The sequence below is a fragment of the Trujillonella humicola genome (assembly GCF_046233715.1).
Classification (GTDB): Bacteria; Actinomycetota; Actinomycetes; order Mycobacteriales; family Geodermatophilaceae; genus Trujillonella; species Trujillonella humicola.
Genome location: NZ_JBJNRJ010000042.1, coordinates 1 through 43,545 on the forward strand (window position 1 = coordinate 1; position 43,545 = coordinate 43,545).

Here is a 43,545-nt window from a genome sequence, read left to right on the forward strand (position 1 = left end):
GGCGCGCGGCCGCCGGGCCCCCCCCCGCGGCCCCCCCCCCCCCCCCGCCCCCCCCCCCCCCCCCCCCCCCCCCCCCCCCCCCCCCCCCCCCCCCTGGCCGCGCTGCGCCCGCTGGACCCGGCGCCGCTGCGCTCCCGCGGCGGGGTCCTGCGCCTGGTCGCGGGCCTGCTGCTGACCGTGCCCGGTGCCGCCCTGATGGGCGCCGGCGTCCTCGTCGGCGACGTGCTGCTGTCGGTGGCCGGTGGCGCGCTGAGCTTCCTCGGCGTGGTGCTGCTCGCCCAGCGCGCGGTGCCGCCGGTGGTGGCCGCCGCGGGCCGGCTGGTGCGCCGCGGCGGGGTCACCGCCCGGCTGGCCGGCGGCAACGCCACCCGCAACCCGCGCCGGACGGCGGCGACGGCGACGGCGCTGCTCATCGGCGTCACGCTCACCACGGCCATGGTGGTGGGTGCCGCCTCCACGCGGTCGACCGCGCAGGCCGGCCTCGAGGCGCAGTACCCGACCGACGTGGTGGTCACCGGGAACACCGAGGGCGGGGTCCCCGCGTCGCTGACCGGCCGCCTCGAGGCGCTCGACGGGGTGCGCGCCGCGGCCGGGCTGAGCGCCGGCGAGGTCACCGGGCCCGACGGCTACGACACCTGGACCCTCGGCGTCGACCCGGCCGAGGCCGCGCCGGTGCTGCGGTCCACCGAGGACCTGCCGCTGCCCGCCGAGGGCACCGCCGTCCTCCCCTGGTGGACCGTGGAGAACTGGGGCGTGCAGGCCGGTGACCGGGTCACCTTCACCGGTGACGGCGGCGCCCGGGACCTCACCGTCGCCCTGGGCGACACCGACCACCCGCTGCTCACCGCCGCCGACCTCAGGGCCCTCGACCCGGATGCGGTGGCCGACACGGTGTGGCTGCGCCTGGACGACGGCGCGGACACCGCCGCCGTGGTCGACGAGATCACCGACGTGGCCGGGTCGCTCGTGCCGACGGCCGCGGTCACCGGGCTGGCCAGCGAGCGGGCCGCGCTGGACCAGGTGCTCGACGTGCTGCTGCTCGTGGTGACCGGGCTGCTCGGCGTGGCGGTGCTCATCGCGCTGATCGGCGTCGGCAACACCCTGGCGCTGTCGGTGGTGGAGCGCCGGCAGGAGAACGGCCTGCTGCGCGCGCTCGGGCTGACCCGCGGGCAGGTGCGCGGCCTGCTGGCGTGGGAGGCGGCGCTGGTGGCCGGCGTCGCGGCGGTGCTCGGCGTGGCCCTGGGCACCGCCTACGGGCTGACCGGCGTCGCGTCGGTGCTCGGCGAGTACGGCGAGGTGGTGATCAGCATGCCGTGGCTCCAGGTGACCGCCATCGTCGTCGTCGCCACCGTGGCGGGGCTGCTCGCCTCGGTGCTGCCGGCCCGCCGCGCCGCCCGCACGCCCCCGGTGGCCGCCCTGGCGAGCTGAGTGGAGTGCCACGGGCGAGGTTTCCTCGCCCGTGGCACTCCACTCAGCCCAGCCAGGCCTCGCGGACCTGCTCGGCCACCGCGGCGGCCTGGGCCCGGCCGGCCTCGGCGGAGGGACGGCGGGCGGCCGGGTCGAGCACGTTCCTCCCGATCGCCCGCCGGCCGGCCGCGTCGGGGCTGACGACGGCGACCCGGGCGACCATCCCGGTCACCTGCGCGTCCACGCTGGCCAGCGGGCCGACCCCGCGGGCGATCGGCGCCAGCACGACCACCCGCTCGTGGCCCTCGGCCAGGTCGGCGTTGGCCGCCGAGCGCATGCCGCCGTCCACGTAGCGCCGGCCGTCGACCGTCACCGGCGGGTAGACCCCCGGCACCGCGCAGCTCGCCGCCACGGCCTGCAGCAGCGGCACCCCGGAGTCGCGGTCGAGCGCGCGGAACTCGCCGCTCTCCGCGTCGACCGCGGTGACGACCAGCCGGCGGTCCGGCCACTCCGTGCCGACCAGCCGCGAGCCGATGACGGCGAGCCGCTCCTCCTCGGTCGGGGTCAGCCCGGCGTCGGCGGCCGCCCGCGCCAGCGCGCCGACCCGGCGGCGGAACTCCTCGTCGCGGCCGCGGCTGCGCAGCATCGCCCACGCGTACCGGGCCAGGGCCGCGCGGGTCATCCGCGCCGCCCGCTCCGCCGACGGCGGCTCCAGCTGCCGCGCGTACAGCTCCTCGATCCCCGCCCCGCCGGTCACCTGCGCGCCGACCACCGAGCCGGCCGAGGTGCCGACGACGAGGTCGGCCCCGGTCAGGTCGACGCCGGCCTCGGCCAGCCCGGCCAGCACCCCGGTCTCCCAGGCGATCCCCGTGATGCCCCCGCCGCCCAGCACGAGGGCGCGCCCCGATCCGCTCATCGGCCCATCCTGACCGCCGGGACCCACCTCGACACGTGCTGTGACGTGCGCCACGCTGAGCCTCCCCGAGGAGAGGACCCGCATGAGCACCACGACCGCCCCCGGTGCCGTCACGCCCGCCGTGTCGTGGCCGCCCGGCCTGCCCCGGTCGCTGGACTACCCGCTGGTGCCCGTCGGGTCCGTGCTGCGCGCCGCCGTGCGCCGCTGGGGAGAGCGCCCGGCGTTCGTCGAGGACGGCGTGCCGCTGACCTTCACCGAGCTCGGACGGCGGGCGCACGCGGTGGCGAACTGGCTGGCCGACCACGGCATCGGCCGCGGCGACGTCGTGGCCGTGCACGCCCCCAACTGCCGCCAGTACCCGGCGGTCTACTACGGGATCCTGCTGGCCGGCGCGACCTTCTCCCCCACCAACCCGCTGCTGCCCGCTCCGGACCTCGCCGCCCAGCTCACCGACGCCGGTGCCCGCGTGCTGGTCACCTGGGACCAGGTGCTGCCGTTCGTGCGCGGCGCCCTGGCGGGGACCCCGGTGGAGACCGTGATCGTGACCGGTCCGGCGCACACGGCCGACCTCGCCGCCCGCGCCACCACCGAACCCGGCGACGTCGACCTCGCCGACCTGCTCGCCGCCGACCCCACCGACCGGCACCTCGACGCCGCGGTCGACCCGGCCGCCGACCTGGCCCACCTGGCCTACACCGGCGGCACGACCGGGGTGAGCAAGGGCGTCGAGCTCACCCACCGCAACGTGGTGACCAACGTGCTGCAGTCCGCCTGCTGGGTGAGCGGCTCGGTGCCCGAACTCGACGGGGACGGCGACGTCACGCTGCGCCAGGTGCTCGGCCCCGAGGAGCACCCCACGCGGCTCGGCGAGGCGCGGATGATCAACCTGACGCCGTGGTTCCACGCCATGGGTGTGATCGGCTACCTCAACGGCCTGGTCATGGCCGGCACGACGGCGGTGGTGCACATGCGCTTCGACCCCGTGCGCTACCTCGATGACGCCGTCCGCCACCGGGTGACCGCCATCGGCGGCGCGCCGCCGGTGTTCGTCGCGCTGCTGCAGGTGCCCGGCATCGAGGAGGCCGACCTGTCGCAGGTGCGCGGCGTCTCCAGCGGCGCCGCGCCGCTGCCGGTGCCGCTGATCGAGCGGCTGCAGGGGCTGCTGCCCGGCGCGGTGATCGGCGAGGGCTACGGGCTGACCGAGGTGACGATGCAGGCCACCGGCAACCCGGCGTTCCGCTCGGGCACCCGCCGGGCCGGCACGGTCGGCGTCCCGGTGTTCGACACGGAGGTGTCGATCCGGCCGCTCGGCGGCGGCGACGCCCTGCCGGCCGGCGAGCGCGGCGAGGTGTGCATCCGCGGGCCGCAGGTCATGCGCGGCTACTGGCGGCGCCCGCAGGCCACGGCCGAGTCCATCGACGCGGAGGGCTGGTTCCACACCGGTGACGTCGGGGTGCTCGACGAGGACGGCTACCTGGCGATCGTCGACCGCACCAAGGACATGCTGCTCTACAAGGGCTACAACGTGTTCCCGCGCGAGCTCGAGGAGCACCTGTTCGCGGTGCCCGGGGTCGCCGGCGCCGCGGTGGTCGGCCGCCCCGACGAGGAGGCCGGGGAGCTGCCGGTCGCCTACGTCGTCCGCCGGGACGACGACGCGGGCGCCGCGCTCACCGCCGGGTCGGTGATGGCCGCGGTGAACGAGCGGGTGACGCCGTACAAGCGCCTCCGCGACGTCGTGTTCGTCGACGCCATCCCCGTGTCGGCGGCCGGCAAGGTGCTCAAGCGCGAGCTCGCCGCGCGGGAGCGGGCGGCCGCCGACGGCTGACCGGCGCACCCCGTCCGGAGGACCGCGGCCCGTTCCGTCCTCCCCCGGACGGGTGCGGCGGCACCACCTGGACGCCGGACCTCACTATCGTCGCTCGGCGTGATGATCCACCGCGGCGACGCCGACGACCCGCACACCGGCGTCGTCCTGGCGCACGTCGAGGCGTCCCCGGTCCGCCAGGTCTGGCGGCGGGTCGTCATCGCGGCGCTCGTGCTGGTCGCCGTCGTGCTCGTGGTGTACCTGGACCGGGACGGGTACGTCGACAGCCGGGGCGACGAGATCTCGCTCCTCGACGCGGCGTACTACGCGACGGTCAGCCTCTCGACCACCGGCTACGGGGACATCACCCCCATCACGCCGACCGCGCGGCTGATCAACGTCCTGGTCATCACGCCGCTGCGCATCATGTTCCTGATCGTCCTCATCGGGACCACCCTCGAGGCGCTGACCGCGCGCTCGCGGGAGGAGTTCCGCATCCGTCGGTGGAGGTCCCGCGTGCGCCAGCACGTCATCGTCTGCGGTTACGGCACCAAGGGCCGCAGCGCCATCCGCGCGCTGCGGGCCGACGGCATGTCGGCCGAGCAGATCGTCGTCGTCGACACCGACGAGCGCCTGGTCGAGGAGGCGACGACGACCGGGCTGACCGGCATCGTCGGCGACGCCGGACGGCGCGAGGTGCTCAGGCGGGCCGCCGTCGAGCGGGCGCGTGCGGTCATCGTGGCCGCCAACCGGGACGACGCCGCCGTCCTCATCACGCTCACCGTGCGCCAGCTCAACCCGAGCGTGCCGATCACCACGAGCGTCCGCGAGGAGGAGAACGCCGCGCTGCTGCGCCAGTCCGGGGCGACGACGGTCATCACCACGTCGGCGACCTCCGGCCGCCTGCTGGGCCTGTCGACCGACCACCCCCGCGTGGTCAACGTGGTCGAGGACCTGGTCACCGGCGGGCAGGGCCTGGACCTGCACCAGCGCACGGTGAAGGCCGGCGAGGTGGGGCTCTCCCCGCGGCAGCTGACCGACATCGTGCTGTCGGTGACCCGCGGCGGCCGGACGCTGCGCTTCGACGACCCGCTCATCGGCACGCTGGAGCCCGAGGACGAGCTGGTCGTCGTCCGCGCCCACGTCTGAGCCCCCGGCTCAGCCGGCGCGCACCCACGTCCGGGTCGGCTCGCCCCGCCCGCGCAGCTCGACCACGCGGTCGGGCCGCCAGTGCGCCCGCTCCCCGCCGCCGGCGGCGTGCACCGCCGCCTCGCTGGCCACGGCGCGCCCCCCGTGGTCCTTGGCCAGCTCGGTGAGCCGGGCCGCCTCGTTCACCGGGTCGCCGATCACCGTGTACTCCAGCCGGCTGGCCGCCCCGACCTGACCGGCCCACACCGGCCCGCAGGCCACGCCGACGCCGACGTCGACCTCGCCGGCGGCGCGGACGGCGTCGCAGATCCGGCGGGCCGCGCGCAGCGCCGCCGCCGCGGGGTCGGCGTGCTCGGTGGGCGCGCCGAACACGCACAGCGCCGCGTCGCCCTCGAACTTGTTCACCAGCCCGCCCTCGTCCTCGATCGTCTCGACGACGACGGCGAAGAAGCGGTTGAGCAGGCCGACCATCTCCTCGGGACCGGTGCGCCGCACCAGCGAGGTGGAGCCGGCGATGTCGACGAACAGTGCGGCGACCGTGCGCGCCTCCCCGCCGAGGGAGACGCCGTCGCTCAGGGCGCGCTGGGCGACCGTCGTCCCCACGTGCCGGCCGAACAGGTCGCGCAGCCGCTCCCGCTCGGCCAGGCCGGCGGCCATCGAGTTGACGCCCTCCTGCAGCAGGCCGATCTCTCCGGCGTCGTCGACGACGACGCGCACGGAGTGGTCGCCGCTGCCCACCTGCTGCACCGCCCGGCGCAGGTCGCGCAGCGGGGCGCCGACCGCGCGGGCGGTGAGCAGGGTGGCCAGCAGGCCGACGAGCAGGGCCACGACGACGAGGAAGACCACCGCGGTGGCACCCGGTCCGCCGGGGTTGGTCGGGTCCAGGAACAGCAGCACGACGCCGACCAGGGGCACGCCGCTGGTGATGCCCCAGCTGAGCAGCAGCCGCGGGCGGACACCGAGGGCCAGCCGTCCGGTCGGCGGGTGGGCTGCCAGCGCACGGGCGGAGACGGCGCGGGCGGCGCGGGCGACCAGCAGGTAGGTGACGCCGGCGGTCACCACCCCGCCGAGCAGCACCGCGACGCCGATGCGGATCCCCACCCGGGGGTCGGGATAGGCCGCCGCGGCGACCGTGCCGAGCAGGACGGCGCCGACCAGCCAGACGGTGGCCGCGACGAGTGCGGCGTCGACCGGCAGCCGCAGCGCGCGCGCCGCCTCCGCCCGCGAGGGCTCGCGGCCGGCGAGCAGCCAGGAGGTGGTGACCCGCTGGTGGCGCAGGCCGGCCCAGGTGCCGGCCGGGAAGGCGACGACGAGGTAGGCCAGCGCGGCCGCCAGCACGGCCGCCCGCCCGTCGGCGTCGTCCTGGCCCACGCCCAGGAGCAGCAGGGCGACGGTGCCGACGCCGACCAGGTTGGCCAGGTTGACCAGGACGACGATCACCGGGACGGCGGTGCGGCCGCTGGGCGCCCACGACAGGACGGCGTCGGCGCGCTGGACGGCATCGGCCGCCCACGTCGTCCCCGGTCGCCCGGCCGGCTCGACGGCGCGCGGGCTCGGCGTCGGGGTCACCCGGTCATGATCGCGCCGGGGGGTGCCGCGGCGCCCCCCGGGTGCCCCGTCCGGGTCAGACGGCGAGCTCGGCCTCGAGGTCGGCGAGGTGGCCGGCGGCCAGCGCGCAGTCGGCCGCGGTGGTCAGCCAGCCGGCGACCAGCAGCAGCGGCCACGGCTGCTCCCCGTCGAGCGACGCCGTCGCCGCCACCGTGCCCGCCTGCGCCACTGCCCTGCATGCCGTGTCCACGACCGGCTCCTCTCGTCGGATACGGGAGGGATCGGCAGCGGACCCTGCTCCCTCCACCCGCGAAACACGATCTGCCCCCTCCGGGTGACGCGTGGGGCGCGATGACCTCCGCCGTTCACACCGGTCGTAGCTGCATGAGCGACGAGGTGAGGCGGGCACTCGAGGACTGGGCGGCGGCGGTCCGCGCGGCCGACGCCGACCGGGCGGTGGCTGCGCACAGCGGGGACGTCGTCCTCTACGACGTCGTCCCCCCGGCCGAGGTCCGGGGGCCCGAGGCCTACCGCCGCAGCTGGGAGCTGTTCTGGGCGGCGCAGGGCCGGGGGCAGTTCGACGTCTCCCGGCTCACCGTCGTCGCCGGGGACGGCGTGGCGTTCGCCTACGGGACGATCACCGTCGGCGCCGCCGGGACGGAGGGCTTCCCGATCCGGCTGACCGTGGGGCTGCGGCGGGACGGCGACCGGTGGCTGGTCGTGCACGAGCACCACTCGCCCCCGCCGGATGCCACCGGGTAGCGGTGCAGTCCGTGCACTCCTCAGGCCGGCGCGGCGACGGCCTGCCGGACGAGGTGCGCGACCGGGCTGAGCCGCAGCGACCGGGGCAGGGCGCGGACCAGCGCCGTCTCCCCGGTCACGACGACCCGGCGGTCGCGCACCGCGGCGCCGTACTCCATGCGGCCGTCCCACACCTCGTAGAGCGCGTCGAGGTCGGCCTCGAGCGTCAGGTCGACGTCGAAGCCGGGGTCGGTGAAGCACAGCGAGACGTCGGCCGGCTGCACGACCAGCCAGAACCGGCGCCGGGTCCCGGTGCGGAAGCGCACGTGCACCACGGTGCGTTCCCGGCTGCCGAAGGCGGACGGGTCGATGCCGCCCCGCATCCACCACAGCAGCACGGTCGGGTCGAGCTCGTCGGGGCGCGGCTCGCCGAACGCCCAGCGGGCACCCCACTCCGCCAGGCCGAACACCACCGGGCGCAGGTCCTGGCAGGCCCGGGTCGGCAGGTAGCGCTCGCCGACGTGCTCGACCAGCCCGGCGCGTTCCAGGTGGTCCAGCCGCTTGGACAGCAGCCCGCGGGACAGCCGCGGCAGGCCGCGGGCGAGCTCGTTGAACCGCTCGGCGCCGACCAGCAGGTCGCGGACGATGAGCAGGGTCCAGCGGTCGCCCAGCAGCTCCAGCGAGCGGGTGATCGGGCAGTACTGGCCGTAGTGCGCCATCCCGGGATGGTGGCAGCGGTTCAGAACCAGCACTAGTGGCGCAGGTCCGCCCTCGCGACCGTCGTCCCCATGACCACGACCCTCTCCCCCACCCCCACCGACAGCTCCGTCCTGACCCTCGCCGCCGAGATCGGCCGGCAGGCAGCCGCGGCCGACGCGGCGCACGACCGGGACGCCACCTTCGTCACCGAGGCCTACCGCGCCATGGCCGACAGCGGCTACCTGGCGATGGCGGTGCCGGCCGTCCTCGGCGGCGGCGGCGCCTCCCTGCGGCAGGTCGTGCTCGCCCAGCACGAGCTGGCCCGCTGGTCGGGCGCGGCCGCCCTCTCCTCGGCCATGCACCTGTACCTGACGCTGCTGCAGCGCTGGCGGTACGGCCGCGGGCTGCCCGGCGCCGAGGCGGTGCTCACCCGGGTCGCCGGCGAGGGCATCGTCCTGGCCACCAGCGGCGGCTCGGACTGGGTGAGCCCGACCACGACGGCCGTCCCCACCGACGGCGGGTTCCTGTTCACCGGGCGCAAGACATTCGTCTCCCAGGCCCCGGCGGCCACGGTGCTGCTGACCTCGGCCACGCTGGGCGCTCCCGGGCCGGACGCCGAGGTGCTGCACGCCGGGGTGCCGATGTCGGCGCGCGGCGTCCGCATCGAGGAGACCTGGGACACCCTGGGCATGCGCGGCACGGCCAGCCACGACGTCGTCTTCGAGGACGTCTTCGTGCCCGAGGAGAAGGTGGTGGGCCGCCGTCCGTACGGCGTCCTGGCCGGTCCGCTCCTGCTGGCCGCCGAGTACTTCGCACCGATCGTGTCCGCCGTCTACCTGGGCATCGCGCAGGGGGCGGCCGACGAGGCCGCGCGGCTGCTCGCGGGCCGGCCCCAGCCGGCGCCCTCGGCGGTCCGCCAGCTCGGGGAGATGACGGCGCGGCTGCGGGTGGCGCGCTGGGCGGTGCTCGCCGCGATCGAGGAGACCGGGGAGGACCTCGGGCCCGATCCCGTGGCGCTGGAGACGCTGATGACGGCCAAGCGGCACGCGGTGCTGGAGGCGGTGGCGGTCACGGACCTGGCGCTGCAGGTCGCCGGCGGGGCGGCGTTCTCCCGCCGGTCACCGCTGGAGCGGGCCTACCGGGACGTGCGGGGCGGCCCCTTCCACCCGCTCACCCCCGAGGCCACCCTGGAGGTCGTGGGCACCGCCGCCCTCGCCGCCGCCCGCGGCTGAGCCGGGCCGCCGCCGGGCGGGTGCTCGCCGCCGCCGCGATCCGGACCGGGTCCTGCGGCGCCGGCGCACCCGCTCAGCGCAGGTGCTCGCCGAAGAAGGCGAGGATCCGCCGCCACGCGTCCTCCGCCTCGGGCTCGGAGTAGGCCAGCCCGGCGGTCCGCTCGACGAAGCGCAGCGGGCCCGGCGTCCTCCAGTCGTTCATGAACGAGTGCCCGACGCCCGGGTACTCCTCCACGTCGTGCGGCACGCCGCCCTCGGTCAGCCGCCGCTCCAGCTCGGCCGCGGCCCCTCTGAGCATCGGGTCGCGGGCGCCGTAGCTGGCCACCGTGGGGCAGGCGCGGGCGAGCTGCTCGCGGTCGGCGGGCCAGATGCCGTAGTTCGGGGCCGCGGCGTCGAAGGCGCCGCTGGGCGCGGTGAGCAGCGCGAACCCACCGCCCATGCAGAACCCGACCGAGCCGACCTTCCCCGTGCAGCGGTCGTCGGCGCGCAGGCGGGCGGCGGCGGCGACCACGTCGTCGACCGCCGGCCCCCGCCCCCGGTGCAGCGACCGCAGGGTGCTGACGACGCAGCCGAGCCGGTTGCCCCGCCGGAACAGGCCCGGGGCGAGCGCCAGGTACCCGTTCGCGGCGAACCGGTCGGTGATCCGCCGGACGTCGGCGCTGAGCCCGAAGGCGTCGTGCACGACGACGACCCCCGGCCAGGGCCCGGATCCCTCCGGCACGGCGAGGTACCCCGGCAGCGGGCCGGCGGGGGCGTCGAAGCTCGTCATCGGCACACCGGGATGCCTACCGGGCGCCGGCGGCCGCCGCGACCGGGGGTGCCGCGGCGCGCCGCACCGGTCGGGCCGGTCCCCGGGACCTCTGGTAGTCAGGACGGGCGCCGGTGACGACCGGCGGCCGTGCCGCGGAGACCTCGAAGGCTGGAGACGGACTCATGGGCCGACGCCCCGCAGGACTGCTGCTCGCCCCGCTGCTGCTCGCCGCCGCCTGCACCGGCTCGGACTCCGACGCGGACTCCGGCTCGGACGCCCCGGGCGGGAAGACCGCCCCGGAGTCCTCGGCGGAGCTCCAGTGGGGCGAGTGCGGCCTCGAGGTCCCCGACGACGTGGACCTCGAGTGCGGCACGCTCACGGTCCCCGCCGACCGGGCCGACCCCGGCTCGGGCACGGTGCAGCTGGCGTTCGGCGTCGTCCGCACCGACGCGGAGGACCCGGCCGACGACCCCCTCGTGTACCTCTCCGGCGGCCCCGGCCAGGGCGCGCTGGAGGCCGTCGCGCAGGCGTTCGAGCAGCTCTACGCGCCGCTGGCCGGCGACCGGGAGCTGATCCTGCTCGACCAGCGCGGCACCGGGCTGTCCGAGCCGTCGCTGGCCTGCGACGAGTACACCTCCTGGGCCCGCTCGACCCTGGGCGCCGGGCTGGCCGACGAGGAGCTGGCCACCCAGGCCGTCGAGGCGCTGGAGGAGTGCCGGCAGCGGCTGGTCGACGACGGCGTGGACCTCACCCACTACGACAGCGCCGCCTCCGCCGCCGACCTCGAGGACCTGCGGCTGGCCCTCGGTCACGAGCAGTGGAACCTGTACGGGGTCTCCTACGGCACGCGGCTGGCCCAGACCGCGGTGCGCGACTTCCCGGACGGGATCCGGTCGGTGGTCCTGGACGCCGCCTACCCCGTGGACGCCGACCTGTACGCGGAGACGCCGGGGAACGCCGTCCGCGCCATGGACGCCCTCTTCGCGGCGTGCGCGGCCGACCCGGGCTGCGCCGAGCAGCACCCCGACCTCGGGCAGCGGTTCCGGGACCTGGTCGCCCGGCTCGACGCCGCCCCCGCGCCGATCAGCGTGCCCGACCTGACCACCGGCGAGCGGATCGACGAGGAGCTCGACGGCGCCGCCCTCGCCGGGTTCCTCTTCCAGAGCCTCTACTCGACCGAGCTGCTGGCCTTCCTCCCCGAGACGATCGCGGCGGCCGAGGCCGGCGAGTACGGCACGGTCGCCCTGCTGCTCGGCGCGCAGGTCCAGCAGCTGGACCTGATCAGCATCGGCCAGCAGCTGGCCGTGCAGTGCCAGGAGGAGGTCCCGTTCGGCACGCCGGAGGAGGTGGCTCGGGCCGCCGCGGAGGACCCCCTCGTCCGTGGCTTCTTCGAGGTCTCGCCCCTGACCGGGCCGGGCATCTTCGACCTCTGCGCGTCCTGGGGCGGCCAGGCACCCGACCCGGTGGAGAACGAGCCGGTGGTCAGCGACGTCCCGGCGCTCGTCCTCGCCGGTGAGCTGGACCCCATCACGCCGCCGCGCTGGGGGGAGGACGTCGTCGCCGGCCTCGCCGCCGGCACCCTGGTCCGGTTCCCCTCCACCGGCCACGGGTCGCTGCCCAGCCACGACTGCGCCGCGGAGATCACCGCCGCATTCCTGGCCGCGCCCGAGGAGGCGCCGGACACCGGCTGCGTCGAGGACGTCCCGCCGCCGGCGTTCACCACCGAGGCCGTGGACGCGGAGATGACCGCGTTCGAGGACGAGGGGCTCGGGCTGGCCGGGCGCGCCCCGCAGGGCTGGCTCGAGGTCTTCCCCGGGCTGTGGCAGGAGTCCCCGCTCGTCGTCCTGACCCAGCAGGTCGTGCCGGGCGCCACCGCCGAGCAGGTGCTCGGGCGGCTGGCCACCCTGCGGGGCACCGCAGCGCCGGAACCCGTCGACCGGGTGTCCACCGACGCCCTGGACCTGGATCTGTACCGCTTCGAGGACCTCGGCCAGTGGGTGGAGCTCGCCCTGGCCGACACCGACGACGGACTGGTGCTCGTCCAGCTCACCACGACCCCGGCGCGCGCGGACGTCTACCGCGAGGCCGTCTTCCTCCCGGCGGTCGAGGCCCTCACCCCGGCCTGAGCCGGCGGCCGGTCAGCGGTCCGGACGCCGGTTCTCCGCGCGGTCCTCGACGGCGCCGTGGCGCACCAGGTTGATGACGGCCAGGGCCAGGCCGCCCCAGATCACGGCCATCGCCACCAGCATCATCACGACCGCGCTCGCGCTCATCGCCGGCCTCCCTCGTCGCCCTCGGCCGCCGCCGGGGAGCCCGCGGCCGCCTCCTCCAGCGGTGCCGCCGGGTCCGATCCCGGCGGTGGCCCGGCCAGGTGGGTGCCGGGCCGCCACGGCAGCCGGGCGAGCAGGAAGCCGGCCACGGGCAGCACCGCGACCAGCAGCCAGCCGAAGACCAGCAGCAGCCAGGCCGGGTAGCCCTCGTAGGCCGACTCCACGTCGGCCTGCAGCTCGAGCACCAGCACGACCGCCAGCCCCGCCGGCGCCACGAGGCTGGTGAGCACCCGCCAGCCGGTGCCGATCCGGGGCCGGCCGTGCACGTTGAGGTGCTCGCCCAGCGGGAGCAGCGCCCGCAGCACCCAGGACACCACCAGCATGCTGACCAGCGCCACGACGAGGATGCCGTACCGGTTGACGAAGTGGTCGACGACGTCGAGCACGTAGATGCCGCTCGTGGTGCTGAACAGCACCAGGCTCAGCACCGCGGCGGGGATCCCGACGGCGAGGGTCGCGGTCAGCCGCCCGGTGTCGAGCTTGTCGCGGACCGCGGAGATCACGACCTCGATCACGCTGACCAGCGAGGTGATGCCGGCGATGACCAGCGAGCCGAAGAACAGGACGCCGAGCAGCCCGCCGCCCGGAGCCTCGCTGATGATGGTGGGGAACGCGACGAAGGCCAGCCCGATGCCCTCGCCGGCGACCTCGTCGACGCCGACCCCGCCGGCCTGGGCCATGAAGCCCAGCGCGGCGAACACGCCGATGCCGGCGAGCAGCTCGAAGCCGGAGTTGGAGAACCCGACGACGAGGCCGGAGCCGATCATGTCCTCGCGCCGGCTGACGTACGACGAGTACGTGATCATGATGCCGAAGCCGATCGACAGCGAGAAGAAGATCTGGCCGAACGCGGCGGCCCACACCGAGGCCGAGCCGAGCGCCGACCAGTCGGGGGTGAACAGCGCGTCGAGCCCGCTCCCCGCGCCGTCCAGCAGCAGCGCCTGCACGACGAGGGCGAGGAAGGCGAGCACCAGCACGGGGATGAACACCAGCGAGGTCACGCCGATCCCGCGCTGGACGCCCAGGGCCATGATCAGCAGGACCGCCAGCCAGACCAGCGCCAGCGGCCAGAGCACCCCGGGCACCACGTCGGCGGTGACCTCGACGTCCCCGGCCTGCAGGAAGTCCCCGAAGAAGAAGGCCTCGGGATCGGCGCCCCAGGCCTCGTCGAGGGAGAAGAAGGTGTAGCGCAGGGCCCACGCGATGACCGCGGCGTAGTAGACGGCGATGACGAAGCAGATGCCGACCTGCCACCAGCCGAGCCCCTCGGCGCCGCGGCGCAGCCGGGCGAACGACAGCGGCGCGGAGCCGCGGTGCCGGTGACCGATCGCGTAGTCGAGCAGCAGGAACGGCAGGCCGGCGGTCAGCAGCGCCACGAGGTAGGGCAGCAGGAAGGCGCCGCCCCCGTTCTCGTAGGCGACGTAGGGGAACCGCCAGATGTTGCCGAGCCCGACCGCCGACCCGATCGCGGCGAGGATGAACACGCGCCGTGAGCTGAACGCGCCGCGGCGGCGCTGCTCCGCCGGTCCCTCCGTCGTGGCCATGCGACCTCCCGCGTCGTGGTCCGCCGGCCCCCGCACGTGCCTCGCGCCCGGCCGGCTGCGGCCGATGCAGAGAGGATGGCAGGCCCCGGCCCGCTCCGCCGCCGGGAGCGACCGGCCCCGGACGCACGAGAGCCCCGCGAGGACGTCGTCCTCGCGGGGCTCTCGCTCAGGGCGTCGGGCCACAGCGGGAGGGCTCGCGTTCAGGCGTGCGCTCGGACGCGCCCGTCGTCCACGGTTGCGCGAGCGGCCCGGGGCCACGTCCACGCGGCGCGCAGGACGAAGGCCAGGAGGAGCACCTCGAGTCCGATGGAGAAGCCGTAGAAGTAGGAGTAGCTCCAGGACTCCTCGCCGGCCACGTTGTACACCGAGACCGGGATGTAGAGCGCCGCCACGACGAGGTTGGTGGCGCGGTTGACCCGGGCGGGCAGTGTCGTGGAGAGCACGACCATGAGGATCGGGACGGCCACGAGCGTCAGCGCGAGGCCGACGAAGGTCGGGCCGGTGTCGAACTCGTGGACGACGCCGACCAGGATCTCGTCGATGCTCCCGGGCTTGTACAGGTGCAGGTAGTCGACGTAGATGTAGAGGAACATGAAGCTGGTCCAGGCCGCTGCGAGCTTCACGCGGACCGGGAGCGGCGCTTCCTGGAACGCGCCGGCGGTCGTGCTGCTTCTGGTCATCACTTCTCCTGCGTGCTGGCGGGCCGGCCGGGTCGGCTCGGTCGATGACGTCACCATGACGAGCGCCGACGGCCACCACATCCGCCTGCGGGCTCCAGCCGCCCTGGCCGCAGGGAGGGCGCACAGGCCGTACTTTCGGCCGATCCGCCCGGGCGGCCGCCCCTCTACGGTGGCCGGGAGGGGGTCGACGTGCTTGCCGGTATCTGGGCCGAGCCGCGCCCGCCGCGCCCGCCGGTGCGGGTCTGGCGGGACTGGGCGCTCGTCGCCGGTCTCGTCGCGATCTCGCTCGTCGAGCTGCTGCTGCGCGACGACAGGACCTGGGCGCCCGTGGAGGTCGGTGTCAGCGTCGTCGTCGCGGCATGCCTGCTGTGGCGGCGCACGCGGCCGCTGACCGCGGTCGCCGTGGCCTTCGGAGCCGTCCTCGCCTTCGACGTCGCGAGGATCGTGGCCATCGACGCCACCGGCCTGCAGAGCATCGCAGGGCTGCTGGTGCTGCCCTACGCCCTGCTGCGCTGGGGGTCGGGTCGCGAGGCCGTCCTCGGGCTCGCCGTCATCCTCGTCTGGCTCCCCGTCACCCTCGTCGCGAACCCGGCCTCACCCGCGGAGATGGTCGCCGGCTACGCCTTCTTCCTGTTCTCGGCCGCGCTCGGCGCGGCAGTGCGCTACCGCACGAGGAGCCACGACCGCGAGATCGAGCAGGTGCGGCTGCGCCAGCGCAACGAGCTCGCCCGCGAGCTGCACGACACGGTCGGCCACCGTGTCTCGGCCATCGCCGTCCAGGCGCAGGCCGGGCGCGCGCTGTCGGTCGCGGATCCGGAGCGCGCGCTGGCCACCCTGGTCACCATCGAGGAGGAGGCGACCCGGACGCTCACGGAGATGCGCGCCCTCGTGGGCGTGCTGCGGGACGGGACGGACGCCGATCTCGCCCCGCGGCGAGGGGTCGCAGACGTCGAACGACTCGCTCGCCCGGGCGGCGAGGTGCTCGGCGTCCGCGTGCGGGTCGCCGGCGACCTCGAGGCCATCGACCCGGCGGTCGGCACCGCCCTCTACCTGATCGCCACCGAGGCGGTCACCAACGCGACCCGGCACGCCTCCTGCGCCACCCACGTCAGCGTGGACGTCACCGGCGACCGCCGCCGGGTGCACCTGCGGGTGCACGACGACGGCGAGGCGGGTGCGACCGGCCCCTCGCAGGAGGGATACGGGCTGCGCGGCATGGCCGAGCGGGCGAGCCTGCTCGGCGGCAGCCTGCGGGCCGGACCCGATCCGGGCGGCGGCTGGAGCGTCGACGCGTCGCTCCCGCGGACGGTGCGCGCGTCATGACGATCCGCGTGCTCGTCGCCGACGACCAGGACATCGTCAGGGCAGGGCTCTGCATGATCCTCGACGCCCAACCCGGCATCACCGTGGTCGGTGAGGCTGCCGACGGCCGACAGGCGATCGCTCTGGCCCGGTCGCTCCGCCCCGACGTGTGCCTGCTGGACATCCGCATGCCGGAGGTCGACGGGATCGAGGCCACGCGGCAGCTCGCCGGAGCCGATGTCGCCGATCCTCTCGCCGTCGTCGTCATCACCACCTTCGACCTCGACGACCACGTCTACGGTGCGCTGCAGGCCGGCGCCCGCGGCTTCCTGCTCAAGGACGCCGGTGCGGAGATGCTCACCCAGGCCGTCCATGCCGCCGCCCGTGGCGACGCCCTGATCGCACCGAGCATCACGGCTCGGCTCCTGTCCTCCTTCGCCGACAGGCGCTCGCGGTCGAGGCCACCCGAGCCCGTCGAGGCGCTCACCGCTCGGGAGGAACAGGTCCTGCTGGCGGCCGCTCGCGGGCGGACCAACGGCGAGATCGGCGACGAGCTGTCCATCAGCCTCAGCACCGTCAAGACCCACATCGCCGCCCTCATGCGCAAGCTGGGTGCCCGCAACCGCGTGGAGATCGTCATGTGGGCTTACGAGACGGGCCGCGTCACCACCTGAGCCGCGCTGGCTCAGGGGGAGCGTGGGTCGAATCGGCCGCCCAGGACCGCGGACGACGAAGCCGGGACCACCGCTGTCCGCGGTGGCCCCGGCTTTCTCGCCAACTAGGGGGCTGGCATTTCGCCAGCACCCAGGGGTGGAGGTGGCGGGAATCGAACCCGCGTCCTACGACGCATCACCAGGGCTTCTCCGAGCGCAGTCCGCTGCGTCTCTGCTCGACCCTCCCGATCTCGCGGACGAGACGGGATGACGGGCCCAGTCGCTGTTTGATGTCCCCACCGCTCCCGCGACCGGAGCGGAGGGTCAGTCACCTAGCTGATGCCAGGATCCGGGCCGGTGACGAACCCGGGCTGACAGAGTCGACCTAGCTGATCAGGCAGCGAGGGCGAACTCGCGCTGACTGGAGTCGGCGCTTGTGTTGTGTGCAACGCATGGTTAACGAGCTCATCGTTGCCTTCCTCGGCTCGCTTCCCCTGGTCATCCGACCGCAGTCGAGACCAATCACCCCCTGTGTAGTTGTGCAGTGATCGTAACGGCAGGTGCCCGGCGGATGTTCCCCAGGCACGCTCAGCGGATCCCGCGCACCGGCTGCCGCGGCACCGTCGCCGGTGCCGCGGTGCGGCGCGGCACCCGCGACCGGAGCGCGGCACTGCCGCGGTACGGCACGGCGGCGCCCGGCGGCGGTCAGATCCAGTCGCGGCGCTTGAAGACGGCGAACAGCGTGAGGCTGACCCCCAGCATCGACACCAGCGCGAACGGGTAGCCCAGGTTCCAGTGCAGCTCGGGCATGTCGTCGAAGTTCATCCCGTAGACGGTGCCCACCAGGGTGGGGGCGAACAGGATGGCCGCCCACGCGGAGATCTTCTTCACCTCCTCGCCCTGCGCGATCGAGGCCTCGGTCAGCTCGCGGATCTCCTCGTTCTGCCGCTGCGCGACCAGGGTCGCGTTGACCGTGAGGATGTCGCGCAGCTGCAGCCGGAAGCCCTCGACCCGCTCGATCACCGACGTGACGTGGTCGGCGACGTCGCGCAGGTAGCTGCGCAGCTCCTCGTCGACGCCGTACTTGTCGAAGCCGGCGGTGATGGCCGCGAGGATGCCGGTGAGCGGTGCCGCCGCGCGCTGGAAGTCCAGCACCTCCTGCGACAGCTCGTAGATGCGCCGGGAGACGCCGGGGTCGCCGCGGAAGACCTCCGTCTCGATCTCGTCGATGTCGTTGGACAGGCCGGCGACGACCGGCGCGTACCCGTCGACGACGGCGTCGAGGATCGCGTACAGCACCGCCTCGGAGCCCTTGGCCAGCAGCGCCGGCTCGCTCTCCAGCCGCCGGCGTACCCGCGCGAGGTCCGGCGACTCGCTGTGCCGGACGGTGATGGCGAAGTCCCGGCCCAGGAACAGGTGCAGCTCACCGAACTCCACCTCCTCGGTGGCGTCGAGGTAGCGGGCGGCCTTGAGGACGACGAACAGGGTGTCGCCGTAGCGCTCGAACTTCGGCCGCTGGTGGGCCTGGATGGCGTCCTCGACGGCGAGCTCGGGCAGGTCGTACTGCTCGGCCAGCTCCCCCAGCTCGTTCGGCTCGGGCCGGTACAGGCCGAGCCAGACCATGCGGTCGTCGAAGCCCTCGGTGAGCCACTCGTGGCTGGCGGCGGCGGTGTCGGGGGTGGCCACCCGCCGCCCACCGGCGTACACGGCGTTGTCGACGATCCGCGACGGCCGGTCGGGCGCCGGTTGCGGCTCGGCGGGGACGACGACGGGACGGCGGACCACCTCGGCGCGCGGGCGGCGCAGCGTGGTGAGTGCGGTGAGGGGCGCGAGGCGACGATCGACCATGACGGGCTCCCGGGTCGCTGGGCGGAGGACGCAGCGGAGTCGACGGACCTCCCCGCCTCCTGCCCGCGGGCTCGCGGCGGCCCCTCGGGGAGGCCGTCCAGCGGCGGGAGGTCAGGCGGGGAGGTCCCCGGTACTGGGACTGGGAGGCTCGCTGCGCATGCGGCCTCCTCCCCGGTCGGTCTGCGGCCGCCGTCGAGCGGGCCGTCGACCATCGTGACACGCCCGGGCCGGCCAGGAGCCGGAGCGGGACGGAGATCACCCGCCCGACACCCGCCGGTCACCCGGCGGTAGCCGGCGCCGTCAGCGCAGGATCAGCGAGACCAGCGGCGGGAGCAGCACCACGATCAGCAGGGCACCGAGCACGTCGAAGCTGATCCCCGAGCGGATCATCTTGGTGATCGGCACGACGCCGGAGCCGTAGACGATGGCGTTCTGCGGCGTCGACACCGGGAGCATGAAGCCGAACGACGCCGCGAACGTCGCGGCGAGCGCGGGCACGAACGGGTCGATGCCCGCCGCGGCGGCCACCGGGATGATGATCGGCACCACGACCGCGGCGGAGGCGGTGTTGCTCGTGGTCTCGGAGATGATGATCGCGAGGATCACCGCGAAGATCGTGATGGCGAACGTGCTGGTCAGGCCCAGCCAGTCCGACGAGCTGTTGCCGATGGTCTCGGCCAGGCCGGTGTCGGCCAGCAGCGAGCCGAAGATGATCCCGGTGCCGAACAGCAGGATGGTGCCCCAGTCGATCTTCGCCGCGTCGGACCAGTTGAGCGTGAACTCGCGTGCCTTCCACCCCGTGGGGAGCAGGAACAGCAGCGAGGCACCGAGGACGGCGACCACGCCCTCGTCGAGCCGGTCGCTGATCGTCGTGTAGGAGTCCGACTCCGTGCCCGCCACCAGCGCGACGACGCCGGGGAAGATCCACAGCGCAACGGTGATGCCGAAGGCGATCAGGGTGTTGCGCTCCGCCCGGGAGAACGGGCCGATCTGGGCCCGCTCCTCGGCGATGTACTCGGCGACGCCCTCGATGCGGCGGATCTCGGGGCGGTTGAGCAGCAGCAGCACGATGGTCAGCGCGACGAACATCAGCGCGCAGATGGGCAGCGCCATGAGCATCCACTGCAGGAAGCCGATCCGCTCCCCGGTGGCCTCCTCGATCAGCCCCCGGCCGATCAGGTTGGGCGGCGTGCCGACGGGGGTGAGCAGGCCGCCGACGCTCGCGCCGTAGGCCAGCATCAGCATCAGCGCCACGCCGACGCGCAGCCGCAACGGGTCGAAGTCCGGCTTCACCAGCTCCTTGTCCTGCAGGAGCTTGGCGATGACGGTGAGGATCCCGAGCGCCGTCGGCAGCAGCATCGCCACCGTCGCGGTGTTCGACACGAACGCCGACAGCACCGCGGTGATGAGGCCGAAGGCGATCACCACGCGCGCGGTCGAGGTGCCCACCCACTTCAGCGAGAGGATGAACATCGCGAACCGGCGGGCGACGCCGTGCTTGAGCATCGCCGCGGCCAGGATGAACGCGCCGATGAAGGTGAAGACCGTCGTCGACCCGAAGGGCGCCAGCGCGTCGTCGGCCGGCACGACGCCGGTGACCACGATGGCGGCGACGCCGATGAGGCCGCCGATCGGGATGGGCACCGGCTCGGTGACCCACAGGACGATGACGCCGAGCAGGATCGCCGCCAGCATCTGCTGGTCGTTCGGCAGGTCCAGCGGGAGCAGGGCGAACAGCACGCTGACGACCGGGGCGAGGAACAGGCCGACGGTGCGCCGGCCCTTCTCGAAGCGCTCCTCGGCCGGACTCAGCTGCTGCTCACCCAGGCTGCGGTAGGTGGCGCTGCCCCGGAAGGCCGCGTCCACATCGGTGCGGGCCGGACGGTTCGCGTCCGACCGCGCAGGGTTCCCCGTCTCGCGCTCGGTCATCGACACTGGCGCCACCTCCGCGGGAGAGTGTGGCCCAGATCGCTCCGGTCTTCAGCCCGAGACCTCTCCCTCCGGCGGAGGCACCTGCAGCGCCACCAGGAACCGCGACACCATCGCGTAGCCGGCGACGAGCGCGGCCAGCTCGACGACCTGCCGGTCGCTCAGCTCCGCGCGCGCGGCGGCGAAGACCCGGTCGGGCACCGCGACGTCCCGGGTGGAGGCGTCGGTGAACGCGAGGACGGCGGCCTGCGCCGGCGACCACACCGCCTGCTCCCCGGCGTCGGGACGCCGCAGCACGCGCAGGTGCAGCTCGGTGAGGCCCGCCCGCCGGGCGATCGGCTCGTGCGCGGCCCACTCGAACGCCGCGTCGTTGAGGACGGCGACCCGCAGGACCACCAGCTCGCGCAGGTCGGCGGGGAGCGTGGTGCCCGAGCGCAGCGCCCCCAGCAGCGCGTTCCAGCCCTCGGCCACCGGCGGGCTGTGCAGCAGCAGCCGGTCGAGGTCGCTGAGCTCGCCGCCGCGGCGGGCCCGGATCAGCTCCGCCGTCGGCCCCTCCTCCGGGGCGCCCGGGAGGCGTCCGCTCACCTGCCGAAGACGCCGGCCGGGTAGGCGCCGGCGGCCAGCAGCCGGGCCGACAGCGGCTTGCCGAGCTCGACGACCCGCGCCGTCCGCTCCGCGCCCAGGTGGGTCCAGGGATCCAGGGCGAGCGCGTCGGTCCCGGCCTCGATCTCCGCCCGGAGCCGCTCGCCGGCCTCGGTGAGCTCGCCGTCGACCAGGAGCCCGCGGTCGGCCAGCCGGGCGGCGGCGGCCGCCCACTCCTCGTCGGTGTACCCCCGCAGCGCCTGGGCCGCGGCCGGCGTGAAGTCGCGACCGGTCGCGGAGTGGGTCTGCAGCGCCTCGATGCCCGACAACCCGTGCCGCAGCAGGACGGCGACGTGCCCGTCGCCGCGGTGCTCCCGCAGGAGCGTCGCGCCGTGCCACACCTGCAGCAGCGGCTCGTCGGGCCAGGGCAGGTCGGCGTGGCCGGCGTAGAGGGGGCGGCCGTCGGGGGTCAGTGCGGTGCAGGCCTCGCTCAGCAGCCCGGCCAGCTCCTCGATCTCGGGGCCCCGGGCGGCGTCGCCGAGCAGGCGGGTGAGCGAGGCGCGCGCGGCGTCGAACCGGGCGGCGACCACCCGCTCGGGCGCCGCCAGCATCCAGGCGCGCGGGACGTGCCGCGCCACCAGCGCCGGCGAGAAGTTGTGGAAGGTCGCCGTCACCACGCCCGGGCCGACGGCGCCCAGCGGCGCGGCCCGGCCGGCGAAGTAGCACATCCGCCCCGGCCGGAGCCCGATCGCGGTGAGGTGCTCGTCCTGCTCGGGGGCGAAGTAGAGGTGGTTGTGCAGCGGCTCGACGGCCCGGTGCGCCCGGTTGGCCAGGGCCGGCCCGACGGCGCCGGGAGCGGGGGCGGGGTGATCGACGCTGACCATGCGCGGCACCCTACTGATCGCCGCCGCCCCCGCCGAAGTGGCCACTTCGGCGGAAGGCGCGCCCCGCCGGAGTGGCCACTTCGGTGGTCCACGGGAGGGGCGGGAGCTCCCGCGCCCACGCCGTCCACGTCCGGTCGGTGCGGAAGCCGACCCGCTCGTAGAGCGCGAAGGCCCCGGTCACGTTCGCGGTGTCGACGTCGAGCGCGGCCCGGGTGCAGCCCGCGTCGGCCGCCGCGCGCAGGGCCGCGGCGATCGCCGCGGTGGCCACCCCGCGGCCGCGGGCGGCGGGCAGCACGCCGATCTGGCCGAGCCGGGTCTCGGACACCCCGGTGGCCCGCGTGTCCGACTCGTACACGTACGCCAGCACGTACCCCACGACCGCGTCGTCGGCGAGTGCGAGCACCGACAGGTCCGGGCGGAACGCCCGCTGACCGGTGAACCACGTGCGCCAGACGAGGGGGTCGCGCTCCACCGAGCCGTGGTGCCGGGTGAAGGCGGCGTTGTGCGCCCGCCGCACCTCGTCGTCGCGGTCGTCGGTGAACGGCACCAGCCGCAGGTCCGGGCGGGCAGGGACGTCGGGGAGGCCGGTCAGCGGGCGGCGCATCACCGCGTAGTACCGCTCGGCGGCGAACCCGCGGGCGCGGACGAGGCGCTCCAGCGGTGCCATGGCCGGGTGTACGTGCGCCACGAGGCGGGCCGGCGCGGCCGGCGCGCGGCGGGCGTGGTGCTCGGCGCCGCGGCGCACCTGCCAGTCGAGCAGCCGGCTCCCCACGCCCCTGCCCCGCCACCCCGGGTGCACCCGGCCCTCCAGGGACACCCGGAACGCGTCCCGGACGCCGGGTGCGGCGATGGCCGTGGCCCAGCCGGCGAGCCGCCCGTCGGCGGTCACGACCGCGAGCCCGTCGGCGGCGAGGTCGACCAGCTCCCCGCCCCACCACTCGGCGAGATCGGCGGCGTCCTCGTGCTCACCGGTGAGGTCCAGCGGCTCCGCGGCGGCGAGCAGCTCGGCGGCGGCGGGGGCGTCGTCCGGGCTGAGCGGCCGGACGTCGAGCGCGGTCATCCCTGCAGGGGGACGAACAGGCAGAACGGGTGGCCGGCGGGATCGGCGTAGACCCGCACGACCTCCTCCGGGTCGTCGTGGCCGCCCAGGGGCCGGGCGCCGATCTCCTCCGCGTGCGCGCACGCCGCCGCCAGGTCCTCGACCTCGAGGTCGAGGTGCTGCTGCATCTGCTGCGTGCCCGGCCGCGGTGGCCAGACCGGGGGCACGTGGTCGCGCTCGAGCTGGAACGACAGCCCGGTGCCGCCGCCCTCCGGGCGCAGGGTGGCCCAGTCCTCGTCGTCGGAGCCCAGCGGCCAGCCGAGCAGCCGATGGTAGAAGCGCGCCAGCCCCCGCGGGTCCGGGGTGCCGAGGACGACGGCGGTGAAGCGGAAGGCGGAGGTCACGCCGCGATCCTGAACAGCCGCGCGCCGTTGTGCCACAGCACCGCCCGCAGCCACTCCTCGCCCAGCCCCAGCCGGTCCAGGGCCGCGAGCTGGTGGGCGTAGGGATACGGGATGGCCGGGAAGTCGCTGCCCAGCAGCACCTTGTCGCGCAGGGCGGCCAGCCGCGGGAGGTCCGCCGGGTCGAAGGGCATCAGCCGCTCGGTGAAGTCGGTGGCGAACATCGTGGTGTCCAGGTGCACCCGCTCGAAGCGCTCGGCCAGGTCGAGGAACGCGCGGTACTCCGGCATCCCGAGGTGGGCGATGACCAGCTGCAGCCGGGGATGGCGGTCCAGCAGGCCGCCCGTCGGCCCGGGGCCGGTGTGCTCGCCGGCCAGCGGGCCCGACCCGCAGTGGACGACCACCGGCGTCCCGGTCTCGGCCAGCCGCCCCCACACCGGGTCGAGCAGCGGGTCCCGCGGGTCGAAGGCCCCGACCTGCACGTGCACCTTGAACACCCGCACCCCGCGGTCCAGCGCCTCGGCCACGTAGGCCGGCGCCTCGGGCTCGGGGTAGAAGGTCGCCGACCGGAGCACCTGCGGGTGCACGTCGGCGAAGGCGGAGGACCAGTCGTTGAGCCAGGCGGCCATGCCGGGCCGGTGCGGGTAGGGCAGCGTGGAGAACGCGCGCACCCCGAGCCGGTCGAGCGTGGCCAGCCGGTCGGCCACCGGACCGGCGTAGGTGACCGGCCAGGCGGTGCCGTAGTGCTCCTCGGCCCGGGCGAAGTACGCCCAGACCTTCTCCTGCACCCGCTCGGGCAGGAAGTGCACGTGCACGTCGACCAGGCCGGGCAGCCCGAGCTCCCGCCAGTACCGCGGGACGTCGGCGTCGTCGGCCGGAGGCCGGACACGGGGCGTCATGGCTGCGGCTCCTGCTCCTCCACCGACGACATGCGATCGCCATGAACCGGTGGCTCGCACCGGGTAGCCCCCACAGGGTGACCGCACCCTCCTCGACCCGACCGTACCGGGGGCACGATGGTCGTCCTCCGGGCCGGCCCCGCGGCCTGCGGGGCCGCTGGCGGCGCCTGTCCGACCGGGCGCGGCGGCGCTACCGGCGGCTGCCCCGCCCGGTGCGCACGTTCACCGCGTGGCTGCGCAGCTCCGAGTTCCTGGTCACCAGCTCCAGCCTGGCGTTCTACGCGATGGTGGCGCTGCCCCCGATGGTGCTGATCACCTTCTGGGTGGCCGGCGTCTTCGTCGACGAGGAGGCACTCGGCGACCTCGGCCGGGAGGTGGACGACCAGTCCCCCGACCGGCTCCCGGTCGCCGACGTCCTCCAGGGACTCATCGAGGTGGCCGGGCGGATCGGGTTCACCGCGGTGCTCGCGGCCGTGTGGCCGGCCACCACCTACGGGGCGGCTCTGGCCCGCGCCTTCGGCGAGATCGCCCCGGCGACGGAGCGGCAGATCCGGGGCTGGCGGGGCCGGCTGCTCGCGCTGGTGGTCATCGCCGTGCTGCCCGCGACCGTCTTCCTCGGCCTGGCCAGCATCTACCTGCTCCCGCGGCTCCTGGACCCGGGCTGGCCGCTGCGCCTGTCGCTCGGGGCCGGGACGCTCGTGGTCTGCATGGCGTTCGTCGCGCTCGTGTACTGGCTGTTCGAGCTGCACGACACGCGCTGGACCGACGTGGTGCTCGGTGCGGCCACGGCCACCGCCCTGATCGCCACGAGCACCGCGGGGTACGTGGTCTACCTCGAGTTCTCCGACTTCACCGAGCGCTACGGATCGGCGGCCCTGGCCACGGCGGTGCTGCTGGGCCTGTGGCTGCTGCTGGGCAACGCCGCACTGCTGGTGGGCTACCGGGTGGCGATGCGGCGCGCCCACCGGCGGACCCGCGGGAACGCCCCGGCCGGCGACGAGGTCCCCCACGAGGACACCGAGGAGGACTCCGCGGTCACCGGACGGTGACGACGACCTTGCCGCGCACGTGCCCCTCGGCGACCAGCCGCTGGGCGTCGGCCACCTGCTCGAGCGGGAACGCCTTCGCGATCGGCACCCGCAGCTGGCCGGCGTCGGCCATCCGGCCGAGCTCCTCCAGGTCGTGCCGCTCGGGCCGGACGAAGACGTACCGCCCACCCTGTTCCTTCACCGCCGGGTCGACGACGGAGGCCAGCCGGCCGCCCGGGCGCAGCTGCCGCGGGGCGTCGGCCAGCGCGTCGCCGCCGACGAGGTCGAGGACGGCGTCGACCGGCTCGGACAGCTGCTCGCTCACCGGCCCGGCGGTGTAGTCGATGCACCCGGCGACGCCGGCCTCGCGGAGGAAGCCGTGGTTGCGCGGGCTCGCGGTGCCGATCACCTGCGCCCCCAGGGCGACGGCGATCTGGACGGCGTTGAAGCCCACTCCTCCCGCTGCACGGTGGACCAGCACGCGGTCGCCCTCGCCGACCTCGAGCGCCTCGGTCAGCGCCTGGTAGGCGGTGAGCCCGGCCAGCGGCAGCGCGCCGGCCTCGGCGAACGACAGCGACGCCGGCTTGTGCGCCAGGCAGCGCTGGGGCGCCGGCACGAGCTCCGCCTGCGTCCCCCACTGGACGTCGTCCCGGCGGACGTAGCCGAACACCTCGTCGCCGGGGGCGAAGTCGACCACCGCGGGGCCGGCGGCCTCGACGACGCCCGCGACGTCCCAGCCGGGGACGATCGGGAACCGGTGCGGGAAGAACGACCGCAGGTTGCCAGCGCGGATGCCCATGTCGACCGGGTTGACCCCCGCGGCGTGCACCCGCACCAGCACGGTGTCGGGGCCGACCGGCGGGTCGGCCAGGTCGTCGCGCAGCTGCAGGACGTCGAGGTCCCCGAACCGGTCGTAGGCCACTCCACGCATGCCGGTCACCGTAGGGCGACCGGCAGTCGCCGGCTCGGGCGCCCCCGCCCACCGCCGGGTGCCGCGGTGTGGTCGGCACCGCCGCGCTGCGACGCGGCACCCGACGCCCTACCGCGGCACCGCCGCCGTCCGCCGGCCCTCGCCGCACCGCCCGCCGGCTCGGGCGCCCCCGCCCACCGCCGGGTGCCGCGGTGTGGTCGGCACCGCCGCGCTGCGGCGCGGCACCCGACGCCCTACCGCGGCACCGCCGCCGTCCGCCGGCCCTCGCCGCACCGCCCGCCGCTGGGTGTCAGCGGCCGGAGGGTCAGCGGCGGCCCTTCACGTACCGGCCGAACGCCTTCTGGATCTCCCGGCGGGAGTCGCGCTCGGCGAGGTCGTGCCGCTTGTCGTAGCTCTTCTTGCCCCGCGCCAGGGCGAGGGTGGCCTTGACCTTGCCGTCCTTGAAGTACATGTCGAGCGGGACGAGCGTCAGCCCGCCCTCCTTGGTCTTGCCGATCAGCTTGTCGATCTCGGCACGGTGCATGAGCACCTTGCGCTTGCGGCGCGGGGCGTGGTTGGTCCACGTGCCCTGCGTGTACTCCGGGATGTGCACGTGCTGCAGCCAGACCTCGCCGCCGTCGATGCTGGCGAAGCCGTCGACCAGCGAGGCACGACCGGCGCGGAGGCTCTTCACCTCGGTGCCGGTGAGCACCAGGCCCACCTCGAAGGTGTCGAGGATCGAGTAGTCGTGCCGCGCCTTCTTGTTCTGGGCGATGAACTTGCGCCCCTGTTCCCGCGGCATGCCTCCACCCTACGTCCGCGCATGATCATTCTCAGGGGAGCGTCCCGGCCCCTCGGCGCCGGCCGCGTGACGCGGTGGTCGCCTGCGCGTGAGGACGTGCCAGAGGACCGCGTAGACCAGCAGGCCGGGCACGGTCGCCGCCCCCGCCCCCTTGATCCCGGCCGAGACCACGCCCTCGGGCGTCGCCCCGCCGGACCTGCTGGAGACGGCGGCGATCGTGCCGGCGACCAGCGCGACCAGCACGAGGGCAGCGACGACGGCGCCGGCCCAGCGGCGGACCTCCAGCCGCTCTCCGCCCGCGCGCCGGCGCCAGTGACGGCGCAGACCCCACACGAGGACGGCCGCTCCGCCCAGCACGGTGCTGAGGTGCTGGAGCAACCGGCCCAGCTCCACGGAGCCGAGGACGGGCTCTCGGAGCAACGCCACGCGTTGGACGACCCACCCGTCGCCGTGGGTGAAGGAGTCCCACAGCACGTGGCTGAGCACGCCGATCAGCAGTGAGAGGACGACCCAGGCCACCCCCGCGGCGGCGAGGGCCCCGGAGCCCGGCGCCGGGAGACCGGCACGGGCCGGCCGGTATCCGACCAGGTCTCGCAGCGGTGAGCGCACCAGCCACCACGACAGGAGCAGCACCGCCGCCGTCGGGACCGCGACGGTGATCATCCCCGGCCACCGGTGCGTGGTCGTGGCGTTGACGAACGGCTCGTACCACGCGTCGGCGGACCGGCGCAGCGGCGAGAAGTAGGGCACGTCCGGGGCCATCGAGCCGGCGACCAGGGCCGCAGGGACGAGAGGACCGCGCAGCAGCGGAAGCACCGCGGCCGGGTGGGCGAGCGTGAACGGCACGTCGCATCCTGTCCCGGACCGGACCTCGACCCGCGGGCGACCCGCGGAGAGGGCCGGCGCTACAGCCGCACGTAGAGGCGCAGCGTGACGTAAGCGGCGACCGCGGCCAGGCCGACGCCGGCCGCGGCGATGATCGGGCTGATGAGCGCGATCTGCCCCCAGTCGACCGGAGGGATGATGCCGGCCTTGATGGGCCCGGCGAGGGTGCGGTCGACGAACAGCAGCTTGGTGAGCACCAGCCCGCCGATCGCCAGCAGCGCACCGATCAGCCCGGCCAGCGCGGCCTCGAGGATGAACGGCAGCTGGGTGTACCAGCGGGAGGCGCCGACCAACCGCATGATGTTGGTCTCGTTGCGCCGGTTGAACGCCGCCAGCTGGATCGTGTTGGAGATCAGCAGCAGCGCCGCGAGTGCCTGGACCACCGCCACGGCGATGGTGGCGTTGCGCGCGCCGTTGAGGAGGCTGAACAGCCGGTCGAGGAAGTCGCCCTCGTCGCGGACCTGGTCGACCCCGTCGGTGCCGTCGGGGAAGGCCGCGGCGATGACCTCGTAGCGCTCGGGGTTGACCAGCTCGACGCGGAAGCTCTCGGGCAGCGCGTCGGGCGGGGTGTTGCGCACGAGCTCGGGCTGCTGGCTGAACTGCTGCTGGAAGCGCTCGTACGCGTCCTCCTTGGACTCGTACAGGTAGCTGCGCACCTCGCCGTCGGCCTGCAGCGCCTGCAGCTCCGTCTCGACGGCGGTGCGCTGCTCGGGGGTGACGTCGTCGGCCAGGAAGACGGAGACCTGCACCTTGTCGTAGTAGATCTCCTTCATGTCGGAGATCATCCCGGCGATGAGCAGGCCGGTACCCATGAGGCCGAGCGAGATGGCCGTGGTCAGGATCATCGCGACCGTCATGGTCAGGTTGCGACGCAGCCCGGTGGCCACCTCGGAGAGGACGAAGTTGACGCGCATGGATTCCCTGTCGTGAGGTGCAGGTCGTAGGGGGAGGGACCCGTCAGCGGCCGACGCCGTAGACGCCGCGCGACTGGTCGCGGGTGATCTGGCCGCCGTTGAGCTCGATCACGCGCCGGCGCATCGAGTCGACGATGTGGTAGTCGTGCGTCGCCATGATCACCGTGGTGCCGGTGCGGTTGATCCGCTCCAGCAGCAGCATGATCCCCTCGCTGGTCTCCGGGTCCAGGTTGCCGGTGGGCTCGTCGGCGAGCAGCACCAGCGGCCGGTTGACGAAGGCGCGGGCGATGGCGACACGCTGCTGCTCGCCACCGGAGAGCTCGCCGGGCAGCCGGTTGGCCTTGCCGTCCAGGCCGACCATCTCCAGCACCTCGGGGACCACGCGCTTGATCGTGCGCTGCGGCTTGTTGATCACCTCGAGGGCGAAGGCGACGTTCTGCTCGACCGTGCGGTTGCGCAGCAGCCGGAAGTCCTGGAAGACGCAGCCCATCGTGCGGCGCAGCTTCGGGACGTTCCACTTGCTCATCGTGTTGAGCGTCTTGCCGTTCACGACGACGGTGCCCGTGGTGGGGTCGTCCTCCTTCAGCAGCAGCCGCAGGAAGGTCGACTTGCCCGAGCCGGACGACCCGATGAGGAAGACGAACTCTCCCTTGTCGATCTCCGTGGACACGTCATCGAGGGCCGGCCGCGAGCTGGCCGGGTACAGCTTGGTGACGTGTTGCAATTCGATCACGAGGGGCCACGGTACCTGTCCCGAGCCCCGTTCCCGGCTGTTGACGCGGCAACGCTCCGGCCGGATCCGAGCAGACCGTGACCGGCGGGCGCGGAGTGCCTGGACGGTGCTCACGCACCGTCGTCACCGGCGGTGCCGGCGTGTGAGCAAGGCCCCCTTCCGGCGTCCCCGCTCCCCCGTCAGGCGGCGGGCTCGGACTCCTGCTGCTTGCGCCAGCGGATGCCGGCCTCGATGAAGGAGTCGAGGTCGCCGTCGAGGACGTTGGACGGGTTGCCGCTCTCCACCTCGGTGCGCAGGTCCTTGACCATCTGGTACGGGTGCAGCACGTAGGACCGCATCTGGTTGCCCCAGCTGGAGCCCTCCCCCTTGAGCGCGTCCATCTCGGCCCGCTGCTCGGCCTGGCGGACGACGAGCAGCCGGGCCTGGAGCACCCGCAGGGCCGCGGCGCGGTTCTGGATCTGGCTCTTCTCGTTCTGGCAGGAGACGACGATGCCGGTGGGGATGTGCGTCATCCGGACGGCGGAGTCGGTGGTGTTGACGCTCTGCCCGCCCGGACCCGAGGACCGGAAGACGTCGACCCGGATCTCGTTCTCCGGGATGTCGACGTGGTCGGTCTGCTCGACGACCGGGAGCACCTCGACCCCGGCGAACGAGGTCTGCCGGCGGCCCTGGTTGTCGAAGGGCGAGATCCGCACCAGCCGGTGGGTGCCCTGCTCGACCGACAGCGTGCCGTAGGCGTAGGGCGCCTTGACCGCGAAGGTGGCCGACTTGATGCCCGCCTCCTCGGCATAGCTCACGTCGTAGACCTCGGTCGGGTACTTGCGTCGCTCGGCCCAGCGCAGGTACATCCGCATGAGCATCTCGGCGAAGTCCGCGGCGTCGACACCACCGGCCTCCGAGCGGATGGTCACCAGCGCCTCGCGGGCGTCGTACTCCCCCGACAGCAGGGTGCGGACCTCGAGCTCGTCGATGGCCGCCCGGATACTGTCCAGCTCCCGCTCGGTCTCCGCCGTCGTCGCCTCGTCACCCTCCTCGGCGGCCATCTCGTGCAGGAGGCCGACGTCGTCGAGCCGGCTGCGCAGCTCCTCGACCCGGCGCAGGTCCCCCTGCAGGTAGGACAGCCGCGAGGTGAGCGCCTGGGCGGCCTCGACGTCGTTCCACAGGTCCGGCGCCGCCGCCTGCTGCTCCAGTTCGGCCACCTCGCGGCGCAGCTTGTCGACGTCGAGCACGGCCTCGATCGACTTCAGGGTCGTGTCGAGCTCGTCCAGGACGACGGAGAAGTCAGCAGCCACGTCTGTCGAGGGTAGTGCGCCCCGGCGGAGGGGTACCGGACCCGGCATGAGCGGATCCCGTCGCGGTCGCTCGCGCGAGGACTACGCGCGCGGGCTCCCCGACCACAACGACCCCACCGCCGGCATCGGCGGCGCGGCACCCGCGCAGTCGGCGCTCACCCTCCGCCTGGTGCTCGCCGCCTTCGGGCTGGTCTTCTGCCTCGTCGCCGGCGTGCTCTGGCTGGCGGTCGACATCCCGGCGTGGCCGGGGATCGTCCTCCTGGTCCTCGCCGCCGTCGCCGCGGTCGACCTCGTCGTCATCATCCGGCGGAAGGCGCGCGGCGAGCCCGGCTGACCCTCAGCGCGACGCCTTCCCCCCGGCGGCCTGGAGCGGCCACCGGCGAGGCCGCCGCCCGCTGCCCCGGGCGGCCATCCAGCCCGGGACCTCGGCCGCCGGCATGGGCCGGGCGAGGTGGAAGCCCTGGGCGTACGCGCAGCCGAGCTCGGTGACCAGCGCCAGCTGCTCGGCGGTCTCCACTCCCTCGGCCAGGCTCTGGATGCCGCAGGCCCGCCCGAGGGCCACGACCGCCGCGATGGCCGCGGCCGCGTGCCGGTGCCGGTCCCCGTCGAACGCGACGAGGCTGCGGTCGATCTTGAGGACTCCGGTCGGCAGGTTGACCAGCTGCCCGAGCGAGGAGTAGCCGCTGCCGAAGTCGTCGATGGAGACCTCGACGCCGCGCCGGCGCAGCTCGGCGAGCTGGACGGCGGCGCTGTCGGGGTCCTCGGCCACCGACGTCTCGGTCAGCTCGCAGACCAGGTTGACCGGCGGCATCCCGGCCTCCTCCAGCGCGGCGAGGACGTCGTCGACGAGGGTCCCCGTGGAGAGGTGCCGGGCGTGCAGGTTCACGCCGGTGACCAGGTCCAGCCCCTGCCGGCGCCAGGCGACGTTGTGCCGGGCCGCCTCGCGCAGCACCCACCGGGTGAGGGGCACCAGCAGGTCGTACTGCTCGGCGACGGGCAGGAACTCGCCGGGCGGCAGCAGCCCGCGCTCGGGGTGCTGCCACCGGACCAGCGCCTCGGCACCGGTGTACCGGCCGGTGGGCAGGTGCAGGATCGGCTGGTGGTGCAGGACCAGGCCGCCGGACTCGATCGCCTGCTCGAGCTCGGTCCGCAGGGCCACCTTGCGCCGGGCGGCCAGCTGCAGCGCCGGGGCGAAGACGCGGACGCCGCCCGGGCCCCCGGCCTTGGCCGCGGCGAGGGCCAGGTCGGCGTCGCGGACCAGGCAGGCCGCGTGCGCCGGCGACGCGCCGGCCGCGGTGGTGGCGATGCCGGTGCTGGCACCCAGCCGGACCGTGTGGCCGGCGACCGCGAACGGCTCGGCCAGCGCCGCGCGGCAGCGCTCGGCCAGGAGGGTCGCCCCCTCCGGCGGGCAGTCCGGGGACACCAGCAGGAACTCGTCGCCGCCGAGCCGGCCGACGTGGTCGGAGGCACGAGCGCAGCGGCCGATGCGGGTGGCCACCTGGCGCAGCAGCTCGTCGCCGACGCCGTGTCCCAGGGAGTCGTTGACGTCGGTGAACCCGTCGACGTCCAGCAGCAGCACCGAGACCGGCCCGCGTCCGGGGCGCTGCAGCTCGGCGTCGACCAGGCGGTGCAGGTGGCTGCGGTTGGGCAGGGCGGTCAGCGGGTCGTGCCGGGCCAGCCAGGTGCTCGCCCGGTCGGCCCGCACCCGGGCGGTCACGTCGGTGTGGGTCACGATCACCGACCCGGTGCCGCCGACCGGCGTGGCCACCAGCTGGTACCAGCGGGTGCCGCCCGGGCAGTCGAGTGCGCAGTCGTGCCGCACCTCGTCGAGCTCACCGCGCAGCAGGTCGCGCATGCGGCCGAGGAACGCGCGGGTCGCGGCGTCGTCCCCCAGACCGGAGACGAGGTCGACGTAGCGGGTCCGTCCGGGCAGGCAGACCAGCCGCGGGTCGTCGAGCGCGGCCACCTCGGTGCGCCAGGCGGTGTTCGCGTGGCGGACGACGCCCGCCGCATCGAGCAGCAGGGCGGGCAGCGGCAGCGCGTCGAGGACGGCGAGGGCCGCGTCGTCGGCCGGGACCGGGCAGGCCGGGACGGGGGCGGTCGGGGAGGACACGTCGGACGACGGCACGCACACCTCCCGGTCGGGCGGGGCCCTGGTGTGGACCCCGGTCCCTCCGTCTTTCGGCACGGATCCGTCTGATGTTCAGCCGGTCTCCCCCTCAGGGGTGGCCTGCCGGGTCTCGGCCCGCACCCAGGCCAGGTACCCCGGGGCACCGTCGACCAGCGGCAGCGCGATCACGCACGGGACGTCGTAGGGGTGGACGGCGGTGACGTGCTCGACGATCGCCGGTACCAGCGCCCGCCGGGTGTGCAGCGCCACCCGCGCCTCCGGCTCGTCGTGCACCTGCCCCTCCCACCGGTACACCGACCGGATGGCGGCGACCTGGTGCCCGCAGGCGGCCAGCCGCCGCTCGACCAGGTCGCGGGTGAGTCCGGCCAGCCAGCCGGCGTCCGCGGCGGTGACCACGACCTCGCAGCACTCGTCGTCCACGGGTCCATCGTGACCGGTGGCGGCGGGCGCGACAGGGCGGGCGTGATCGGTGGCATGGCGCCGGGCCGGTCCGGGGTAGGGGGCTGCCATGAGCGACGACATGACGATCCAGCTGGACGGCGAGGAGTACGTGCTGCGCCGGGGGGACGCCGCGCTGCAGGTGGGCAGGCGCACCGGCGGCGACGTGACCTGGCTCGACGACGTCGACCCCGGTCTGCTGCCGGAGCCCGCCCGCCGAGCGCTGGAGTCCGGGGACACCGGCGACGCGGCGCTGAGCACCGCGCTGCGCGGGATCGTCGAGGCCGAGGTCCGCCGCGGCGGCTGACGCGCCGGGCGCGGCGCTCAGCGCGGCGCCAGGTCGGTGACGGCCCGCACGATGTCCGGCCCGTCGAGGAAGACGACGTCGTTGTGCCCGGCACCGGGCACCTCCACGAGGGCGTGCAGCTGCTGCGCCGCCTCGGCGACCCGGCGGCTCTGCGCCGGCGGCACGATGGTGTCGGCCGTGCCGAGCACCACGGTCGTCGGCACCTCGAGCCGGGCCACCCGCTCGGCCACCGGGTGCCGGTCGCGCAGCAGCAGCCGCACCGGCAGGAACGGGTAGTGCTCGCCGGCCACCGCCGCGAGGTCGACGAACGGCGAGCGGAGCACCAGCCCGGCCGGCGGGTGCTCCAGCGCCAGCTCGGTCACGACCGAGCAGCCCAGGCTCTCGCCCAGGTAGACCAGCCGCTCCTGCGCGACGCCACCCTCGTCCACCAGCCACTGGTGGGCGGCGCGCACGTCGAGCGCCAGGCCGTCCTCGCTGGGACTGCCGGGATTGCCCCCGTAGCCGCGGTAGTCGAGGAGCAGCACCGCCAGCCCCTCGGCCGCCAGGGCGCGGGCCAGCGGCGCGCGGTGCTCCCGGTTGCCGCCGTTGCCGGGCGCGACCAGGACGGCGGGCGCCTCGGGTCCGTCGCCCGGGACGAACCACGCCCCCAGCCGCAGCCCGTCCGCGGTGGACAGCTCGACGTCGCGGCCGCCGGGCAGCACCTCGGCCGCGGCGGGCACCGGACCGGCGTCGGGGAGGTAGATCAGCCGGCGCTGGAACGTCCACAGCAGGCCCACGACGACAGCACACACGACGGCGATCACCACCGCCGTCCGGAGCACGCGTCGCAGCACGTGCCCAGGGTCTCCGCACCGGGCCCCGCGCGCCTCCGGGACACCGGCCCGCCGCCGGCGGGAGGTCGCGGGGGCGCCGCGGCGGGGGGCCGCTGTGGGACCCTCGGGGCCCAGGCGGCGAGACCGGGGGGCGGGGTGCACGGAGCGACCTTCGGTCCCTACCGGCTCCTCGGGCCGCTGGGTCGCGGCGGCATGGGCGAGGTGCACCGTGCCTGGGACACCCAGCACGAACGGGTCGTCGCGCTCAAGCTGCTCTCCCCGCACCTGGCCGCCGACGAGGGCTACCGCGCCCGGTTCCAGCGCGAGGCCCGGCTGACCGCCCGGCTGCGCGGGCCGCACGTCGTGCCGATCCACCGCTACGGCGAGATCGACGGCCGGCTGTTCCTGGACATGCGCCTCGTCGAGGGCGAGGACCTGGCCAGCCGGCTGGCCCGCTGGGGTCCGCTGCCGCTGCCGACGGCGCTGTCGGTGGTCGCGCAGCTGGCCGAGGCGCTGGACGCCGCGCACGCCGACGGGCTCGTGCACCGCGACGTCAAGCCCTCCAACGTGCTGCTCACCGGCGCCCCGGCCGACCCGTTCGTCTACCTGGTCGACTTCGGCATCGCCCGCTCCTCGGGCGACGGCGCGGCGATCACCCAGACCGGGACGGCGATCGGCTCCTACGAGTACATGGCGCCGGAGCGGTTCGTGACCGGGCGCGACGTCGACCCGCGGGTGGACGTCTACTCGCTGGCCTGCGTGCTCTACGAGTGCCTCACCGGCATGCGAGCGTTCCCGAGCACCGGGCTGCCGGCCGCCTACCACGCGCACCTGTACACCGAGCCCCCGCCGCTGTGGGTGCGCCGCTCCGACGTCCCCCCGGCGCTGGACGCCGTGCTGCGGCGTGCGCTGGCCACGGACCCGGCGCGGCGCACGCCGACGGCGGGGCAGCTGATCGCCGAGGCGCGGCGCGCGGTGACCGCTCCCGGACCGGCGACGGCCGGCGGGGCGACGGCGGGCGGGGCCACGGCTGGTGGGGCGACGGCGGCCGCGCCACCACCGGCAGAGGCCCCGGTTCCCCGTCCGGCTCCGGCGCCGCGATCCCCGACCCCGCCGCTGCGGCCGGTCCCGCCGCCGGTCGCCCCGGCCAGGCCGGCCACCGCCGTCCGGCCCGCCCCCGGACCGGCCACGCCCGCGCACCCGGTCCCCGTCGGCTCGGCGCGCGGGCCGGCGCCGATGCCGTCCGGTCCGGTGCGGTACGCGCCGCCGTCCCCCGCGCCGTACGGGCCGGCCCCGTACCGGCCGGGACCGCACGCGGCACCTCCCGGGTACGGACCGCCGCCGCCGGCGCCCGCCCGCCGGCGCCCCGTGCTGGCCGTCCTGCTGGCGGTCGCGTTCGTCGCGCTGGTGGCGGCGATGGACCGGGCCGACGCCGAGTACCCGGTCGGCATCGCGGTCGGGTTCGGCCTCACCGCGCTGGCCAGCGAGGTGCTGCTGGGGCTGGCCCTCGGCCTGCGCGACGGCCTGGACCGCGCCGGCGGGCTGCCCTGGGTGGCCGCCGCCATCGTGGCCGGAACGCTCGTGCTGGCCGAGCAGGGATCGGGCGCGGCGCTCGCCGCGCCCGTGGCGTTCGCCGCGGCCCAGGTGGCCGACCTCGTCATCTGGCGGCTGGTGCGCCCGGGCCTGGGCTGGCGCGCGGCGCTGGTCGCCTCGAACCTGGTCGGCGCCGTCGCCTACACGACCGTGCAGGTGGCGGCGGGAGCGACCGGCGAGATGGGCGGCGTCCTCCTGGCCACGGCCGCCGCCACGGTGGTCACCTGGGTCGCCGCCGAGGTGCTCCGGCCGCTGCTGCCCCGCCGCCGGCACGCGGGCTGAGCGGCCGGCTCGCCAGGAGCGCCCGCCGGCGCCGACCCGCCGGGCCCCGGCGTCGGTCCACGGCCTCGGGAACCGGGGAGCCCGCACCGGTCGACTCCTGACGAAGACGGGTCGTCACATCCGTCACATCCACCACTCAAGCCCCACCTGCCGCAGGCCGATGCAGGGGGTGCGGGCGCGTGCCCGCCCGACTCCCCGGAGCAGCCCGATGCCCACCCGCCGCGCTCTGCGACTCCCCGCGCTCCTCCTGGCCGGCGGCGCCGTGCTGAGCGGGTGCGCGACGGCCGGGCAGCCCGCGGGCCCGGAGCTCGCGCCGGACTGGAAGGCGGCGGCCTACGACGCGACCGGGTGCGCGTCCCGCGCGGCGTGGGTCGCCGACGGCCTGCCCGCCGCGGACTGGGACGCGTCGACCGTTTCGACCTCGACCGCCGACGTCACCGGCGACGCCACGGCGGAGGTGCTCGTGGTGACCGCCTGCCCCAGCGCGGCCTCGGAGCCGGGTGAGTCCGTCGTCGTCCTCGACGTCGGCCGCGGCGAGCCCGTGGCGCTCGCCGTGCTCGGCGAGGGCGTCGCCTTCCAGGGCGCGACGGTCCGCGCGGACGGCCGGTCGCTCACCGTCGCCGGCCCGGCCGCCGCGGGCGCCGACCCGACCTGCTGCCCGGGCCACTGGGCCTCCCTCACCTACGCCTGGACCGGCTCGGCCTTCGTGCTGGCCGAGCAGGTCGCGGTGCCGACGACGCGTCCCGTCCTCGCCGCGCAACTCCCCGACGGCGAGCACGTCGGGCTGGTCCGCGCGGTGACCGGCGGCGCGGTGTACGTGGACCCGGTCGAGTGGTTCGAGGGCCCCGACGCGGCCGCGGCCTGCGCCGCCGACGGCGTGCACGACAACGGCTGGGAGCAGTGCTCGGCCTACCACGCCCGCGACGTCGACGACGAGGTCGTCGTGCTGCCGGTGCGGGCCGGCGCCCCGGCGTCCTACGTCGACCCGTGGACCGGCGGGACCGTCGAGGTGGCCTCGGTCGCGGAGCTGGCCGGCACCCCGGCGGTGTCGGCGCCCGGCGAGCACGCCTACGTGCGGCTGACCGTCGCGGGCGGCGAGGTCACCGCGCTGGCCGGCATCTACGTGCCCTGATCCGTCGCCGGAGAATCCGTCCCCGCCCGGGAATGCCGCCGGTCCCCGGGGCGCTGCAGGGGGCACCCCCGCGAGGCCGCTGCCCGGGGGGTCCCCCCTGCGACGCGAGGAGTCCTTGCGCATGCTGCCGTCCGCGCCCCGCCCGTTCCGCCGCAGCCGCCGCGGGCTCCTGAAGGCCGGCGTGGGTGCCGGCGCCGTCGCCCTCGGGGTGCTCGCCGTCGGGTCCCTCGACTGGAGCAACCCCTTCGCGCCGGAGACCGTCGACCGGACGACCACGCCGCTGCTGGTCCAGCTGGCCGACCTCGACGAGTACCACGCCGCCACGGGCAGCTTCCAGGTCGTGGTCGACGTCGAGTCCGACACCCCGTGGGTGCCCTCGGTGATCAGCGGCGAGCGCGTGCAGTTCCTCGCCACCGGCACGGTCGACGCCTACGTGGACTTCGCCGGGCTGGGCCCGGAGTCGGTCGAGCTGTCGGCGGACGGGACGGCGGCCACGATCACGCTGCCCGCCCCGCAGCTGAGCGAGGCCCGGATCGACCCCGCCGAGAGCCGGGTGCTCGACCGCGACCGCGGGCTGGTCGAGCGGGTCGGTGACGCCCTGGGCGACGACCCGACCGACGACAGCGCGCTCTACTCGCTGGCCGAGCAGCGACTGGAGTCCGCCGCAGCCTCCAGCGACCTGCTCGAGCGCGCCGAGGACGGCACGCGCGAGCTGCTCACCACGCTGGCGGCGTCGCTGGGCGTGGACGAGGTGACCGTGGAGTTCGAGCCCAGCGCCCGCTGACGCCGTCCCCGGCGGCCCGTCCCGAGCCCCGGGACGGGCCGCCGGTGCCCGGTCAGGCGGTCGGGCCCAGCACGTCGGCCAGCTGGCGGGTGTCCACGTACTGCTGGAAGCGGACCACGGAGCCGTCCCGGAGGTCCCAGACGTGGGCGACCTGGGCGTCGAGCGGCTTCCCCGTCGCGTGCGCCCGCGCCGCCCGGTACCGGCCCTCCATGATCACGGTGTCGCCGGCGGCCAGGAAGCGGTGCGGGATGATCGTGAAGCCCTCGAAGTCGCCGACCACCTTCGTGAAGACGTTGTCGACCACGGCCTGCGGGCCGACGAAGGCGTGGCCCGGGTGCCACGGGTTGCCCTCCGCCTCGTTCCACTCGATGTGCTCGCTCATCGCGGCCAGCACCGTCGGGACGTCGCCCCGCCCGAACGCCTCGTAGAGGCTCTGGACCAGGGTGACGTTGTCGGTCGTCGTCTGGGTCATCGGGACTCCTCGGATCCGGGTGGGTGGGGCCGGCATCGCCCGCCGCCGGCCGGGGGCGCCCCGGCGACGGCGGTGGGCAGGAGCGCCATCGGGCGCCCCGCGGACGTTCCTCCTCCCATCCGGCAGGGACCGCAAGGGACCATCGGCTCCCGACGGGGCCGGGGTCCGGGTCAGCCGTCGACGTAGCGGTCGCGCTCGACGACGAACTGCCCGGTCGCGGTGTTGGCGTCGATGAACTCCGGCAGCAGCGGGATCCGCACGGTCACCGTGACGCAGACGTTGAACTCCTCTCCCGGTGCCAGCGTGGGGGTGTAGCTCCCGGCGGCGTCGCAGCCCGAGCCGCGCGGCGCGTAGGCCAGCCGGACGTCGGTCGCCTCGACGGACTGGTCGGCGACCGCCAGCTCGACCGCCCGCTGCGCGCGCGCCAGCCCGGTGGCGAGGTCCGGCGCGGTGCCCAGCGCCCGGCCGGCCTCCCGCGCCGCCGCCGTCGCCGCGAACACCCCGCGCTGCACCGACGAGAAGCCGGCGACCAGGTAGACCAGCGGCACGAAGACGACGAGCGCGACGAAGACGAACTCCACCAGCGCCGAGCCGCGCTCGCCGCCACCGGTCATGCCGAGGCGGTCCCGCAGCCAGGTCATGCGCCCTCCCGCACGGCGCGGCCGGTGACGTCCAGCGGGAGGAGGTCACCCAGCCCGGCCAGCAGGGTGGGGACGGCGCCGGTGCAGCGCACGACCACCAGCGTCAGGCCGGTGCCGTCGACGTCCTCGGTGGCGGTGCAGGTCAGCCCCGCCGCGGTCCGCTCCGAGGTCGCGGCCGCGACGATCTGCGCCGTCCGGCCGCCGCCGGCCGACACCGGGACGTCGGCGTTGGCCGCGTACCGCGCGCCCTCCTGCGCGCCGGCGGTGACCACGTTGCGCACGTGCACGTAGACCGCCACCTGCAGCACCGCCAGGAGCAGCACCACGATCAGTACCGCGACGAGCACGAACTCGACGACGGCGCTGCCCCGCTCGGGGAGGTCGCCTCCGCCCCCGACCGCTCGCACGCCCGCAACGGGCGGATGCGGGTCAGCCACCGCTCGTGACGGAGTCCAGCGCGTTCTGCACCGCCGTCACGATCGCCTCGCGGAACGGGATGAGGATGGCGAGCACCAGGGCCGCCGTCATCACGGTGATCATCACCCAGCCCGGGACGTCGCCCCGCTCGGGATCGTCGCCGCGGACGCGGGCGGCGAGGGCCGCCCAGGCGGCGAGCAACAGGGTCACGAGGCGCATGCGCGGTCCTCTCGGTCGGTCGCGGCGCTCATGAGGCCAACGAGACGATGCTGATCAAGCCGGGGAACAGGGCGAAGAGGACCGTCACCGGGAGCACGAGGAACACGACCGGGACCATCATCGCGATCTCCTTGCGGCCGCCCGCCTCGAGCAGCCGGCGCTTGCCCGCCTCGCGGACGTCCGCCGCCTGGGCGCGCAGCACCTCGGTCAGCGGCGTACCGCGCTCGACGGCCACGAGCAGGCCGTCGACGAACCGGGCGAGCGGGTCCAGCGACGTGCGGTCGGCCAGCTGCTGCAGGGCCTCGGTGAGCGGCACCCCGGCACGGGCCCGGCCGAGCGCGCCGCCGAGCTCGCGGGCGAGCTCGCCACCCGACAGCCGCGTGACGCGGTCGATCGCCGCCGCCGGCCCCTCCCCCGCCGTCACCGCCAGCGCCAGGAGCTCGGCGACCACCGGGAACTCCGCCAGCAGCAGCTCCTCGCGCTGCCGCACCTGCCGGGTCAGCCACCAGTCGCGGCCCAGCAGACCGCCGACCGAACCGGCCACGCACAGCAGCACCACCGAGAGCACGTTGAGGTCCCCGGAGGTCAGCGAGCCCAGGGCCGCGACGACCGCCGCCCCGAGCAGGCCCAGCCCGCCCCACACCACCTGCTCCACGCGGAAGTCCTCGACCGTGGCGTCCGAGCCGAGCGCGTCGAGCCGGCGCCGGACGGCGGCGCGCCCGCCCAGCACCCGGTCCAGCAGGTGGGCGCCGTCGGTGACGGCAGGACCGAACACCCGGCGGGCGGCGGTGAGCAGGCCGGGCTCGGTGGCGGTCCCGAGCAGCCGGGACGGCGGCGGGGTGTCGTGCAGGTAGGGCGCCAGCCGGTCGACCAGCCGCACGGAGCGGAACGGCGGCGCGTAGGTGACGGCCAGCAGGGCACCCGTCGCCGCGAGCAGCCCGAGGAGCATGCCGAGGACGGGGCCGCTCACTGCAGCACCCGCACGTCCTGGGGCAGGCGCCCGATCCGCAGCATCAGCCGGTAGGCGGCCAGGCACACCGCCCCGCCCGCCAGCAGCAGGACGGTTCCGGCCGCCGAGTCGTACGCCGCCAGCGTGGCCGACTGGGTGGCGAGCAGGAGCAGCACCACCCACGGCGCCGCGACCGCCAGGCGTGCGGCCTGCACCACCCAGCCCTGCCGCGTCTCCAGCTCCGCCCGGGCGCGGGCGTCCTCGCGCAGGAACATGGCGAGGGTCCGCAGCACCCGGCCCAGGTCGCTGCCGCCGACCTCGCGCGCCACGCGCAGGGTCTCGACGATGCGGTCACCGACCGGGTCGGCCAGGTCGTCCTTGAGCCGGTCCAGGCAGTCGCCGAAGCGCCCGCTGCTGCGGTACTCGGCGGCGAAGCGCGCGAACGGCGGCCGCACCACCTCGGGGCCACGGACGGCGACGGCACCCAGCGCCTCCGGCAGCGACAGCCCGGCCCGGACGGCGGAGGCGAGGTTGTCGACCACTTCCGGCCACACCTCGCGCAGGTCGGCCCGGCGGCGCACGGCCAGCCTGCGCACCTGGACGGCCGGGAGCGCGAACCCGAAGACGGCGAAGGCCAGGCTGACCGTGACCGTCCCGGTGGTGAGCAGGACCACGACCAGCACGACCAGGCTGAGGACGATCTGCAGCGCCAGCAGTTGCGCGGCGTTGATGCCGGTGAGGCCGGCGGCCGCGAGCTGGTGCTGCCGACGTCCGGGCGTGCGCGGCACCCGCCGGCGCTGCGGTGCCCGGGGCCCGCTGCGCCACACGAGCAGCAGGCCGACGCCGAGCAGGAGCCCGAGCAGGGCGCCCGTCACCGGTCCCACCGCCGGGTGTCGTCGAGCAGGGCGGCGAGGTCGATGCCGGCGGCGGTGAACCGGTCGGCGTGCGGCGGGTGCCCCCCGGCCCGCACGAGCCGCCCGTCGCGGGAGGTGAAGACGTCGGCGAGCTCGACCACGCCGTCCTCGGTGCGACCGGGCACCGCGACGATCTCGCGGACCCGCCGCTGCCCGGAGGGGTCGGTGCCCACGTGCACGACGAGGTCCACGCTGGCGGCGACCGTGGGCACCACGAAGCCGCTGCCGATGTTCTGCCCCGCCAGCAGCGGCAGGGTGCACATCTTGACGATCGCCTCGCGGGCGCCGTTGGCGTGCAGCGTGCACATCCCGGGCAACCCCGAGTTCAGGGCGATCAGCAGGTCCAGGCACTCCTCCTGCCGCACCTCGCCGACGACGATCCGCGAGGGCCGCATGCGCAGCGCCTCCTTGACCAGCCGCCGCAGCGGGATCTCCCCCGCGCCCTCGAGGTTCGGCTGGCGGGTCTGCATCGCGACGACGTCGGGCAGCGGCACGCGCAGCTCGAAGACCTCCTCGGCGGTGACGACCCGCTCCCGAGCCGGGATCGCCGCGCACAGGCAGTTCAGCAGCGTGGTCTTGCCCGCCTGCGTCCCGCCGGAGACCAGCACGTTGAGCCCGACGGCGACCGCGGCCTCGAGGAAGCGGGCGGCGTGCGCGGTCAGCGTGCCCAGCGCGACCAGTTCGTCCAGCGAGTGCGCCTGCAGGACGAACTTGCGGATGTTCACCGCCATGTGCCGGCGGGTGATGTCGGGGATGACGACGTGCAGCCGGGACCCGTCGGGCAGCATGGCGTCGACGAACGGCGTGGACATGTCCAGCCGCCGGCCGGACGTCCGGAGCATGCGCTCGACCAGGTCGCCCAGCTCCCCGGCGCCGAGGATCGTCGTGGTCAGCTCGCTGCGCCCGCGGCGGGCCACGAATACCCGGCCCGGCTCGTTGACCCAGATCTCCTCGACCTCCGGGTCGTCGAGGTAGCGCTGCAGCGGGCCGAAGCCCGCCACCCGGTCCAGGACGTCGCGCACGACGGACTCGGGATCGCCGATCGGGGGCAGCGCCGAGGTCAGCGACCGCTCGGAGTAGTCGGCGACGACGTCGCGCACCAGCGAGCGCACCGGCGCCGGGTCGGCGAGCGGGTCGAGGCCGCGGCGGCGAATGAGCTCGCGCACCTCGCCGTCGACGACCTCCAGCGCGCTGGTCGCAGTCGGCACACACACCCCCGTCGAGCACTCCCGTTCCGGAACGACGGGAATCTAGGAGAACGGGGCACCCGAGCGGGCGGCTCGAGGGCCAGGCTGTGGACGGCTCACGCTCACGGACCGTCGCGACCACCGGAACGGGTGACCCCCAGCCGGGCGGCGGTCAGGAAGGGCGCTCGCCTGCACGGACGACGCGGTGGAGCACCGGTCGGTCGGGGTCGGGTTGCCGACGGCGGAGTGCATCGTGCAGCGGTTGTCGCCTGACAGTGAGGATGTGGGCGAGCCCCGCAGCGGTCGTTCCTGACCCTTCGCCTGACTGACCTCGGGTCTTCAACGGGATCTGTCGGTTCGGTCCG

Annotated in this window: 45 protein-coding genes and 1 other RNA gene; 14 read left to right on the forward strand and 32 right to left on the reverse strand. The window is 75.2% G+C overall.

All coding sequences use genetic code 11. The annotated features are described in order from the left end of the window. Positions 1–177 precede the first annotated feature (177 nt). Positions 178–1,428 carry an FtsX-like permease family protein gene (locus ACK586_RS18180; protein WP_409331905.1) on the forward strand — a complete coding sequence of 417 codons (1,251 nt, stop codon included), beginning with the start codon at positions 178–180 and terminating at the stop codon, positions 1,426–1,428. Between the two features lie 43 nt (positions 1,429–1,471). Here ACK586_RS18180 and ACK586_RS18185 read toward each other — a convergent pair whose 3' ends face one another. Beyond that, complete coding sequence (locus ACK586_RS18185; protein WP_409331906.1) at positions 1,472–2,323, reverse strand: patatin-like phospholipase family protein; 852 nt, start codon at positions 2,321–2,323, stop codon at positions 1,472–1,474. 82 nt (positions 2,324–2,405) lie between these two features. On the opposite strand from ACK586_RS18185, the gene ACK586_RS18190 reads away from it, so the two are divergent. Both ACK586_RS18190 and ACK586_RS18195 read left to right on the forward strand, forming a co-directional pair. After that, a complete protein-coding gene (locus ACK586_RS18190) occupies positions 2,406–4,148 on the forward strand; it encodes a class I adenylate-forming enzyme family protein (RefSeq protein ID WP_409331907.1) in 1,743 nt (580 codons plus the stop codon). Between the two features lie 102 nt (positions 4,149–4,250). Beyond that, positions 4,251–5,276 (forward strand): potassium channel family protein, encoded by a 1,026-nt coding sequence (locus ACK586_RS18195; RefSeq protein WP_409331949.1) that lies wholly within the window; start codon positions 4,251–4,253, stop codon positions 5,274–5,276. Positions 5,277–5,285: 9 nt separating this feature from the next. Here ACK586_RS18195 and ACK586_RS18200 read toward each other — a convergent pair whose 3' ends face one another. Then, positions 5,286–6,845, reverse strand: coding sequence for an adenylate/guanylate cyclase domain-containing protein (locus ACK586_RS18200; RefSeq protein WP_409331908.1), 1,560 nt, complete (start codon positions 6,843–6,845; stop codon positions 5,286–5,288). A 55-nt stretch (positions 6,846–6,900) separates the two neighbouring features. Next, a complete protein-coding gene (locus ACK586_RS18205; RefSeq protein ID WP_409331909.1) occupies positions 6,901–7,074 on the reverse strand; it encodes a hypothetical protein in 174 nt (57 codons plus the stop codon). 134 nt (positions 7,075–7,208) lie between these two features. Between ACK586_RS18205 and ACK586_RS18210 the strand changes: the two genes are divergently transcribed. Further along, positions 7,209–7,586 (forward strand): YybH family protein, encoded by a 378-nt coding sequence (locus ACK586_RS18210; protein ID WP_409331910.1) that lies wholly within the window; start codon positions 7,209–7,211, stop codon positions 7,584–7,586. Positions 7,587–7,606: 20 nt separating this feature from the next. On the opposite strand, the gene ACK586_RS18215 is transcribed toward ACK586_RS18210, so the two are convergent. Further along, on the reverse strand, positions 7,607–8,284 hold the full coding sequence (locus ACK586_RS18215) for a winged helix-turn-helix transcriptional regulator (RefSeq protein WP_409331911.1): 678 nt from the start codon (positions 8,282–8,284) through the stop codon (positions 7,607–7,609). 69 nt (positions 8,285–8,353) lie between these two features. Between ACK586_RS18215 and ACK586_RS18220 the strand changes: the two genes are divergently transcribed. Beyond that, a complete protein-coding gene (locus ACK586_RS18220) occupies positions 8,354–9,496 on the forward strand; it encodes an acyl-CoA dehydrogenase family protein (protein WP_409331912.1) in 1,143 nt (380 codons plus the stop codon). 73 nt (positions 9,497–9,569) lie between these two features. Here ACK586_RS18220 and ACK586_RS18225 read toward each other — a convergent pair whose 3' ends face one another. Next, positions 9,570–10,265: a dienelactone hydrolase family protein gene (locus tag ACK586_RS18225; RefSeq protein WP_409331913.1), complete on the reverse strand. Its 696-nt coding sequence runs from the start codon at positions 10,263–10,265 to the stop codon at positions 9,570–9,572. Between the two features lie 164 nt (positions 10,266–10,429). Here ACK586_RS18225 and ACK586_RS18230 point away from each other — a divergent pair, with 164 nt between their 5' ends. Continuing rightward, a complete protein-coding gene (locus tag ACK586_RS18230; RefSeq protein WP_409331914.1) occupies positions 10,430–12,373 on the forward strand; it encodes an alpha/beta fold hydrolase in 1,944 nt (647 codons plus the stop codon). A 12-nt stretch (positions 12,374–12,385) separates the two neighbouring features. Here the strand turns inward: ACK586_RS18230 and ACK586_RS18235 are convergent, their stop codons facing one another. From ACK586_RS18235 to ACK586_RS18245, 3 genes are all read right to left on the reverse strand, one after another. Further along, positions 12,386–12,520, reverse strand: coding sequence for a methionine/alanine import family NSS transporter small subunit (locus ACK586_RS18235; protein ID WP_409331915.1), 135 nt, complete (start codon positions 12,518–12,520; stop codon positions 12,386–12,388). Next, a complete protein-coding gene (locus ACK586_RS18240) occupies positions 12,517–14,121 on the reverse strand; it encodes a sodium-dependent transporter (protein ID WP_409331916.1) in 1,605 nt (534 codons plus the stop codon). Before ACK586_RS18240 ends, ACK586_RS18235 begins: the two co-directional genes overlap by 4 nt. A 200-nt stretch (positions 14,122–14,321) precedes the next feature. Further along, a complete protein-coding gene (locus ACK586_RS18245; RefSeq protein WP_409331917.1) occupies positions 14,322–14,801 on the reverse strand; it encodes a DUF6326 family protein in 480 nt (159 codons plus the stop codon). A 189-nt stretch (positions 14,802–14,990) separates the two neighbouring features. Between ACK586_RS18245 and ACK586_RS18250 the strand changes: the two genes are divergently transcribed. Next, positions 14,991–16,124, forward strand: a complete 1,134-nt coding sequence (locus ACK586_RS18250; RefSeq protein WP_409331918.1) for a sensor histidine kinase — start codon at positions 14,991–14,993, stop codon at positions 16,122–16,124. Continuing rightward, positions 16,121–16,777 carry a response regulator gene (locus ACK586_RS18255; protein WP_409331919.1) on the forward strand — a complete coding sequence of 219 codons (657 nt, stop codon included), beginning with the start codon at positions 16,121–16,123 and terminating at the stop codon, positions 16,775–16,777. The genes ACK586_RS18250 and ACK586_RS18255 overlap by 4 nt, the downstream gene beginning before the upstream one ends. A 134-nt stretch (positions 16,778–16,911) precedes the next feature. Here ACK586_RS18255 and ssrA read toward each other — a convergent pair. From ssrA to ACK586_RS18295, 8 genes are all read right to left on the reverse strand, one after another. Continuing rightward, positions 16,912–17,286: a transfer-messenger RNA gene (gene ssrA, locus ACK586_RS18260) on the reverse strand. 175 nt (positions 17,287–17,461) lie between these two features. After that, positions 17,462–18,604 carry a magnesium and cobalt transport protein CorA gene (locus ACK586_RS18265; protein ID WP_409331920.1) on the reverse strand — a complete coding sequence of 381 codons (1,143 nt, stop codon included), beginning with the start codon at positions 18,602–18,604 and terminating at the stop codon, positions 17,462–17,464. Between the two features lie 300 nt (positions 18,605–18,904). Further along, the gene (locus ACK586_RS18270; protein WP_409331921.1) at positions 18,905–20,533 is read right to left on the reverse strand and encodes an SLC13 family permease; all 1,629 of its coding nucleotides are present in this window, start codon (positions 20,531–20,533) and stop codon (positions 18,905–18,907) included. Positions 20,534–20,584: 51 nt separating this feature from the next. Further along, positions 20,585–21,118 carry a carboxymuconolactone decarboxylase family protein gene (locus tag ACK586_RS18275; RefSeq protein ID WP_409331922.1) on the reverse strand — a complete coding sequence of 178 codons (534 nt, stop codon included), beginning with the start codon at positions 21,116–21,118 and terminating at the stop codon, positions 20,585–20,587. Next, a complete protein-coding gene (locus ACK586_RS18280; RefSeq protein WP_409331923.1) occupies positions 21,115–21,999 on the reverse strand; it encodes an SCO6745 family protein in 885 nt (294 codons plus the stop codon). The genes ACK586_RS18275 and ACK586_RS18280 overlap by 4 nt, the downstream gene beginning before the upstream one ends. A gap of 10 nt (positions 22,000–22,009) precedes the next feature. After that, on the reverse strand, positions 22,010–23,059 hold the full coding sequence (locus ACK586_RS18285) for a GNAT family N-acetyltransferase (RefSeq protein ID WP_409331924.1): 1,050 nt from the start codon (positions 23,057–23,059) through the stop codon (positions 22,010–22,012). Next, positions 23,056–23,442: a VOC family protein gene (locus ACK586_RS18290; RefSeq protein WP_409331925.1), complete on the reverse strand. Its 387-nt coding sequence runs from the start codon at positions 23,440–23,442 to the stop codon at positions 23,056–23,058. Before ACK586_RS18290 ends, ACK586_RS18285 begins: the two co-directional genes overlap by 4 nt. After that, positions 23,439–24,338, reverse strand: coding sequence for an amidohydrolase family protein (locus ACK586_RS18295; protein ID WP_409331926.1), 900 nt, complete (start codon positions 24,336–24,338; stop codon positions 23,439–23,441). Before ACK586_RS18295 ends, ACK586_RS18290 begins: the two co-directional genes overlap by 4 nt. A 77-nt stretch (positions 24,339–24,415) precedes the next feature. Here ACK586_RS18295 and ACK586_RS18300 point away from each other — a divergent pair, with 77 nt between their 5' ends. Further along, complete coding sequence (locus tag ACK586_RS18300; protein WP_409331927.1) at positions 24,416–25,387, forward strand: YihY/virulence factor BrkB family protein; 972 nt, start codon at positions 24,416–24,418, stop codon at positions 25,385–25,387. Here ACK586_RS18300 and ACK586_RS18305 read toward each other — a convergent pair. From ACK586_RS18305 to prfB, 6 genes are all read right to left on the reverse strand, one after another. After that, complete coding sequence (locus ACK586_RS18305) at positions 25,374–26,297, reverse strand: NADP-dependent oxidoreductase (protein ID WP_409331928.1); 924 nt, start codon at positions 26,295–26,297, stop codon at positions 25,374–25,376. The genes ACK586_RS18300 and ACK586_RS18305 overlap by 14 nt on opposite strands. A gap of 304 nt (positions 26,298–26,601) precedes the next feature. Next, on the reverse strand, positions 26,602–27,078 hold the full coding sequence (gene smpB, locus ACK586_RS18310; RefSeq protein ID WP_409331929.1) for an SsrA-binding protein SmpB: 477 nt from the start codon (positions 27,076–27,078) through the stop codon (positions 26,602–26,604). Positions 27,079–27,087: 9 nt separating this feature from the next. Beyond that, on the reverse strand, positions 27,088–27,924 hold the full coding sequence (locus ACK586_RS18315; protein ID WP_409331930.1) for a DUF4184 family protein: 837 nt from the start codon (positions 27,922–27,924) through the stop codon (positions 27,088–27,090). Positions 27,925–27,983: 59 nt separating this feature from the next. Beyond that, positions 27,984–28,877, reverse strand: coding sequence for a permease-like cell division protein FtsX (gene ftsX / locus ACK586_RS18320; protein ID WP_409331931.1), 894 nt, complete (start codon positions 28,875–28,877; stop codon positions 27,984–27,986). Positions 28,878–28,920: 43 nt separating this feature from the next. After that, positions 28,921–29,610, reverse strand: a complete 690-nt coding sequence (ftsE, locus tag ACK586_RS18325; protein WP_409331932.1) for a cell division ATP-binding protein FtsE — start codon at positions 29,608–29,610, stop codon at positions 28,921–28,923. A 179-nt stretch (positions 29,611–29,789) separates the two neighbouring features. Then, entirely contained in the window at positions 29,790–30,902 is a 1,113-nt protein-coding gene (gene prfB / locus ACK586_RS18330) for a peptide chain release factor 2 (RefSeq protein ID WP_409331933.1), read from the reverse strand. Between the two features lie 46 nt (positions 30,903–30,948). Here prfB and ACK586_RS18335 point away from each other — a divergent pair, with 46 nt between their 5' ends. Next, a complete protein-coding gene (locus ACK586_RS18335) occupies positions 30,949–31,236 on the forward strand; it encodes a DUF6343 family protein (RefSeq protein WP_409331934.1) in 288 nt (95 codons plus the stop codon). A gap of 3 nt (positions 31,237–31,239) precedes the next feature. Here the strand turns inward: ACK586_RS18335 and ACK586_RS18340 are convergent, their stop codons facing one another. Continuing rightward, positions 31,240–33,030: a putative bifunctional diguanylate cyclase/phosphodiesterase gene (locus ACK586_RS18340; RefSeq protein ID WP_409331935.1), complete on the reverse strand. Its 1,791-nt coding sequence runs from the start codon at positions 33,028–33,030 to the stop codon at positions 31,240–31,242. 75 nt (positions 33,031–33,105) lie between these two features. Beyond that, complete coding sequence (gene cutA / locus ACK586_RS18345) at positions 33,106–33,453, reverse strand: divalent-cation tolerance protein CutA (protein WP_409331936.1); 348 nt, start codon at positions 33,451–33,453, stop codon at positions 33,106–33,108. Between the two features lie 88 nt (positions 33,454–33,541). On the opposite strand from cutA, the gene ACK586_RS18350 reads away from it, so the two are divergent. Next, on the forward strand, positions 33,542–33,778 hold the full coding sequence (locus tag ACK586_RS18350) for a hypothetical protein (protein WP_409331937.1): 237 nt from the start codon (positions 33,542–33,544) through the stop codon (positions 33,776–33,778). 17 nt (positions 33,779–33,795) lie between these two features. On the opposite strand, the gene ACK586_RS18355 is transcribed toward ACK586_RS18350, so the two are convergent. Then, positions 33,796–34,611: an alpha/beta hydrolase gene (locus tag ACK586_RS18355; RefSeq protein ID WP_409331938.1), complete on the reverse strand. Its 816-nt coding sequence runs from the start codon at positions 34,609–34,611 to the stop codon at positions 33,796–33,798. 135 nt (positions 34,612–34,746) lie between these two features. Between ACK586_RS18355 and ACK586_RS18360 the strand changes: the two genes are divergently transcribed. The 3 genes from ACK586_RS18360 to ACK586_RS18370 all read left to right on the forward strand — a co-directional run bounded on the left by ACK586_RS18360 (position 34,747) and on the right by ACK586_RS18370 (position 38,381). Continuing rightward, on the forward strand, positions 34,747–36,465 hold the full coding sequence (locus ACK586_RS18360) for a serine/threonine-protein kinase (protein WP_409331939.1): 1,719 nt from the start codon (positions 34,747–34,749) through the stop codon (positions 36,463–36,465). Positions 36,466–36,673: 208 nt separating this feature from the next. After that, on the forward strand, positions 36,674–37,597 hold the full coding sequence (locus ACK586_RS18365) for a hypothetical protein (RefSeq protein ID WP_409331940.1): 924 nt from the start codon (positions 36,674–36,676) through the stop codon (positions 37,595–37,597). A gap of 121 nt (positions 37,598–37,718) precedes the next feature. Continuing rightward, positions 37,719–38,381, forward strand: a complete 663-nt coding sequence (locus tag ACK586_RS18370; protein WP_409331941.1) for a DUF4230 domain-containing protein — start codon at positions 37,719–37,721, stop codon at positions 38,379–38,381. A 52-nt stretch (positions 38,382–38,433) separates the two neighbouring features. Here ACK586_RS18370 and ACK586_RS18375 read toward each other — a convergent pair whose 3' ends face one another. The 7 genes from ACK586_RS18375 to ACK586_RS18405 form a co-directional block, all read right to left on the reverse strand. Then, positions 38,434–38,853: a nuclear transport factor 2 family protein gene (locus tag ACK586_RS18375; protein ID WP_409331942.1), complete on the reverse strand. Its 420-nt coding sequence runs from the start codon at positions 38,851–38,853 to the stop codon at positions 38,434–38,436. Positions 38,854–39,023: 170 nt separating this feature from the next. Further along, positions 39,024–39,494, reverse strand: coding sequence for a hypothetical protein (locus tag ACK586_RS18380; RefSeq protein WP_409331943.1), 471 nt, complete (start codon positions 39,492–39,494; stop codon positions 39,024–39,026). Next, on the reverse strand, positions 39,491–39,901 hold the full coding sequence (locus tag ACK586_RS18385) for a TadE/TadG family type IV pilus assembly protein (protein WP_409331944.1): 411 nt from the start codon (positions 39,899–39,901) through the stop codon (positions 39,491–39,493). The genes ACK586_RS18380 and ACK586_RS18385 overlap by 4 nt, the downstream gene beginning before the upstream one ends. A 22-nt stretch (positions 39,902–39,923) precedes the next feature. Then, positions 39,924–40,130, reverse strand: coding sequence for a hypothetical protein (locus tag ACK586_RS18390; protein WP_409331945.1), 207 nt, complete (start codon positions 40,128–40,130; stop codon positions 39,924–39,926). A 28-nt stretch (positions 40,131–40,158) separates the two neighbouring features. Then, a complete protein-coding gene (locus ACK586_RS18395) occupies positions 40,159–41,100 on the reverse strand; it encodes a type II secretion system F family protein (protein ID WP_409331946.1) in 942 nt (313 codons plus the stop codon). Then, the gene (locus tag ACK586_RS18400) at positions 41,097–41,954 is read right to left on the reverse strand and encodes a type II secretion system F family protein (RefSeq protein ID WP_409331947.1); all 858 of its coding nucleotides are present in this window, start codon (positions 41,952–41,954) and stop codon (positions 41,097–41,099) included. Before ACK586_RS18400 ends, ACK586_RS18395 begins: the two co-directional genes overlap by 4 nt. Continuing rightward, the gene (locus ACK586_RS18405) at positions 41,951–43,201 is read right to left on the reverse strand and encodes a TadA family conjugal transfer-associated ATPase (RefSeq protein ID WP_409331948.1); all 1,251 of its coding nucleotides are present in this window, start codon (positions 43,199–43,201) and stop codon (positions 41,951–41,953) included. Before ACK586_RS18405 ends, ACK586_RS18400 begins: the two co-directional genes overlap by 4 nt. Between the last annotated feature and the right edge of the window lie 344 nt (positions 43,202–43,545).

Bases quoted from the DNA above. Each gene is read 5' to 3' on its own strand.
- ACK586_RS18185 (WP_409331906.1), bottom strand. From the start codon at position 2,323: ATGAGCGGATCGGGGCGCGCCCTCGTGCTGGGCGGCGGGGGCATCACG.
- ACK586_RS18190 (WP_409331907.1), top strand. From the start codon at position 2,406: ATGAGCACCACGACCGCCCCCGGTGCCGTCACGCCCGCCGTGTCGTGG.
- ACK586_RS18195 (WP_409331949.1), top strand. From the start codon at position 4,251: ATGATCCACCGCGGCGACGCCGACGACCCGCACACCGGCGTCGTCCTG.
- ACK586_RS18210 (WP_409331910.1), top strand. From the start codon at position 7,209: ATGAGCGACGAGGTGAGGCGGGCACTCGAGGACTGGGCGGCGGCGGTC.
- ACK586_RS18215 (WP_409331911.1), bottom strand. From the start codon at position 8,284: ATGGCGCACTACGGCCAGTACTGCCCGATCACCCGCTCGCTGGAGCTG.
- ACK586_RS18220 (WP_409331912.1), top strand. From the start codon at position 8,354: ATGACCACGACCCTCTCCCCCACCCCCACCGACAGCTCCGTCCTGACC.
- ACK586_RS18225 (WP_409331913.1), bottom strand. From the start codon at position 10,265: ATGACGAGCTTCGACGCCCCCGCCGGCCCGCTGCCGGGGTACCTCGCC.
- ACK586_RS18230 (WP_409331914.1), top strand. From the start codon at position 10,430: ATGGGCCGACGCCCCGCAGGACTGCTGCTCGCCCCGCTGCTGCTCGCC.
- ACK586_RS18235 (WP_409331915.1), bottom strand. From the start codon at position 12,520: ATGAGCGCGAGCGCGGTCGTGATGATGCTGGTGGCGATGGCCGTGATC.
- ACK586_RS18240 (WP_409331916.1), bottom strand. From the start codon at position 14,121: ATGGCCACGACGGAGGGACCGGCGGAGCAGCGCCGCCGCGGCGCGTTC.
- ACK586_RS18245 (WP_409331917.1), bottom strand. From the start codon at position 14,801: ATGACCAGAAGCAGCACGACCGCCGGCGCGTTCCAGGAAGCGCCGCTC.
- ACK586_RS18255 (WP_409331919.1), top strand. From the start codon at position 16,121: ATGACGATCCGCGTGCTCGTCGCCGACGACCAGGACATCGTCAGGGCA.
- ACK586_RS18265 (WP_409331920.1), bottom strand. From the start codon at position 18,604: ATGGTCGATCGTCGCCTCGCGCCCCTCACCGCACTCACCACGCTGCGC.
- ACK586_RS18270 (WP_409331921.1), bottom strand. From the start codon at position 20,533: ATGACCGAGCGCGAGACGGGGAACCCTGCGCGGTCGGACGCGAACCGT.
- ACK586_RS18280 (WP_409331923.1), bottom strand. From the start codon at position 21,999: ATGGTCAGCGTCGATCACCCCGCCCCCGCTCCCGGCGCCGTCGGGCCG.
- ACK586_RS18285 (WP_409331924.1), bottom strand. From the start codon at position 23,059: ATGACCGCGCTCGACGTCCGGCCGCTCAGCCCGGACGACGCCCCCGCC.
- ACK586_RS18295 (WP_409331926.1), bottom strand. From the start codon at position 24,338: ATGACGCCCCGTGTCCGGCCTCCGGCCGACGACGCCGACGTCCCGCGG.
- ACK586_RS18305 (WP_409331928.1), bottom strand. From the start codon at position 26,297: ATGCGTGGAGTGGCCTACGACCGGTTCGGGGACCTCGACGTCCTGCAG.
- smpB (WP_409331929.1), bottom strand. From the start codon at position 27,078: ATGCCGCGGGAACAGGGGCGCAAGTTCATCGCCCAGAACAAGAAGGCG.
- ftsX (WP_409331931.1), bottom strand. From the start codon at position 28,877: ATGCGCGTCAACTTCGTCCTCTCCGAGGTGGCCACCGGGCTGCGTCGC.
- ACK586_RS18335 (WP_409331934.1), top strand. From the start codon at position 30,949: ATGAGCGGATCCCGTCGCGGTCGCTCGCGCGAGGACTACGCGCGCGGG.
- ACK586_RS18350 (WP_409331937.1), top strand. From the start codon at position 33,542: ATGAGCGACGACATGACGATCCAGCTGGACGGCGAGGAGTACGTGCTG.
- ACK586_RS18365 (WP_409331940.1), top strand. From the start codon at position 36,674: ATGCCCACCCGCCGCGCTCTGCGACTCCCCGCGCTCCTCCTGGCCGGC.
- ACK586_RS18370 (WP_409331941.1), top strand. From the start codon at position 37,719: ATGCTGCCGTCCGCGCCCCGCCCGTTCCGCCGCAGCCGCCGCGGGCTC.
- ACK586_RS18375 (WP_409331942.1), bottom strand. From the start codon at position 38,853: ATGACCCAGACGACGACCGACAACGTCACCCTGGTCCAGAGCCTCTAC.
- ACK586_RS18380 (WP_409331943.1), bottom strand. From the start codon at position 39,494: ATGACCTGGCTGCGGGACCGCCTCGGCATGACCGGTGGCGGCGAGCGC.
- ACK586_RS18390 (WP_409331945.1), bottom strand. From the start codon at position 40,130: ATGCGCCTCGTGACCCTGTTGCTCGCCGCCTGGGCGGCCCTCGCCGCC.